Source organism: Gordonia sp. Z-3, assembly GCF_036233855.1.
GTDB lineage: Bacteria > Actinomycetota > Actinomycetes > Mycobacteriales > Mycobacteriaceae > Gordonia > Gordonia tangerina.
This window is the reverse complement of record NZ_JAZARS010000008.1, coordinates 1-57,671: the sequence shown is the minus strand read 5'-3', so window position 1 is coordinate 57,671 and position 57,671 is coordinate 1. Positions and strand designations below refer to the sequence as shown.

The following is a 57,671-nucleotide window of genomic DNA, read 5'->3' as shown; positions in this document are numbered from 1 at the left end:
GCTCGAGCCCGCATTGACCATCTACGTGACCGCGATGAACTATCCGCGCGGCACCGAGGCCCACCGTGCCGGGCTGTGGCGCGAGCACATCGGTCGCCCCGGGTGGCGTGCGGTGGGGGCGGTGGCGACCGTGCCGTCGGCCCAGCTCGACTCCCCGCTGATGGCCACGCGGCGGCTGGCACGGCCGGTGGCGGTCGCCGACAACGAGATCCTGGTCGGCATCGCCTACGGCTATCGCGGCGCTCGCGACCAATGGTGGAACCAGCAGTTGCGGATCGGGCTGCGGCAGTCCGGGCGCAGCGACACCGCCATCGACGCGATCACCGAGGACTACTTCGAGCTCACCGAGTTGCACGTCCACCCCAGCGTCCAGGGGCAGGGGCTGGGTCAATGGCTGCTGGATCGCCTGTTGGCCGGCCGTTCCGAGAGCAAGGTCCTGCTGTCGACACCGGAGATCCCCGCCGAGGACAACCGGGCGTGGGCGCTCTACCGTCGCCTCGGCTTCACCGATGTGTTGCGGCACTTCACCTTCACCGGCGACCCGCGGCCGTTCGCATTCCTCGGTCGCGCGCTGCCCCTGCACCCCGACAACCCGACCGACCACCGCCGATCGGCATGGCCACGATGACAGGGCGCGTTGTCGGGGTGCAGGGGCTGCGCGCGGCGCCACGCACCCATCCGGTACGCGACGCCGTGGTCATCGGAGCGGGCCACAACGGGCTGATCGCGGCCGCGTATCTGGCCCAGGCGGGCCGTTCGGTCCTCGTTCTCGAACGCGACACGGTCGCCGGTGGAGCGGTGTCGACCGTCGAACGCTTTCCGGGCTACCGCGTCGACCGGGGGTCGTCGGCGCACCTGATGATCCGTCACTCCCCGATCCTCGACGAGCTGGACCTGGCCACCCACGGACTGCGCTACGTGGACTGCGACCCGTGGGCCTTCGCCCCCGGCACCGCCACCACGGCGCCGATCATCTTCCACCGGGACCTCGAGGCCACCTGTGCGTCGATCGCGGCCGCTGTGGGCGTCGCGGACGCCGAGGCCTACCGACAGTTCGTGTCCGTGTGGCGCCCCCGCGCCCGCGCGGTCATGCGGTCGTTCTATGCGCCCGCCGCTCCCGGCCGATTCGCGACGGCGTTCACCGGCCTCACCGGTACCGCCGAGACCGCGCGTTCGGGCCCGATCGCGAGCAGGACCGGCGCCATGCTGTCGCTCACCCAGGAACTGATGGCTTCCGGTGATGCGCTGTTGGACCGGTGGTTCGTCGCCGAACCGCTCAAGGCCGCCCTCGCCTGGTTCGGCGCCCAGTCCGGACCACCGATGAACGCGCCCGGGACGGCCCCGATGATCGGTTTCGCCGCTCTCCAACACGATGTTCCCCCCGGCCGGGCGCTGGGTGGCAGCGGCGCGCTCACCGAGGCCCTGTTGCGTCGGATCGCCGACGACGGCGGCGAGGTGGCCACCGACTCGCCTGCGGTCGCGATATCCCGCTGCGGCGACCACTGGCGGGTCGGCACCGCCGATCGGGGTCACTGCGCCACGACCGTCATCTCCGCCTGCCACGTGCTCACCACATTGGATCTGTTGGCCGCGGGTGGATACGACCCGACGATCATCAACCGCTGGCGTTCGCAGATCGCGGTCGGCGACGGCATCGGGATGGCCGTCCGATTCGGCACCGACGCCCTGCCCGTCTACCCCGACCTGCCCTCGGACCTACCGACGCACGGGGTGCATTCCGCCCTGGGCCTGCTCGTGACCGATCGCGCACAATTGCGGCGCGCCCATACGGCCGCGAGCGTCGGCGAACTCCCCGATCGGCCCGCCGTGGTCGCGATGGGCTATTCGGCCATCGACCCGACGCTGGCGCCACCCGGCGAACACCTGCTCAACGTGTGGGCCCAATGGCATCCCCGTCGCCTCGCCGACGGCACCGACTGGCGATCTGCCGCCCCGGCCGCCGCAGCCGCGGTGACCGCCGAACTCGATCGATATGCCCCGGGTTTCAGCGATCACATCCGCCACACCCACATCCAGACACCGGAGGATCTCGAATCCGAACTCGGCCTGGTCGGGGGCAACATCATGCACGTGGAGATGAGTATCGACCAGATGTTCTTCTGGCGACCGCATCCCGATCTGTCGACGCACCGGGTGCCCGGCGCCGACGGCATCCTGCTCGCCGGCGCCTCGACCCATCCCGGGGGCGGTGTGACCGGGGCAAGCGGACGCATCTCGGCACACCTCGCCCTGCGTCGACGCTGATCGCGACCCGGCAGGGCGATGCCGGGAGCGTCGGCCACGTCGGCGCGACGTCGTCTGGCACGATGATCACCGTGCGCCCGACATCCCGCTGGTCCGCGATCCTGCTGCTGCTGTCCTTGGTGGCCGCGACGCCGCTGCTCGCCGGGTGTCTCGAACGTTCGACAACCGTCGGTGACCGATTCTCCGGAACCGTGGTGGTGGCGACCTCGCCGGACAATCCCCGCGGAGCCCCTCAGCTCGACGTTCCCGAGTCCATGGCATCGCGGGTCACCCTGACCGACTACTCCACGGTGCCCGAGTCGGAATCGGCGGCACCGGACGGCGAGGGCTCGGCGGACGAGGGCGCAGCGGATGAGGGCGCCGAGGACGAGATCCCCTACGTCGGCACGCGTGCGGTGTTCACCGACCTCACCAGCGGCCAGTTCGGTCAGCTCGGTGACATCGTCGCGGCCGCGTACGGCGACTCGGCCATGAGCATGGACCTCACCGCCAAGCGCAGCGACGATGTGGTCCGATTCCGCGGCAACGCCGATCTCAGTGACCTGACCGCGGGTCGCGATCTGGTAGACCTGACCGTCGTCTTCGGCGGCCCGGTGACCGCGACCAACGGCGAACAGATCGGTGAGCGCACCGTCCATTGGACACCCGAAGCCGGCAAGCCCGCCGATTTCAGCGCCGACGCCACCTACCCGGATCCGGCGACTGCCGCCGTGAGCAGCTGGTCGTGGTTCATCGCACTGCTCTGTCTGGTCGTCGTCGGCCTGGTGGTGCGGCTGGCCTTCGCCAACCGTGACCGCAGCCCGCGGCCCGGACGTCCGCGCCGCACTCCCCGTCGCGACCGCGAGCGCAGGCCGAGCAGCGCCTCGTCATCGACGGAGGCCCGGCCGACGGAAGCCCCACCGACAGCCACCGACGCCTCAACGGGTTCGGGGCCCCGCAGCTGAACGCACAGGTCGTCCGCGCAGCACTCAGTGCGACGCGGCGGGCAGGGCCGAGCTGGTGTCCACGCCCAGCCGTTCGAGGACCTCGCTGGTCGCCTTGGCGAAGTTGAGGCTGCAGAAATGCAGGCACGGGACGCCCTCGGCCACCAGCCGCTGCGCCATCTCGGTCGCGAAATCGATACCTACCGCGCGGACCGCCTCCCGGTTCTCCTCTGCGCCGTCGCCGGCTGCGGCAGCGAATCTCTCCTGGACGTCGGCCGGGATCACCGAGCCGGAGAGTTCGGCCATCCGTCGCACACTGGCCAACGAGGTGATCGGCATGATGCCCGGGATCAGCGGCTTGGCACCCTGTTCCGGGTCGGCGCGATTGACCCGGTCACGCAACCGCAGGAAGTCCTCCACATCGAAGAACATCTGGGTGATCGAGTATTCGGCGCCGGCACGGAGCTTGTTCACCAGGGTCCTGGTGTCGTGGTCGAGATCGGGTGCGCGGTGGTGTCCTTCCGGGAAGGAGGCGACCCCCACATGGAAATCCCCGAGATCGGCGATCAACCGCACCAACTCTTCGGCATACTCCACGCCGGCTGGATGGCGGACCCATTCGCCGAGCGGATCCCCGGGCGGATCGCCGCGCAGCGCCAAGATGTTCGTGATGCCGTTGTCCGCATACGAGCCGACCAGAGCGCGCAACTCGTCGACACTGTGGTTGACCGCGGTCAGATGAGCCACCGGCAGCAGGGTGGTCTCGGTCGCGAGTTCGCCCGCGATCCGCGCCGTGCGGTCACGGGTGGATCCGCCGGCGCCGTAGGTCATCGAGACGAACGCGGGTCCGAGGCGCTCGAACGCCCGGACCGCCCGCCACAACCGCGCCTCCGCCTCGGCATCACGCGGCGGGAAGAACTCCACCGAGAACGGAACCGGTCCGCGGTGCGGAGCCGACAGCCGGTCGACGATCGACGGGGCGGGGTGGGCGGTTGAAGTCACCTGAACAGTGTACGGACCGGCCGCGCGGCGTCGGTATCCGCGGGCGCTGGGACGGTCCACCCATGTCCTCGTGGTCACCGAGGCCTACCACTAGCCTGACAGGGTGACATCCGCGCTCCCGATCCCCGCCGGACTCGACGACGTCCCGGCCGCCGTCGACTCCGCGCTGACCGCGTTCTTCGACCGCGCGGTCCCGGCGGTGGCCGCGATCGATCCACGGGTCGGGACGGCCGGGGCGGCACTGGCCGACTTCGTCCTCGGCGGCGGAAAGCGTGTGCGCCCGGTCTTCGTCTACGCCGGTTGGCTCGCGGGCAGATCGTCGCCGGCGCCACGCGCAGCCGCCGGCCAGGATGACACCGATGCACTACGAGTGGCCGCGGCGCTGGAGTTGGTCCAGGCCTGCGCGCTCATCCACGACGACGTCATCGACCGCTCCGACACGCGCCGCGGCCGCCCCACCGTCCACCGCGACTTCGAGGAGCGCCATCGCACCGACCGCTGGGCCGGCGACGCGCCACATCACGGTGTGGCCACCGCCATCCTGCTGGGTGATCTCGCGTTGTCGTGGGCCGACGACATGGTTCACGGCCATCTACCCGGCGGCCCTGCCCCCGACGACGGCCCGATCCGTCCGCTGCCGGCCGCCGTCGGCCGCGTGTGGTCGTCGATGCGCACCGAGGTGCTCGGCGGGCAGTATCTCGACATCGTCAACGAGGCTGCCGGTGACGAATCGGTCGACGCCGCCTATCGCGTGATGGAATTCAAGACCGCCGCCTACACCGTGGCCCGACCGCTCGAACTCGGCGCAACGCTGGCCGCCGCCCCACAGGGGCTCATCGACGACCTGCGCTCGGTCGGTCACGACCTCGGTGTGGCCTTCCAGTTGCGCGACGACCTGCTGGGCGTCTTCGGAGATCCCGTCCAGACCGGCAAACCGTCCGGTGACGACCTGGTGGCAGGCAAGCGGACCGCGTTGCTCGCGGTCGGGTTGGCACGAGCCACCGAGCGCGACCCGGCGCTGGCCGACACCCTGCGACACAGCGTGGGCCGTGCTCTCACCGACGTCGAGATCGACACCGCCCGAACCATACTGACCGACGTGGGCGCGCTCGACGAGATGGAACAGCGGATCTCGGCGCTGCTCACCTCCGCCCTGGACACGCTCGCCGCAGCCGATCTCGGCGACACCGTGCGTGCCGAACTGGTCGCCTTCGCCAGGCGCATCGCCCACCGATCGACATGACCGCCCCAACGTCGCCATCCGCTTCCACAACCCCCGTCCGAGGTCACGACGGGGCGGCCTGGCGCCGGATGCTCGCACGTCCGGGCTTCGTCGATCTCCTGCTGGGAACGGCGGGTTCGGTCGCCGTGTGTGTCGGCAGTTTCGGGGTCGGTGACATCGCCCGCAACAACACCGTCGCGCAACATCTCGGACTGTCGATGATCACCTACGGTCACGGGAAGACGTTGTTCGGCACCATCTTCTGGCTCGGTGTCGCGACCATGATCATCGCTTGGGTGCGGCTGGGCCGGACACTGCTCGCAGCTCGCGGGAGTTCGGCGCGTGCCGCGCTGCCGACGGTTCGGACGATGCAGACCGGCGTGTTGATGTGGGCGGCACCGCTGGCGGTCGCGGTCCCGGTCTACAGCCGCGATGTCTACGCCTACCTCGGCCAGGGCGCCGTCTTCCGCGAGGGCTTCGATCCCTACGCCGACGGACCCGCGCACCACGCCGGTCCCCTGCTGGACAGCATGGCCCAGGTGTGGGCCTCCACCACCGCACCGTACGGGCCGTTCTTCGTCGGGGTCACCCGGGTGGTCACCGAGATCACCGGCGACCACGCGATCCTCGGCGTCTACGCGATGCGGTTGGTACTGCTACCCGGTCTGCTGCTCGCGTTGTGGGCGATTCCCCGTCTGGCCAACCACTTCACGGCGTCACCGCAGAGCGGTCTGTGGTTGGCGGTGGCCAACCCGATGATCCTCATCCATCTCGTCGCCGGCACCCATGTCGAACTGCTCATGATGGGAATCCTGGTAGCAGGGGTCGCGCTGGCGGTCAGCGGACGTCACGCCGCCGGACTCGCGGTACTCGGGATCGCCATCTCGATCAAGGTCACCGCGGGGATCGCGATCCCGTTCGTGGTGTGGATCTGGTTGGCGCACATCCGCGCACGACGGCCGGCACGCGTCACAGACGTGGCGGGCGTGTTCGCCGCGGTGATCGTGATACCGGTGGCGGTGTTCACCGTGTGGACCGCCGTGGTCGGCCTCGGCCTGGGCTGGCTCACCGGCCTCGGGTGGGCAGATCGGATCATCAACTGGTTCACCGTGCCAACCCTTGCGGCGCATGTGGTGACGATCGTCGCCGCGCCCTTCACCGCATTGAACCTGCAACCGGTCCTGACGGTGACCCGAGCGGTCGGTGCGGTGGTGCTGGCGATCATCCTGGTCGCGTTGTGGTGGTGGGGACGCCGCGACGAACGCCGGGCGATGGCGGCGATGGTGTGGGCGATGCTCGCGGTGCTGTTGCTCGAACCGTCAACGCTGCCCTGGTATTACACCTGGGTGCTCGGCCTGGCGGCGGCCTTCACGGTCAGGCCGCGCATCTGTGCGGTGGTGGTCTTCGTGTCCACCTTCATGTTGATCGTGTTCCAGCCCGACGATTCGATCCTGTTCTACAAGCTGCCCGAGACACTGCTGGCCATCGCGCTGTCGGCGCTGGCGGCCACCGCGCTGCTGCGACCCGACCCGTTGCGACTGCGCCGCGTGGTGGACTGGTTCACCGCACGGCCCACGAGCACACCCGCGGTACGCGCCGAGAGCGGGTCGCCGTCATCGGACACCGCTGGTCGGATGTGACGCCCGGTATTCAGAACGCCTGGGCCTGAGCCCGGCGCACCACCTCGCGAGCGGAATGGGTGTGCAACGCCTCCGCCGGATGCAGACCGAGATCGTCTTGAACCGTGAACAGCCATCGCATCACGTCGTCACGTGAGTATCCGCCGTCGAACAACACGTCGACGAGACCCGTGAAGTGTTTGGCGATCCCGAGATCGTCGAAGAAGATCGCGGGTACCGCCGGCTGTCCCCCACGGGACACGGCAAGCAGGTGGTGATCGCGGATGAGGGTGCGAACCCGGTTCGGTGAGACCCGCAGTCGGGCAGCCACCTCGTCGACGGTCAATGTGGCGACATCGGACGGCAGGTTGTCCTCGGACAACGGTAATGAACCCACACCGGGAAGCCTACCGGCTCGCCGACCGCTTCGGTCCCGAGTGGCCGGTGGTACGCCCGGTAGATTCGGCTGCGTGACATCTTCGGCCGATCCTCTCGTGGGCGCGACCCTCGAGAGCCGCTACCGCATCGACGCACCGATCGCGCGCGGCGGAATGTCGGCGGTGTATGTCGGTGTCGATCTGCGACTGGGCCGTTCGGTGGCGGTGAAGGTGATGGACGAACGCTACAGCGGGGATCCACTTTTCCTGCGTCGATTCGAGTTCGAGGCCCGGGCCGTCGCCGGGCTCAAGCATCCCGGCCTGGTCGCCGTCTACGACCAGGGCATCGACAACGGAATCGTCTTTCTGGTGATGGAGCTGGTGGAGGGCGGCAGCCTGCGCGAATTGCTGCGCGAACGCGGACCGATGCCACCGCACGCCGTCACCGCGGTGGTCGACCCGGTCCTCGGTGGCCTGGGCACCGCACACGCCGGCGGCCTGGTCCACCGCGACGTGAAGCCCGAGAACGTTCTGATCTCCGAGCGCGGCGAGGTCAAGGTCGCCGACTTCGGCCTGGTCCGCGCAGTTGCCGAGGCCGGTGTGACATCGGCCAGCGTGATCCTGGGCACCGCCGCCTACCTGTCTCCCGAGCAAGTCGAGTCCGGCGACGCCGACGCCCGTAGCGATGTGTACTCGACAGGCGTCATGATGTTCGAATTACTCACCGGCCGAACCCCTTTCCGCGGCGACACGCCGTTGGCACTGGCCTATCAGCGGTTGAGCTACGACGTGCCGGCACCGGGTGACGTCGTCGACGGAGTACCCGAGGAGTTCGACGAGATCGTGTTGCGGGCCACCGAACGCAATCCGGCGGAGCGCTACGCGGACGGATTCGACATGCAACGGGCGTTACTCGCCGCGGCCGAGGACCTCGACCTTCCACCGTTCACCGTGCCCGCACCGCGTCGTTCAGCCGAGCGGGAGACCATGGCGCGCATGCGTGCCGGCGCTCCCGCCGGCGCGCCCCCAGCGACACCCGGTCCACCCCAGCACACCCGGGTCCAGTCGCAGGCCACCCCGGCGGTCCCGCCATCGCGCGGTCGGGCGGCACAGCCGACCCGCGCCGCCCGCGCGGTGCCGGCCGAACAGGACGACAACGGAGCGCTGCGCGCGGCCATCTGGATCGGCCTGGTCCTCGTGCTGGCCATCGCGATCGGCGCCGCGGCCTGGTGGGCGGGCCAGCAGTTCCTGATCTGACCGTGCACCGGCTACCCCGCATGGCACATACGACGGTCTCGGGGATCCCGATTCGTCAGCCGCGCAACATCTCTGCGACCAAGAAGGCCAACTCGAGCGACTGCTGGGTGTTGAGCCGAGGGTCACACGCGGTCTCGTAGCGGCCGGCCAGGTCCAGATCGGAGATGTCCTGGGCCCCACCGAGGCATTCGGTGACATCCTCTCCGGTCAACTCGATGTGGACCCCGCCGGGATGCGTACCGAGTGCCCGATGGACCTCGAAGAAGCCCTGGACCTCGTCGACCACCCGGTCGAAGTGACGGGTCTTGTAGCCGGTGGACGATTCGTGCGTATTGCCGTGCATCGGGTCGCATTGCCAGATCACCTTGTGCCCGCTGGCCTCCACCGCGGAGACGATGGCCGGCAGCACGTCGCGCACCTTGTTGTTGCCCATCCGAGACACCAGGGTGAGGCGGCCGGGCCGGTTGTGCGGGTCGAGACGTTCGACGTACTCGACGGCCTGCTCCGGAGTCGTCGTCGGCCCGATCTTCACACCGATCGGGTTGCTGATGAGTTCGGCCAGCGCGACGTGTGCACCGTCGAGTTGTCGGGTGCGCTCGCCGATCCACAAGAAGTGCGCCGACAGATCGTAGAGAACCTTCTCATCCGGATTGTCCGGGTCGTCCGCCAAGCGCAGCATCGCACGCTCGTAGTCGATCACCAGCGCCTCGTGCGAGGCGAAGATGGACGCGGAGTCCAACTTGGAGTCGGTCACTCCACACGCATCCATGAACCGCAACCCGCGGTCGATTTCCGACGCCAGGGCCTCGTAGCGGGCACCGGCGGGTGACGTGCGGACGAATTCTCGGTTCCACAGGTGCACGCGACGCAGGTCGGCCTCCGAGCCGGTGAGGGCGCGCACCAGATTCATCGCAGCGGCCGCGTTGGCGTAGGCCCGCACCAGCCGCGACGGGTCGTGCACGCGGGCGGCCTCGTCGGCGACGAAGCCGTTCACCATGTCGCCGCGGTAGGACAGCAAACCGAGCGCGTCGGTGTCCGACGATCGCGGCTTGGCGTATTGACCGGCGATCCGCGCCACCTTCACCACCGGCATACTCGCGCCGTAGGTCAGGACCACGGCCATCTGCAGCAGCGTTCGGATGTTGCCCTTGATGTGCGGCTCGGTGTTGTCGACGAAGGTCTCGGCACAGTCCCCGCCCTGCAGCAGGAAGGCGCGTCCCTCGGCCACCTCGGCGAGCTGGGCCGACAGCGCCTGCACCTCGACCGGCATGCAGATGGGCGGCACACTCTCCAACACGGTGCGCATCTTGCGCGCCTCATCGGCGGGCCAGCTGGGCTGCTGGAGCGCCGGACGGGCGATGGCATCATCGAACCGGGCCTGCAGGTCGCCGGGCAGCGGCGGGAGCTCCGGGAGATCTTCGATCGGAACGTCTACGGTCCAGTTGGTCACCACGGATACAGGGTAGTGGAGTCGTCGAGGTGCCCGATCGAGGGGCCGAGGCATGCCTCGGCGACCATCAGCGCTTCGATCCTTCGATGACCTGCCAGCGACGCAGGTTGTGCCGCGCGTCGGTCAACGCGTCGTGGGCATCGCGGGGAGACGCCGGCAGACTCGGTCGGCCCGCCGCCTCCCAATGCTGTCGCAGTTCACGGGTGAAACGCGGCATCACCCGAGGTAGCGCGGTCATCGGCCCCCACAGCTGACACAGCACCACGTGGTCATAGGCGCCCACCCATGCCCACAGCTCCACCTCGTCGTCGGCCTCGGTGAGAAACGCCAGCAGGTCGTCACGGATCTGGCGCCTGCCGCGCCAGGCCGGCGATGCAGGCGAGGGTAGTTTCGGCAACACATTGGCCCGCACCCAGTCCCCGGCCCGCGCCGGGTCGAACTCCGTGGAGACCGCGTAGAATTCCCGACCGTCCTCGGCGACGACACCGATCGAGATGAGCTCGATGGTGGTGCCGTCCTCGATAAACTCCGAGTCGTAGAAGAACCGCATAGCCACCAGTATTCACACACCCTGTGAGCGGAGAGACGCCGAGACCATGACTGTCCTGTCCGAGGCCGATGCCCGGCTGCACCGATGGGTACCGTCGGTGCCCATCCGCAGCGTCATCGCCGTGGCCTTCGCAGCGTCGGTGACCCTGCAGATCGTGGGTGTCCCGTTCACCTCCAGCTTCGGTACCCGCACGCGTATCGATCTCGATGTCTACCGGCTGGGTGCGCAGATCTGGCAGCAGGGTCAGAGTCTGTACGCGGACGGTTCGATGCCATTCACCAGCGATGGGATCTGGCTGCCGTTCACCTATCCCCCGTTCGCGGCAATCGGTTTCGTTCCGCTCGGTCTGCTCGGTCTCGGCCTCGCCGGATTGTTGATGTCGATCCTGACGGCCGCACTCGTCGTGATCTGCGGGCACATCGTGCTCGGGGTGCTGTCGGTGGGTAACACCGCCAACCGGTGGTGGATCGCGCTGATGGTGGGCGGAGTCGCGGTCTGGTCCAATCCCTTGTGGATGACCCTGGGCTTCGGTCAGATCAACATCGTGCTGATGACGTTGATCATCGTCGACGTGTTCGTCGTCGGCCGGGGCCGCGCGCGGGCGGCCGGCCCGCTGCAGGGGGTGCTCACCGGCGTCGCGGCTGCAGTGAAACTCACCCCGCTGGTCTTCATCGCGGTCTTCCTCATCGCGCGTAGCTGGCGGCCGGCAATCGTCGCGGGCGTCACCTTCGTAGGCGCGGGAGTGCTGGCCTGGATCTGGCTACCCGCCGATTCGCTGACCTACTGGACCCACACCCTGTTCCACACCACTCGCATCGGCGACCCGGCCGGACGCATCAACCAGAACATCAATGCGATGTGGATTCGGCTGGTGCCGCACGCCGAGATGACCGAACAGTTGCTGTGGGTGGCCAGCTCGGTGGTGGTGACGGGACTGGCCGTCGTCGCGGCCCGCGCCTGTCGTCCGGTGTCGGCTTTTCGGGCGTTGCGCGCGCCCGGCACCCCCGCGCCCGACGCGTCGTCGGCGCCGGGGTCTGCCGGGGTCGCGGCCGTCCTGGTCACCTGCGTCGTAGCGACCTGGGGTCTGCTGGTGTCGCCGACATCCTGGGCCCACCACTGGGTGTGGGCGATTCCGACGATCCTCGTCGCGACGGTGGTGGCTGCCCGTAGCACCGACCGCCGCGTTCAGGTGGCGCACGTGTCGGTCGCGGCGAGCGGTGTCGTCATCTTTGCGCTCGGCCCGTTCCAGTTCTTGTCGCCTGCGGTGCGACAGTGGTCGGTCGTCGATCATCTGATCGGCAACGCGTACACCCTGTGGGGTCTCGGGTTCCTGGTGGTGGTGTGGCTGCTGCCGCCGCAGTGGACCGAACGTCGCACCGCCATGCCACGCACGGAGATGGCCGGGACCGGCGCCGCATGATCCTTTGGCCATGCGGATCCGGCGGGCCCGGTTCGCGCGGTGGGAGTGAGGCGGTATGAGTCAGGCGGCAGCCGGCTCCGCCGGCGCGGTGGGCTTGTTCTTGAGCGACGCCGCGTAGATGTCCACGTACTGCTGCCCCGACAACTGCATCAACTCGTACATGATCTCGTCGGTGACCGCCCGCTCGATGAACCGGTTGCCCTGCATCCCCTCATACCGCGCGAAGTCGAGCGGCTCACCGACCTTGATGACGATGCGCGACGGTCGCGGAATGATGGTCCCCGGCGGGTTGAGCTTCTCGGTGTTGATCATGGCCACCGGGATCACCGGCACCCCGGTGTCCAGGGCCACCCGGGCCAGGCCCGTCTTACCCTTGTAGAGCCGCCCATCCGGAGAACGTGTGCCCTCCGGATACATCCCCATCAGGGTGCCCGCCTCGAGCTGCCGACGGGCGGCGGTCAACGCACCCGCGGCGGCCTCGGCGCCCGATCGGTCGATGGGGATCTGCCCGACCGCGGAGAAGAACCAGCGCTGGAACGCACCCTTGACCCCTGTGCCCGTGAAGTATTCGGCCTTGGCGAGAAAGTAGATCCGGCGGCGGACCATCAGCGGCAGATAGAAGCTGTCCATCACGGCGAGGTGATTACTCGCCAGGATCGCGGGCCCACGCTCCGGAATGTTCTCCAAGCCCTCGATCCTGGGTCGGCCGAGGACTCGCAGAATCGGTCCGAGCAGCACGTACTTGAATGCGTAATACCACATCGATGACTCCGAACCTCGTCGATCGCCGCCGCCTCAGACACTACCCGCCGAGACCTGGACCACAGGGTCGATATCCGCGCACAATTGGCGGTTACCGAAACCCGCTGAAACGATACCCGCAGAAACGATACACACCCTCAGCTTCGGGTGGGCGCCTCGGCGAGGTGCGTACTGATGGCCTGGCGCGCAACCTCGGCGGCACCCACCACACCGGCGCTCTCACCAAGCTGCGTGCCGCGGATCCGTGCCAGCTGCCGGTGTCCGGCACCGGTCACCAGACGCGCGTAATGTTCTCGCGCCTCGTCCAGGAACAGTCCCGACGCGGCCCCCACGCCACCGGCGAGCACGATCAGATCGGGATCGAAGATGTCGGCGATCATGGCGAGTCCCTGCCCGAGCGATTGCGCGAATTGCGCGAACGCCGCCAGCGCGACGGCGTCACCGTCGGCGGCAGCACCGGCGACGCGGCGGCCGGTGAGCGCACCCGGGTCTGCTGCGACATCTGCGGCCAGTTGACTGCGCCCCCAGTCCCCGTCGGCCAGCAGCTCAAGCACCGTGTCGACCAGAGCTGTTCCGCTGCAATACCGTTCCCAGCAGCCAAGCTTTCCGCAGGAACACGGCCGACCGTCCGGGACCACGGTGAGATGGCCGAGTTCGGGCGCCACACCGAAGCTGCCCCGATAGATCTGTCCGTCCAACAGCAGGCCCGCGCCGATGCCGGTGCCGATCGCGAGCACCAGCGAGTTCCGGCCGCCGGCCGCGGCCCCGAAACGTCGTTCGGCGACCGCAGCGGCATTGGCGTCGTGCTCGGCGAACACCGGGATGCCGATCCGGGCGGTCATGTCCTCGGCGACGGTGGCCTCCCGCCATGGCAGATGCGGCGCGAACCGGATCACCCGACGGTCCGGTGTCAGAAACCCGGCGATCGCCAGGCCGACAGCCTTGGCCGCCCACCGGGAGGTCAGCTCACCGACCAACCGGTCCAGACAGTGTTCGAGTGCCTGCGCGGTCGGCGGAGTTGCCGCACGCAACGTGTCGAGCATCGCACCACGGTCGTCGACCACCGACGCACGCACGCTGGTACCGCCGATGTCGATACCGATCGTCAAATCCCCCATCAGTCCTCACCTTCGAACTCGCGATGGTGGACGTCCGACGGACCACGCGTGTCGATACGTACCGCGATCTGCTGATAACCGGTGTCGGCGCGCGGAGAAGTCTGTGGGGTCGATCGCAGCGCACTCGCGATCGCCTCCAACACCGCGATCAACGCGGAGATGAGGCGGGCTAGCAGGTCACCGAGCTCGGCGAGCAGCGACGTGATCTCACCGGACAGGTCGACGAGATCCGCCACATCGGCGGCGGACTCGGGCGAACCCGCTCGGCCCCGACCCGACGCGCTCGACTGCCGCTGGCCCGTACCACCGAACATCGCGGCCACCTGGTCGATCTGGGCGGCCAGGCCCAACAGGAAGTCGCGCAGCGGATCACCGACTGGACCGCGCGCGTGGCCGGCGACGTTGTCGTCACCACTCCCGGTCGTGTCGTCCGAGGTCATCTGGGCAGCTCCCCCTGTCCGGCTCGGCAGTAGTGTACGCGACGTCGGCCGCGCCGCTGTGTGGCAGGCAAACGACGACGTCAGCGACCTTTCGGCCACAGCTTCGGATCCGGTACAAACCGCACGACGAGTTCGGTGCCGTCCCAGGCCGCGTCCACCACGACGCATCGCCGCAGCACCGAGGGCAACCGGACCGGATGGCGGAAGCTACCAACGGTGACCAGCAGGTCGTCACCGGATCGTCCGAGCTGCAGGGTGTCGGGTTCGGGAAGCCGTTGCCGCCACGTGAGTTCGAACACCCGATCCTGGCCGCGCACGGTCTCGGAACCGTCGTCGGCGCCGACCTCCGCCACGCGTGCGGCTCCGGTGCCACACCGGCGTCCGTCCGGGCGCGCGAACGTGACGCCGACCTTGCGAAGCCGGGCCGCCCGATCGATCGGCTCGTCCACCCGGTCGACGTTGATCACCTCGACGTCGCGGTCGTCGTGCACCACCGACCGTAGGCGCGCCACGCGACGGTCACAACCGTCACCGACCCCGCGGTTGACGATCACCGAACGCAGGGCAAGGCCCATCACATCGACATTTGCCAGCAAGGCCGGTAGCAGTCGCTCGGCGCGACCGTCGGTGCCGATCACCAGATGTACTGCGACACTGTGCGCATCGGTCGTCAGTTCGGCGATGTCGACACAGTCCCGGTCGATTGCGTCAACGGCCGCGGTCACCTGGGCCAGGACCGGCCGCTCTGCCGCAGCGGCCAGCCGGCGGTGGCGCGGCCACAACCGATTCAGCGCCTGACTGAGCACCGAGGCGGCCCGCAGGAACTCGAACGGGTCACCGAGTCCCGAGACGTCGACGACGATTCGTCGCCAGGTGCCGCCGGCCGCCTCGTCGCGGATCCGACGCAGCAGCAGGAAATCCTCGATACCCGGCAACGCGGCGAGTTCACCCGCGGAGATCTCCGATGCCACCCCGAGCCCCGGCAGCGATACCCGGGAACGGGCCACCGTCTCCGACAGCACGGCGGTGAAGTCGGACCACGACCGCTCCACCAGTCCGAGCCGATCCAACGACAACAGATGCAGTCGGGACGACACCGCCACCGGCTCCGCCGACGTTCGGTAGACACCGAACAGTTCCGCGGTCGGCGACCAGCGGTCCACGGTGATCAGCAGCGTGTCCTGCTCGGGCACGAGACCGCTTCCGGCGCCGCGGGTCCGGGGTCCGGCCCGCTGTCCGCGGGCCCGACCCAGTGCCCCCGATGCCGCGGCCACCGAGACCCCGGCGCCACCCGGCCCGATCACCACATGAATGGGCGTGAGATCGATCAGCCTTCGACCCTCTTCTTCAAGTCGTTCAGTGCGGCCTCGGTGATGGCCTTCTCCGCACGCCGTTTGAGTTGCCCGATCATCGGCACCAGCAGATCCACCATGAGTTCATAGGTGACCTTGGTGGAACCCGGGACCTGCTGGGACAACACGTATCGCCCGCGTTGGTCACGTTGCAGATCGCTGCTGACCAGTGTCCATGCCACCGTCCGGTCGTCGGCACCCCAGTCGTAGCTCAGAACATAAGTGTCCTGGAGCACGCCGGCATCGAGGACGAACCGCACCACTCGCGGCCGACCGTCGACCCCGGTCTCGATCACCTCCACCTCCCGCGCCGCGGACACCCAGTCGGGATAGTGATCGAAATCGGCGATAACCGCCATGATGTCGGACGCGTCGGCGTTGATCACGATGGAACGCTCGGTGTGGTCGGCCATCACCGCACCACTTTCGTGGCCGTCGCGTTCGCCGACGTGGTGTCGGCGTCGGGGTCCCGGGTCGCCGGTCCGCCGACCACACGCCCGGACTCCAGGCGCGCCTTCACCTCGAAAGACATCGCCCGGCCGGCGGCGCGACGGCGACGGTTGGCCTCGGCGAGCCCATCCGCATCCCAGGCGCCTGCCCCGGTGTCCACCGGTTCGGCGTGCAGGAAGTAGTGCAGGGTGAACCCGTCGAGGACCGGTTCGCACCAGACCTCCATACTGCCCACCAGTGGACCGTCCACCGTCCAGCGAACGCCCTGCGCACCGCGATCCTCGATGACGCCGAGACGGAGATCGGGCCACCAGCGCCGCCAGTTGCCCTGGTCCCCGACCGCCTCGGCGGCCAGCGACGGAGCCGCCGCGACAAAGGTCTCGTCGGCCACCTGAATGCTCGTCACGTTCACTAGCTTCACATACTCTCGGTGGCCCCGGACAGCAGACCTGACGGGACGCGCGTACGGTTTGCGCGGCGACGGGACTACCATCGCTGATGAGAACCGAGGCTGAAAGGTGGCCCGATGACCGAGTTCAGCGTGCCGGCGCGCTTCTCCATCCCGGAGAATGCCGACTGCACGGACATCATCTTCCGGATCGCCGAGCGCGAACCCGACAAGGTGGTCTTCCGACGCAAGGTCGACACGGATTGGCAGCCGGTCACCGCCGCCGAGGCGGCCGCGCAGATCACCGCCATCGCCAAGGGCCTGATCGCCGTGGGCGTGTCGCCCGGCGACCGCGTCGCACTGCTCTCGCGTACTCGCCTCGAGTGGAACCTGATCGATTTCGCGATCTGGTCGGCCGGTGCCATCACGGTGCCCATCTACGATTCGTCGTCCGGACCGCAGATCGAATGGATCATGCGCGATTCCGGGGCCGGGGCGATCATCGTCGAAGATGACGGCCATCGTCGGATCGTCGACGGCATCGACGGCCTCGATTCGGTGGACGTCTTCCAGATCGACGCGTCCGACGGTGACGGCGCGATCGCGCACCTCACTGCGGTGGGCGCCGAGGTCCACGACGACGAGGTACTCAAGCGGCGCACCGCCCTGCGTTGCGCCGATCCGGCCACGCTGATCTACACCTCCGGAACCACCGGTCGCCCCAAAGGATGCGAGCTGACGCACGCCAACATGCTTTCCGAGGTGCGCGGGGTCCTGGAGAGCCCGATGCACACCCTGCTGGGCCCGGGCAAACGTCTGCTCATGTTCCTGCCGCTGGCACATGTCCTCGCCCGCGCCATCACCCTGGTGGCCATCGAGGCCGGGGTGGAGGTCGGCCACCACGCCGATACCCGCACCCTGGTCGCCGAGTTCGCAACGTTCCGGCCGTCGGTGATCCTCTCGGTGCCACGGGTGTTCGAGAAGGTCTACAACACCGCACAGCAGTCCGCCCACGACGACGGGAAGGGCAGGATCTTCGACCTGGCCGCGGATGTGGCGATCGAGTACTCCTCCGCCGACGAACGCGGTTCGGTCGGACTGTTCCTCAAGTTAAAGCACGCAGTGTTCGATCGTCTCGTCTACGGAAAGTTGCGCGCCGCTCTGGGCGGGCAGTGCGAGGCCGCGATCTCGGGTGGCGCACCCCTGGGCGCACGCCTCGGCCACTTCTTCCGCGGCATCGGAATTCCGGTGTACGAAGGCTACGGACTCACCGAGACCACGGCGGCGTTCAGCGTCAACACCCCCGGCGCCGTGAAAGTCGGTACCGTCGGGAAACCGTTGCCGGGCAACCGCGTCCGGATCGCCGACGATGGCGAGGTAATGCTGTCGGGTGGTGTGGTCTTCGCCGAGTACTGGCAAAATCCGGAGGCGACGGCAACTGCTGTCGAAGACGGCTGGTTCCACACCGGTGACCTCGGCACACTCGACGAGGACGGCTACCTGACGATCACCGGACGGAAGAAAGAGCTGATCGTCACCGCCGGCGGCAAGAACGTCTCTCCGGCGGGTCTCGAGGACGTGATCCGGGCCAATGCACTCATCTCGCAGGCACTCGTCATCGGCGACGCGAAACCGTTCATCGCAGCGCTGGTCACGATCGATCCGGAGGCGTTCGGCGGCTGGAAGCAGCGCAACGGGAAGCCTTCCGACGCCACGGTTGCCGACCTGGTCGACGATCCGGACCTGCGGGCCGAGGTGCAGGGCGCGGTCGACGCCGCCAACGAGACCGTCTCGCACGCCGAGGCGATCAAGAAGTTCCGGGTGCTCGCCGACGACTTCACCGAGGAGACCGGCGAGATGACGCCGACGCTGAAGGTCAAGCGGAATGTGGTGGTCGACAAGTTCTCCGACGACATCGACGCGATCTACGCGCGGTAGCCGACATCGCACGGCGCCAGGCGGGTGGCTCGAGCTACAGCAGCTGACGTAGACGTGCCGCGATGGCACTCCACTGCCAGCTCTGCAGCACGTGTTCGCGTCCGTTGGCGCCCATCTCGGCGGCAGCGGAGCGATCGCTGAGGACCGCGGTGATGGCGAGCGCCACGGCGTCGATGTCGGTCCCGTCGACCACGGTGCCCGTGACGCCTTCCACCACGGTCTCGGGCGCTCCGCCGGATTGTCCGGCCACCACCGGCACCCCTGTGGCCGATGCCTCGAGGTAGACGATGCCCAACCCCTCCACGTCGAGCCCACCCCCACGGGTGCGGGCCGGCATGGCGAAGACGTCGGCGACATTGTGGTAGTCGGGTAGCTCCGCCGACGGCACCGAACCGGTGAACACCACGTGGTCGGCGACCCCGTCGTCGTCGGCGAGTCGATGCAGGCGCTCCGCATAGGGGCCACCACCGACGATCACCAGCACCACGTCACCGACCTCGCGACGGATCAACGGCAGCGCCCGGATCAGGACGTCCTGACCCTTGCGCGGCACCAGTCGGGACAGACACAGCACCGTCGGACGATCGCCCAGTTCCAACCGGTCGCGTAGGCGCCGACGTGCGCCGGGATCAGGCGCGAAGCGGTCGGTGTCCACGCCCGGCGGTAGGTACTCCAGTGCGGCGTGCGCACCGAACGCGGATGCGAAACGGCCACGCGTATAACGACTCACGAAGGTCACCGCGTCGGTGTGTCGACCGATGTGGGCGAGCACCTGCCGGGCGACCGGCAGCATCGACCAACCGACCTCGTGCCCGTGCGTGCTCGCAACGACCCGTTGTGCCCCCGCCCGCCGCATCGCCGGGGCGAGCGTCGCCAATGGCGCGGCGGCACCGAACCACACCGTCGAGATGTCATGGGTCGCGATGAGCCGGGCGGCACGCCGCGCGACGGCCGGTGTCGGCAACATCAGCGACGTCGGGTGACGGACAATTGTGTAGAGCTGCGCGGCGTCGAACTCCTCGTGTCCCCGCCATCGCGGTGCGTAGACCACCACTTCCTCGGGCGGCAACAGATCCACCAAATTCTGCAGATACGACTGGATTCCGCCCGGCCGGGGCGGAAAATCGTTGGTCACCAACAAAGTACGTCGCATCAGCGCACCTGGGTGCTCAGCCAGCGCCGCCATCCCGCGACGAATTCGGTACGCGACACACCGAGCACGTCCACGATGGCCTCATCCTGCTGCGCGGTGTCGTCGGTGGCCGCGACTCCGATGTAGAGCTCACGCAGCCGGTCCTCGCCGTAGCGGTCGGCGACGTAGGCCGCCACCGACCACGCGGACTGGTAAGCACGTCGTGCGCCGTCGGAATCGACCGCGAAGTCGCGGTCGGCGGGTAGGTCCGCGGGGAGGTCGCCGACGTCCACGGCAGCCGCGAGATCCGGTGCCGCATCCGCGAACCGGGTATAGGTGCCGTTGCGTCCGACATATTCCGGTACTCCCTCGGTGATCCACAGCGGCGCGCCCGCCGCGGTGTCGACGCGCGCTGCGACATGGGTGAGCTCGTGGCGCAGCACCACGCCGAGTGCCGCATTCGACAGCCGCGCGGCACCCGGCGTGAGAACCACTCGCTGCCCCACCGCCACGCCGTCGTCAGTGTCGACACGACTGTAGACGGTTGCGGCGGCAGCTGCGGCGACGTCGGTCCCGGCGCTGCGCGTCAACGTCCGGAACTCGCCTGGGCGCGCGGTCGCCACCACGACCGCCCGCCGGGGCCAGTCCTCACCCCAGAACGCCGTCACCGCCTCCACCGAACCCGGCGCGAGTTCGCGGACACGCGCGACCACCTCGGCGGTCCCCGGATACGAGGCGATCACCGAGGTGCCGCCGGACGTCTGGACATCGGATGCTCCCAGGCCGGGCAGATCCCACAACTGGGTGGGAGCGGCGTCACCACCGATCGCTGCGCCATCACCGACCACCGTCCAGTCGTCGCCGTAGCGCGCCATCACCAGCTGCATGCCCACCACCACATCCGGTTCGTCGACCCCCGGGGTGCTCGCGCCGCCGAGGGCGTATCGGAGTTCGATCGGCGCCACCCACGAGTCCGAACTCCCCTGCGCGTCGAGTCGCTGCTGCAGGTCCGCAGGCACCAGCACCTCCGCCTCCGTGGTGGGCGCGACCTCGTATCGGAAATCTTTGAGCCGTAGTGCAGTTCCGCGCGGCGCCACGGTCGCGACCGTGGGGGACGAACCACTCGGCTGTGACCTGGGGGGCGCCGACGAGTTCGGTACGCGGCCGGTCGTCGGCGGCGACGAGAGCGGCGCGGTCGACGGCCGTGGGGCCGTTGGTCGCGGGGACTCCGCGCTCACGACGCTGCCGGAGAGGTTGACCGCAGCGGCGCGCAGTCGGGCACGGAACTCGGGTGTGGCGGCCGGATCGATGAGCCCGTCCACCCGATCTGCATCGCCTGCACTCAGCGCGCCACTGAGATCGTCGAGCGTTCGCTGTACGCCGTCCGCACGTTGTTGTTCAAAGACGTTCAGCGACGTCGTCGCGGTGGTGGACGCGCTGCTCGATGGCGCGCCCTGCTCGGCCGGGGCCGCACAACCGGCGAGGACCGCAACGGTGAGCACAGCGAGGAGTGCGCCCGGGGCCCGGCGCCACCGATCCGTCTGGTTGCCGGTCACCGGCACGCGTCCGTCGCCGATCGCCACTCAGTACCGACGGGCGGTGTTGTACGGTCCGGCATCGTCGATCGGCACGACCTTCACCGGCACGCCGAACGTCGAGGCATGGATCACGTAACCGTCGCCCACGTACATGCCGACGTGGTGGGCGTCGGAGTAGTAGATGATCAGGTCACCGGGCTTCAGGTTCTGTCGATCGACCGGTTGACCGGACCCGCTCTGCGCTTCACTGGACCGCGGCAATGTCTTGCCGGCCTGCTGGTAGGCCCACACCATCAGACCCGAACAGTCGAACGAACTGGGCCCGGTCGCGCCCCACACGTACGGATCACCGATACGAGTCAGCGCGGCCTGCACCGCGACGAGAGCCGACGAGGTTCCCTTGGGCACGAGCCGGGGGTCGAAGTCGAAATCTGGGCCGCGCAGGGCAGCGAGCTGCTTACCGGTCATCGATTCATAGACCGCCCGGATCTGCACCGCCTGCAGTTGCAGATTCGCCTGCTTGGCCTGCAGTTCCCCACGCGTTTTCTCCGCGGCGGCCACCGCCGTGGTCGCATCGGCCGCCGTCTTGTCTGCCGCCCGCTTGGCCTCGGTGGTGGTGGCGCGGGCGTCTTTGAGGCCCTGGAGATCTGCCGCGGATTGCCGGGAGATGAGCTCCAGACCGGACATCTGGTCGAGCAGCGCTTGCGGCGAGTCGCTGACGAGGACAGCGTAGAGCCGGTTGACCCGCGCTCCCTTGTAGCTGGCACGTACGACCGAGTCGACCCGGGTCTGGTAGTTCTCCAGCCGTTGCTGCGTCGATGCCAGGGTGCGATCGGCCTCGGTCGACGCCTTCTTCGCCTGAGCCACGATGCGCCGCTGCTTGTCGTATTCGATCTGGGCGTTGTGCATCGCCTCGGCCGATTTCTCGGCGTCGTCGCTCAGCTTCTTGTACTCGGCGAGGAGTTGGTCAGGAGTGCGAACCGGAGCCGCCGCCGCCGAACCGGCGGTCATCGCGGCACCGAACTGCCCGGACACCATTCCCAGCGCGACCAGGACCGCGACGAGCAGTACCGGCACGGGTCGTCTGTGTGTCCCCGACCGGCCGGAAACCACGGCTGTCACCTCTTCACCACCATTTCCCCCACATCACCGGGCGGTCGACGCCACTGGTCGGCCACGGACCCGCGTGATGTGTCGGGCGGATCACGTGATCACGTGATCCGCCCGACAAAGTCCACTCCGTGCTGCGGCGCGCTCGCTCAGTAACGACGGATTCCGGTCAGCGACCAATTGCTGACGTTGTCCTTCTTCACGGGCGTGCCGTAGGTCGACGAATGCACGAATTTGCCGTTGCCGGCGTAGATCCCGGCGTGGCCGCCACCGTTGAAGATCAGCACGTCTCCCGGCTTTGCCTGCGCGATCGAGGCGACCGGGGTGCCGCCGCCGAGCTGTCCGTAGCTGTCACGGGGGATGGTCTTGCCGGCCTTCTTGTACGACCAGTAGACGAGGCCGGAGCAGTCGAACGCGTTCGGCCCGGCCGCGCCGTAGGAGTACGGCGAGCCGATCTTGCTCTCGGCGTTGCTCACGGCCTTCTGCGCCACGGTGGGCTGCACGCCGAGGATGCCGCCGCCGCCACCTTTGGGCTGGAACTGCTGCGGGATCTGGTCGTTGTTGAGACCCGGGACCGTGAAGGTGCCGATGTTCGGGATCTCGACGCTGGCAGCCGGGTTCTTGGCCACCGGGGCGGCCTGCGGCGCAGCGGCCTTGGGCTCCTGGAATTGCTGGGGGATCTGCTTGCTGTCGACCCCAGGAAGTTCGAAACTGCCGATGTTCGGCACGTGAACCGGTGCGGCGAGCGCGGGACCTGCCGCAGCGGCGAGTGAGCCGACCGTGATCGACCCGGCCACAACCGCGCGCTTGGCCACTTTGCTGCCCCGGTTGGGCTGCTCCAAACGATGTTTCGCCACGAAGCGACTTCTCCTTGCTCTCCCTTCGACCGCCGACCGGGTTAGCTGTCGGATTCGGGCCGGAAGAATGGCCCTACGCAGCACATCCGACGACAAACAGCGTCGTCGGGCATGCGCGATTCACCCCAATTCGGATTGCTCCGAAACTGATGGTTCCCCGGTTCGCCCAGATGGGCGATTGAGCGGTGACCGATCCAGACCACTCCTGTTGGAGCGGGACGCTCTGAAAAGGTCTCGGAAAGGTTACGAAATCGAATGCGGGTCTGTCCACCGACCGACTTAGGCCGGTCGCGCACCGAAATCTCAACCAGCGCGCAGAATCCGCAGGCGCTGCCCCGAAACAGCCTCTTGAACAGTGGTTTTACTCGTTCTTGCAGATACTGCAGACGCTCTGGTGACCATCGCAGCATCGACGAAGACATCGATCGCGGCGTCGATCACCGCGTCCGGCGAACGGCCCGATTCCGTGACCTTTCCTCCACCTTGACCCACCGGGTTTTCGCAGTTGGGGGCATCGAAGAGGACCTGCATCATGCATCCGTCACAGGCGGCCGGACGGCCCGGGCAGGTCTGGCAATCGACGTACATCTGTGATCTCCATCTCACTTGGCTACGGTCGGGATGTCGACGCGTGTCGGAGTCGCCCTCCGGCCCGATTCGTCGCTTGCGATGAAGCGTAGGAACGACCACCGACAGAAAATGCACGAAGGACACCAAACCCACCGTTCCCGCCTGTCACATCAGCATCTGTCGTTGCATCGAACTAATGTTCGGTGCGTGGCTATCAAGGCGGTGGGCGACGGACAACTCACCTTTTCCGATCTCGACGGTGACGCCGGTCTCGACGACGACGATTTCGACCGCTCACTGTTCGACACCACGATGGTCGTCGTCGACCTCGAGACCACCGGCGGCAGCGCGGCGAACGATGAGATCACCGAGATCGGGGCCGTCAAGATCCGCGGCGGCGAGGTGATCGGCGAATTCGCCACCCTCGTCGACCCCGGATGTCCGATCCCGCCCAAGATCGTCACGCTCACCGGGATCACCGAGGCGATGGTTGCGGATGCGCCCATGATCGGCGAGGTGCTCTCCTCGTTCGTGGAGTTCGCCCGAGGAGCGATCCTGGTGGCCCACAACGCACGGTTCGACATGGGCTTCCTGCGGCACAACGCCCGCGCCCTCGGCATCGAATGGCCGTTCCACACCAGCTTGTGCACGGTCACATTGGCGCGGCGCGTTCTCACCCGCGACGAGGCCCCGTCGGTGCGGCTGTCGGTCCTCGCCGACCTATTCAACGTCTCGGTTCGGCCCACCCACCGCGCGCTCGACGACGCCCGGGCGACCGTCGAGGTGCTGCACCATCTGCTCGAACGGGTCGGCAACCAGGGTGTCGGCACCTACCGCGAGCTGACCGCCTATCTGCCCCGGACCAATCCACGCCTACGTGCCAAGCGGTCGATGGCGCAGAGTCTGCCGGCGCGGCCGGGGGTGTATCTGTTTCGCGGGCCATCTGACGAGGTCCTCTATGTGGGTACCGCGGTGGACCTGCGTCGGCGGGTGTCGTCCTACTTCACCGGCAGCGACCCGCGTCCGCGGATGAGTGAGATGGTGGGGCTGGCCACACGGGTCGATCACATCGAATGCGCTCATGGGCTCGAAGCCGGAGTACGCGAACTGCGCCTGCTGGCCGCCCACGCACCCGCCTACAACCGCCGCTCGACGCAACCGCATCGTGGGTGGTGGGTGGTGCTGACCGGTGAACGGTTCCCTCGTCTGAAGGTCTCACGCACCCCGACCGAGGACAGCATCGGCCCCATCGGTAATCGCACCACCGCCGCCACCATTGCCGACATGCTCGCGGCGGCCACCGGTCTGCGGAGCTGCACGACACGCAGCGGGTCCGCCTCCCACCACTGGTGCCGTTCCGAGGCGGCCGGTGGGCCTCGCATCGGAGGCTGCCACGCCGCTTCGGATCGGCCGCTGACACTCCCCGACTATTTGCCTCGGGTCTCGGCTGTCCGCGATGTCATGACCGGCGATTCCGACGTGGCGCTCGCGACACTCACCGATCGCCTGACACACCTGTCCGAGATGCAGATGTTCGAGAGCGCCGCCCGCCACCGGGACCGCTTGTCGGCGACCATAGACGTGCTCGCGCGATGTCAGCGGTTGTCCGCACTGAATCGGATCGCCGAACTGGTGGTGGCCCGGCGTGACGAGCAGCACGGATGGGAGCTGGCGGTGATCAGACACGGCCGTCTCGCAGGTGCAGGCGTCGCGCGTCGCGGTGTGCCGCCGATGCCGGTGGTCGACACCCTCGTGGCCGCCGCCGAAACCGTCCTTCCGGGTGTCGGCCCCCTGTTCGGGGCCCCCGCCGAGGAGTCCGCGCTGCTCTACCGCTGGGTCACCGAACCCGGCGCGCGCATCGTCGGGGCCAGCGAGCCGTTCGTTCTGCCGGGCGCATGCGCACAACGATGGTCGGCCTGGTCGCGTGTCGCCCACGACGCACGCGAGTCGCCCCGTCGCGCCGGGTGACACGACGCACCGCACTACAGTGTCAACCATGATCACCGCCATCGTCCTGATCCACGCCGACGTCCACCAGATCCCGGAGACCGCGCAGGCAGTGGCCGACATCCCCGGGGTGTCGGAGGTCTATTCGTGCGCCGGTGACGTGGACCTGATCGCGAAGATCAAGGTGCGTGACCACGACCAGATCGCGGACGTGGTGACCGGCAAGATCAATCGACTGCCCGGGGTGACCCACAGCGCCACTCACATCGCATTCCGCAGTTACTCGCGGTCAGATGTCGAAGGCGGATTCTCCATCGGCGAGGAGTGAACAGGGCCCGTCCCCGACCAACACGGGTCTCGGCCTGATGCGGATCTCAGCGCTCGTCGGCGAGTTCGGCGCTGAGCGACGCCCAGCGTTCGAGTAGACGGGCGACGTCACCGCCGTCGAGCACCGCAGCCGCGCGGGTCATCGCCTCGACCATCGCATCCGTCAGCCCGCTGTCGGTCAGCACGGCGCGTTGTTCGAATGCGACCAGCGCCGCCGCCGCATTGAGGAGCACGGCATCGCGCACCGGACCGCGGGTGCCCGCGAACAGATCGCGCGCGATAGCGGCGTTGCGCTGCGCATCGCCACCCTGCAAGGCGGCCAGTTCGACGCGTTCGACCCCGAGGTCGGCGGGATCGAGAGCGAGCCGGGTGACCTGACCATCGACGACCTGCCACACCGTGGATGTGGTCGTGGTGGTCAGTTCGTCGAGTCCGTCGTCGCCACGCACCACCAGTGCCGAACTGCCACGGTCGGCGAACGCTTGCGCCAGTACCGGCGCGAGATCGTCGAACGCACATCCGATCAGGCCACTCGAGGGCCGCGCCGGGTTCGTCAACGGCCCCAGCACGTTGAACACGGTCGGGATACCGATCTGCTTGCGGGGCGGTCCGGTGAACCGGAACGCCGGGTGGAACACCGGTGCGAAGCAGAAGCCGATGTTCACCTCGTCCACGCATCGCGCCACCGCGTCGGGCCCGAGCGTGATGTCGACGCCGAGGGCTTCGAGCACATCGGCACCGCCGCTCTTCGACGACGCCGCACGATTGCCGTGTTTGACGACGGGCACACCCGCAGCAGCCACCACCATCGAGGTCATCGTGGAGATGTTCACCGTGTGCGAGCGGTCTCCGCCGGTGCCCACGATGTCCACCGCCGGCCGACTCACCTCGACGAGGGCCGCGTGCTCCAGCATCGCCGACGCCAGGCCGCGTAGTTCGGCGGGAGCCGCGCCCTTCATCTTCACCCCGACACCGAATGCAGCGATCTGCGCGCCGGTCGCGGCATCGCTCATGATCTCGTTCATCGCCCACGACGCCTCGTCGACGGTGAGATCGATCCGGTCGGTGACGCGTCCGAGGATGTGCGGCCAGGTGTACGCGGAAGAGTCCGTGCTGCTCACAGAGAAAACAGTAGTGGCCCGCCGATCAGCGACCCGCCACCGGTGGCTGCAGGACCTGCCAGCGCAGCACTTCGCCACCGTGTCGCGAACCGAGGCTGGCCATCCGTGAGCGCTCCTGCGACAGATGCATGGCATCGAGCAGCTGCACCCGAGCGAGCACGACGATCACCTCGTCGGCAGTGCCGGTGTCGGATGCTAGTCCGTCGACGGGCCCCACCTTGGCCGATTGGTACCCGTCCAGCCCGGCGAGCGCGACCGCGTCGTCGACCTGCGAGGAGGGCAGTCGCAGCACATGACGCAGCACCACCTCGTCGTCGGCCCGCCACGCCGAGTCGGCCAGGGCAGTCGAACTCGCCACGGCATCGTCTGCGGATTCGACGACCACCACCAGGCTCGGGTCGTCGACCTGCACCTGCGCGGCCACCTCACGTCGGCCCAGTACCCGGTCACGCAACCGCGTGAGTCGGCCCACCTCCACCGGGCGGCCGTTGAGGTCACGCCGCACCGGCGAGGCCTCCGGTCCACCAGCTCGATTCACCCGTCACACCTCCAGGAAACCATGCTCGTCCAGACACGCCGGAACAGTCGGCGACCGGCGACTACCAGCGACGAAACAAAAAGTTCCGGTGAATATCGGACCCAAGTGGTCAGCCCTTACTACGAACCGTCATACTTCATTTTGTGACTAGCGCTGTAGGTACCTCAGGAACAGCCATCACCTCGCGCGTGCACTCGCTGAACCGGCCCAACATGGTCAGCGTCGGCACGATCGTGTGGCTGTCCAGTGAGCTCATGTTCTTCGCTGGACTGTTCGCGATGTATTTCGTCGCGCGCGCCAACTCCTCGGTGGGTTGGCCACCGGAGCCGACCGAGCTCAACCTCACCCTCGCGATCCCGGTGACGACAGTGCTGATCCTGTCGTCGGTGACGTGCCAGATGGGTGTGTTCGCCGCCGAGCGCGGCGACGTCTTCGGTCTGCGCCGCTGGTATGTGCTGACGTTCCTGATGGGTGCGTTCTTCGTGGCCGGACAGGGCTATGAGTACTACCACCTGGTGCACGAGGGCACGACGCTGAGCTCGAGCGCCTATGGTTCGGTCTTCTACATGGCCACCGGTTTCCATGGCCTGCACGTCATCGGTGGTCTGGTTGCCTTCATCTTCCTGCTGATCCGCACGAAGTTGTCCAAGTTCACGCCGGCCCAGGCCACCGCCGCCATCGTGGTGTCGTACTACTGGCACTTCGTCGACATCGTCTGGATCGGCCTCTTCGTCACGATCTACTTCATCAGGTAGCCGTTCCCGGCACGCCTGCACAACAGTCCGCCCGCTTAGTAGAGAGTCACAGATGAGTTCATCTCCACCGCGACCGTCGGATAACGACGACGTGGCCGCCGGTACGGATTCCCCGGTCGGCGCCACCCCGGCGCGCAAGGCGAAGTCCCGACGCAAACTGCGTCGTCGTGCGAGCGGCACTCTGCTGCTGCTCGTCGGTCTGCTGACCGCCGGTGTTCTGGCATCGGTCCTGACGCCCAAACCTCAGGTAGCCGTCGCCGACGAATCGAACGCCGCCCTGATCGCCGACGGCAAGAAGCTCTACGAGACCTCGTGCATCACCTGTCACGGCGCCAACCTGCAGGGTGTGGACGATCGCGGCCCGGCTCTGTTGGGCGTGGGCGATGCAGCGGTGTACTTCCAGGTCTCCACCGGCCGCATGCCGGCCGCGCGCGGCGAGGCCCAGGCCACCCGCAAGCCGCCGAAGTTCACCAAGGCCCAGATCGACCAGCTCGGCGCCTACATCCAGTCCGAGGGCGGCGGTCCGCAGGTCATCTACGAGCGCAACGCCGATGGCTCGGTGAAGATGGAAGACGGCCTACCCGTGCTCGCCCAGGAGTCGCTGCGCGGCGACAACCTCGGCCGCGGCAGCGAGTTGTTCCGCCTCAACTGCGCCTCGTGCCACAACTTCACCGGTCGTGGTGGTGCGCTGTCGTCGGGCAAGTTCGCCCCCAACCTCGATGGCGTCGAAGAGCAGCAGATCTATACGGCGATGCTAACCGGACCGCAGAACATGCCGAAGTTCTCCAACCGGCAGCTGTCGCTGGAGGAGAAGCGCGACATCATCGGCTTCATCAAGTACGTCACCGAGTCCAATCCGCAGGGCGGCCTGAACATCGGCGGTTTCGGCCCCGTCAGTGAGGGCATGGTGATGTGGGCGATCGGCGTCACGGCGATCGTCGCCGGCGCGATGTGGATGGGATCACGGACATGAGTGCACACGACGGTAAGGACACCCCGTCGCAGGACGAGCTCGACCAGATGAGCAACGACGATCTGGTCAAACTCGGCACCAACCTCGACGGCGTGGAGATCATCCACCGCGCCGAACGGTTCCCGGAGCCGGGCACCGGCGTGGAGAAGCGCGCCGAGCGTCAGGTCGCGATCTGGTTCACCATCGCCGGTCTGTCCGCGATCGCCTGCTTCATCATCTTCATCTGGAACCACTGGGAGTTCGCACTCCCCGATTCCGCCGACTACTGGCGCTACACCCTCAACACTCCTCTGTTGGGGATCACCTTCGGTCTGTCGGTGCTGTCGATCGGCATCGGCATGGTGATCTTCACCAAGAAGTTCATCCCTGCCGAGATCTCCGTGCAGGATCGCCATGACGGTGGTTCCAACGAGGTCGACAGGCGGACCGTCGCAGCGGAGTTCAACGACTCCCTGACCACCTCGACCCTGCCGCGTCGCAAGATGATTCTCGGATCGGCCGCCTTCGGACTCGGCGCCTTCGCGGTCACCGGGCTCGTCGCCGGCCTCGGCGGCATCATCAAGAACCCGTGGGCCAAGGGCGACGATGCGCCGCTGTGGCACACCGGTTGGTCGCCGATCTACAACCCCGCCGACGATCCCAACGAGACCGTCTTCCTACGCCGCGACACCGGCAACCCGCACCAGGTCGCCCTGGTCCGGCCGGAAGACCTCGACGCGGGCGCCATGGAGACGGTCTTCCCGTGGCGCGTGTCCGACGGGTACGGCGAGACCGAGGAGTCACGCCACAAGCTCGTCGAGGGTCTGCGTTACGTCAGCAACCCCGTCATGCTCATCCGCTTGCGCCCCGAGGACGCTGCCCGCGCCATCAAGCGCAAGGGGCAGGAGAGCTTCAACTACGGCGACTACTTCGCCTACACGAAGGTGTGCAGCCACCTTGGCTGCCCCACCTCGCTGTACGAGCAGCGGACCAACCGCATCCTCTGCCCGTGCCACCAGTCGCAGTTCGACGCGCTCGAATACGCCAAGCCGGTCTTCGGTCCGGCCGCCCGAGCACTGGCGCAGCTGCCGATCACAGTGAACAATCAGGGATACATGGTCGCCGCAGGCGACTTCATCGAACCCGTCGGACCGGCATTTTGGGAGCGTAAGTCATGACCATCGCCGACCGTGTCGCGGCGCAGGCCAACGAGGTCGACTCGCGATATCACGCCGCCCCGGGCATCCGGCGGCAGATCAACAAGGTGTTCCCCACCCACTGGTCGTTCCTGCTGGGTGAGATTGCGCTGTACAGCTTCGTCATCCTGCTGGTCTCGGGTGTCTACCTGACCCTGTTCTTCGATCCGTCGATGAGCGAGGTCATCTACGACGGCGCCTATCAGCCACTCAATGGCGTGATGATGACCAAGGCGTACGCCACCACCCTGGACATCTCGTTCGAGGTTCGTGGCGGCCTGTTCGTGCGTCAGATCCATCACTGGGCGGCACTGCTGTTCGCGGCGTCGATCGTGGTGCACATGGCGCGCATCTTCTTCACCGGCGCGTTCCGTCGTCCGCGTGAGGCCAACTGGATCATCGGCTGCGTCTTGCTGATCCTGGCCATGTTCGAGGGCTTCTTCGGCTACTCGCTGCCCGACGACCTGCTCTCGGGTACCGGCGTCCGCGCCGCCATGAGCGGTATCGTCCTCGGTATCCCGCTGATCGGCACCTGGATCCACTGGGCTTTGTTCGGCGGCCAGTTCCCCGGCGACATCATCATCCCGCGCCTGTACATGATGCATATCCTGCTGTTCCCAGGGATCATCTTGGCGTTGATCGGCGCGCATCTGGCACTGGTCTGGTACCAGAAGCACACCCAATTCCCCGGCCCCGGCCGCACCGAGAAGAACGTCGTCGGTGTGCGTATCCTGCCGGTGTTCGCAGTCAAGTCAGGTGCGTTCTTCGCGATCACCACCGGTGTGCTGGCCATGATGGCGGGCATTTTCCAGATCAACCCGGTCTGGACCATCGGCCCCTACAACCCGGCGCACGTGTCCGCGGGCTCCCAGCCCGACATCTACATGATGTGGACGGACGGTCTGGCCAGACTCATGCCCGCCTGGGAGTTGTACCTGGGCAATTACACGATCCCGGCGATCTTCTGGGTGGTCGTGGTCATCACCATCATGTTCGGGGTGATGTTCGCCTACCCGTGGATCGAGAAGCGGTTGACCGGCGACGATGCGCATCACAACCTGCTGCAGCGTCCGCGTGACGTGCCGGTGCGCACCGGTATCGGCGCAATGGCACTGTCGTTCTGGATCATCCTGACCCTGTCGTGCATGAACGACATCATCGCGCTGAAGTTCGACATCTCGCTGAACGCGACCACCTGGATGGGCCGGATCGGTCTGATCGTGGTGCCGCCGCTGGCCTACTTCATCGCCTACCGGTGGGCACTGTCGCTGCAGCGCAGTGACCGCGCGGTGCTGGCCCACGGCATCGAGACCGGCATCATCAAGCGGCTGCCGCAGGGTGAGTACATCGAGGTACACCAACCTCTCGGCCCGGTCGACGACCACGGCCACCCGATCCCGCTCCCCTACGAGGGTGCCGCACTGCCGAAGCGGATGAACAAACTCGGTTCGGCAGGAGCACCCGGTACCGGCTCGATCCTGCTCGAGGATCCGCCGGAGCAGCAGATCCGCAACACCGAGCGCGAGCACGAGGTGGAGAAGTCCGAGCAGCAGGCACTGCGCGAACTGCAGGCCAAGGGTGGCAACCCGCTCGACTGATCTGCGGTGAGCATCGACCACGGCCGCCGTCGCACATCGCGACGGCGGCCGTGGTCGTTCGCGTGCGTAGGATCGAGGAGTGATCAGTCCGCGCCGCTCGCCACGTGCCGCTCTCCGATCCCGCTGGGACTCCACGGGTTTGCGCGAGATCACCCGCGGACTGGGCACACTGGACGCGGAGATATTCGAGACCATTGCGCAGTCCCACTCCCCCGGACTCGACGCAGTGATGCCACGGCTGACCCGGGCCGCCGATCATTCGAAACTCTGGTTCGCGATCGCCGGCGCGATGGCACTCGGCGGTGGCGCGACGGCGCAACGTGCCGCGGTACGCGGAGTTGTGACGGTCGGCGTGACGAGCGTGCTCACCAACCAGATAGCCAAACGCATCCGCAGTCGTCCTCGGCCCGAGACGGCATCGGTTCCGCTGCAGCGGCGATCTCGGCGGACCCCGACCTCCAACTCGCTGCCGTCGGGACACTCGGCCAGCGCGGCCGCCTTCGCCATGGGCGTCGGCATCGAACACGCCCCGACGGGACTCGTCCTCGGTGGCCTGGCCGGCCTGGTCGGGCTGTCCCGCATCGCCACCGGCGCACACTACCCCGGAGATGTCTTGGCCGGGTTCGGGATCGGGGCGACCATCGCAGTCATCGGCGGGCGTCTGGTGCCGCCCATCACCACTCACGACATCGCGATCGCCCCGCCGTCGGATGTACCCGCGCCGGCGTGTCCGGCTGGGGCGGGCGTGGTGGTGGTCGGTAATCCGGCGTCGGGGTCCGGCAACGGACGACAGGTGCTCGACAAAGTGCGAGCACTACTCCCCGACGCGGAAATCATCGAAATCGGCCCCGACGACGACATGCCCGATCTCTTACGTCGGGCCGCGGAACGGGCCGACGTACTGGCAGTGTCCGGCGGCGACGGCACCGTCGCCTGCGCCGCGCCTGTGGCGCTCGGGGCGGGGATTCCCCTGGCGGTTCTGCCCGGCGGTACGTTCAATCACTTCGCCCGGGATCTGGGCATCCGGTCGGTGGCCGACACCGTCGGCGCCATCGCCGAAGGCCGCGTGACACGCGTGGACATCGTCCGGCTCAACGATGACACGGTCGTGTTGAACACGGCTAGTATCGGCGCGTACCCGCATTTCGTCCGCACCCGGACCCGCCTGCAGCACAAACGTAGTCGGCCTTTCGCCACCGCCGTCGCGCTCATGGCCACGCTACGCCGCACCCGCCCCGTCCGGATTCGTGTCGACGGGGTGGTCATGGAGACGTCGCTGTTCCTGCTCGGCAATTCGTTGTACCGGCCGTCCGGTTTCGCACCATCGCGACGACTGCGGATCGACGACGGACTACTCGATGTACGCATCCTCGAGGTCGGTCACCGATTCGCACTCGCACGTCTGGTGAGTTCCATGCTCACCGGACGGTTAGAGCGGTCGCCGCTGTATCACGAGCTGCAGGTGCCCGAGTTCTCGTTCTCCGCGGTGGACGAGCCGCTCGTGGTGGCCCACGACGGCGAGGTCGGTGAGAGCTACGACGAGGCCACATTCCGCGTCGATTACCGTGCGCTGTCGGTCTATACCCCGGCGCCCCGACGCTGACGGCGATCCCCGACGGGGCCAGCCGTCGTACGACGACAACGGCCGCCTCCGACCAGCGTGGTCAGGGAGGCGGCCGTTGTCAGAGGCTGCTGTGGGTCAGTGCTTCTCCGGACCCACGTGGTACTCGAAAACGAGTCCTGCCGCGGTGCCGATGATGACGAACCCCGCGAAGATCGCGAACCACAGGTTGTGGGTGGCGAAACCGATGCCGAACAGGGCGGCGCCGAAGGCCAACAGGATCGGCCACCAGGAGTGCGGGCTGAAGAAGCCCAATTCGCCTGCGCCGTCCTCGACCTCGGCGTCTTCGTAGTCCTCGGGACGGATCTCGACACGACGAGCGACGAACCGGAAGTAGGTGCCGGCGATCAGCGTCAGGCCGGCACTGAAGAACATTCCGGTCACGCCCACCCACTCGACGCCGCGACTCGCGAACGCAGTACAGATCGTGTAGATGATGCCCGCGAGGAAGAAGAATGCCGTCAGCAATTCGAAGATTCGGGCTTCGATTTTCATCCGTTTGCTCCCACCGTGCAGTTAGGCAAGGACGTGTTGGAGGCATCACCGAGGTCGGTCGGGGTGTCGCCGTCGGTGGCGCGTCGCGTGTCGAACGGAACCGTCGTCACCGACTCGGGAACCTCGCAGATCTCTTCGAGCGCCTGCGCATTGGTCGCCTGCGGGTTGTCCTCCCGATAGCGGATGTAGGCGTCGAACTTCTCCGGCGAAACCGCACGGACCTCGAAGTTCATCATCGAGTGATAGGTGCCGCACATCTCGGCGCAACGCCCGACGAAGGCACCCTCCCGGTCGATGCTGGAGATCTGGAAGACGTTGTCGGAGTGGTTCTGCTCCGGGAACGGCATCACGTCGCGCTTGAAGAGGAACTCCGGCACCCAGAATGAGTGGATGACGTCGGCCGCGGCGATCTCGAACTCGATGCGCTGGCCCGTCGGCAGCACCAACACGGGGATCTCGTTCGACGATCCGACCGTTTCGATCTGGTTGAACTGCAGGTAGTTCCGGATATCGTCGTCGCGACCGCCGGCCGGGAGGGGCAGCTCCTCACCGTGGTGGCTGGCCTCGTTGCGTGCCTGCAGCTCGAACGGGCTGCCTTCGCCCTCGAAGCCGTCATAGCGCGAGCCGTCGGTGAACTCGACCTCGCGGTAGCCGAACTTCCAGTTCCACTGGAACGCGGTCACGTCGACGACGACCTTGGAGTCGTCGGTCTTGCTCTCGACGTCGTTCTGGACCACGACGGTGAAGTAGAAGAGCACGGCGATGATCACGAACGGGATCGCCGTGTAGGTCAGTTCCAGCGGCACGTTGTACGCGGTCTGCCGGGGGAAGACGTCCTTGCCGGGCTTGGCCCGGTGGAAGGTGATGGTCCAGAAGATCAGGGCCCACACCAGGATGCCCATGAGGAGTGCGGCGATGACCGACCAGGTCCACAGCTCGCCCATCTTCTCTGCTTCGGGGGTCACGCCTTCGGGCCAACCGAAGCGCATCGCCGTACGGGCGTCACATCCCGACAGCAGCAACGCCCCGATGCCGAGTGCGACGAGTGCACCGACCTGCTTGATCGTCCGCGATGCGGAACGGGCCCCTGTCGCCCGCGGCCGTCCACCGTGTGCCAATTTCACGCCTTCCCGCTCGCTCGATGTCGGCACACGTGCCGACCGAGTTGCCATGCCACATGACTCGCACAGGGCTTTCTTCGCCCGCGCCGAGTCAAGTCACACCCAGCGCCAAGGCAATTCTTGCACCTAGTACTACGCAGCGTAGACCAAGCCGTGCAACGTTTCGTGATTGGGGTTTACCTGCGTGCCTCGTCACGGCACCACGCTGAACCGACCCGCGGACCGTACGCCTTGCGTGGCGCGTACGTCAGGCATACTCGACGCGTCAGAACAGCATCGCGACGTCGACGAAATGGGGCCTGTCTGGTGTGTGGTTTGCTCGGTCTGCTGACCTCGGACGGTTCGGCATCCGACGCTGTCGGATCGGTGTCGGACGCGTCGCACTGCATGCGCCACCGCGGCCCGGACGAGCCGGGCACCTGGCATGATGCCGACCTCGTCCTCGGATTCAACCGGCTGTCGATCATCGACATCGAACACTCGCACCAACCGCTGCGGTGGGGACCGCCAGAACACCCCGACCGGTACGCACTCGTGTTCAACGGCGAGATCTACAACTATCTCGAGATCCGCGCGGAACTGACTCGCGATCACGACGCCGAGTTCGCCACCGAGGGTGACGGCGAGGCCATCGTCGCAGCGTTCCATCACTGGGGACCGGACGCGGTGCGTCGCCTGCGTGGCATGTTCGCATTCGCGATCTGGGACACCCGGCAACGCTCGTTGTTCCTCGCTCGCGATCCATTCGGCATCAAGCCACTGTTCATCGCGACCGGCCCCGGCGGTACCGCTTTCGGCAGCGAGAAGAAGAGCCTGCTCGAGCTGACCGGGTTGCTCGGGTTGGGCGACGACCTCGATCCTCGGGCCATCGAGCACTACACCGTGCTGCAGTATGTTCCCGAGCCGGAAACCCTGCATGCGGCGATTCGACGACTCGAATCCGGGTGTCATGCGTCCATCCGCCCGGGCCAGGCGCCACAGATCCAGCGATACTTCACACCCCGTTTCCCGGTACGACCGTTCGGCAGCGGGGACTCCCAGGCACGCTACGACGAAATCGCCGAGGTCCTGTCCGATTCGGTGGCCAAACACATGCGCGCCGACGTGACCGTGGGGTCATTCCTGTCCGGCGGCATCGACTCCACCGCGATCGCTGCGCTGGCGATCCGCCACAACCCCGACCTGGTCACCTTCACCACCGGCTTCGAGCGCGACGGATACTCCGAGATCGACGTGGCGGTGGAATCCGCCGAGGCGATCGGCGCCAAACACGTCGTCAAGGTCGTCAGTCCGCGAGAGTTCATCGAGGCCATCCCGGAGATCGTGTGGTACCTCGACGACCCGGTCGCCGACCCGGCCCTCGTGCCGCTCTACTTCGTCGCCCGGGAGGCCCGCAAGCATGTGAAGGTGGTGCTCTCCGGTGAGGGCGCCGATGAGTTGTTCGGCGGCTACACGATCTACAAGGAGCCGCTGTCACTGAGTGCGTTCGACCGGCTGCCGGGCGCGTTGCGCCGGCTCGCGGGGCGGGTGTCCGACCGGATTCCGGAGGGGACCCGCGGCAAGAGCCTGCTGCACCGCGGCTCACTGACGCTCGAGGAGCGCTACTACGGCAACGCCCGCAGCTTCGACGATGCGCGACTGCGCGCGGTGCTCCGCGACTACCGTCCGGAGTGGACCCATACCGACGTCACCGCGCCCATCTACGCGATGTCGACCGACCTCGACCCCGTCGCCCGCATGCAACACGTCGACCTGTTCACCTGGTTGCGCGGCGACATCCTGGTGAAGGCCGACAAGATGACGATGGCCAATTCACTGGAACTGCGCGTGCCGTTCCTCGATCCCGAGGTGTTCCGCGTCGCAGAGGCACTCCCCTTCGACGAGAAGATCGCCCATGGCACCACGAAGTACGCCCTTCGGCAGGCCCTCGAACAGATCGTTCCGCCCCATGTGCTGCACCGCAAGAAATTGGGCTTTCCGGTGCCCATCCGCCACTGGCTGGCCGGCACCGAGATGTTCGACTGGGCGCACGAGGTCATCGAGCATTCGCAGACCGACCACATCCTCAACAAGAACGTCGTGGTCGAGATGCTCAACGAGCACCGCAACGGAGTCGTGGACAACAGTCGCCGGCTGTGGACGCTGTTGATGTTCATGGTCTGGCACGGGATCTTTGTCGAGAAGTCGATCGTCCCCGACATCACTGATCACCACTACCCGGTGCGGTTGTAGCGGGTCGAGTCCCTTTTCGCGCCGACAGAACCCACAAAATCGCCGACAGAACCCAGATTATCGCCGACAGAACCCAGATTTCCGTCGAAAGAATCACTCGCACGCGTGCGGCTGGGTTCTGTCGGCGATTTTGTGGGTTCTGTCGGCTACTGTGCTGGGCGCGTCAGGGAGCTAGAGTGCGGCGGCGATCTCGTCGGCGGCCGGGTCGCCGTAGGCCTCGCCGATGCGCTTGAGCGCGAGGTCGCGATCCCAGGTCCAGTCCTGGGTGGAGACGGTCTCGAGCACCAACACGGCGATCATCGAACCGATCTGCGCGGAACGTTCGAAGCCGAGGCCTTTGTCGAGGGCGGTGAGGAAACCGGCCCGGAAGCCGTCGCCGACACCGGTCGGGTCCACCTTCTCGGTCTCCGGCACAACCGAGACGTGTGTCCTGGTGCCGTCCTTCTCCACGATCTCGACCCCGTCCTTGCCGAGCGTGGTGATCCGCACACCGACCATCTCGGCGACATCGGCCTCCGACAGGCCGGTCTTCTGCCGCAGCAGACCCCATTCGTATTCGTTGGTGAACAGGTACGTTGCGCCGTCTATCAGTGCGCGGGCCTGCTCGCCGTCGAGCCGGGCGAGTTGCTGTGAGGGGTCGGCAGCGAACGGGACGCCGAGCCGTCGGCACTCCTCGGTGTGCCGAATCATCGCCTCGGGATCATCGGCGCCGATCAACACGAGTTCCGGAGTACCGGTCCGTTCGAAGACCCCGGCCAGCGAGATCTCGCGCGCCTCACTCATCGCACCCGGGTAGAAACTGGCCAGCTGCGCCATCGCCTGGTCGGTGGTGCACATGAACCGCGCCGTGTGCTGGGTGTCGGAGATCCGTACCGACGAACAATCGACCCCGTGCGCTTCGAGCCACTGACGGTAGTCGTGGAAGTCGGCGCCGACCGCACCCACCAGTTGTGGGTCACCGCCGAGCACACCCATCGCGAACGCGATGTTGCCGCCCACCCCGCCACGTCGCACGACCAGGTCTTCCACCAGGAAGCTCAGCGAGATGTGCTCGAGGTGATCGCCGACGAGTTGCTCAGAGAACTTTCCGGGGAAGGTCATCAGATGATCGGTCGCGATGGAGCCACAGACAACGGTTGCCACGTGTGGAAGGCCCTTCATTCCGCAGGAGTTGGACAGCAGTCCACGCTACCCAGCCGCGCAGACGACATCGACCGCACCCCCGTGCGGCCGGAGATGCGGTCGATGTGTGAAAGGTTCGGTCGATCAGTTGAACGAGTCGCCGCAGGCGCAGCTGCCGGTCGCGTTCGGGTTGTCGATGGTGAATCCCTGCTTCTCAATGGTGTCGACGAAGTCGATGGTGGCGCCACCCACATAGGGTGCGCTCATGCGGTCCACCGCCAGGGTGACGCCGCCGAAATCGTCGGTGAGGTCACCGTCGAGGCTGCGGTCGTCGAAGAACAGCTGGTAGCGCAGTCCCGCGCACCCGCCCGGCTGAACGGCGATCCGCAACGAGAGGTCATCCCGACCTTCCTGCTCGAGCAGGCCTTTCGCCTTGGCGGCAGCTGCGTCGGTCAGAAGGACACCGGTCGTGGTGGCGGTTCCGGATTCGTTCTGAACGGTCATCGATGCTCCTGTATGTCTCGGATGGAGGTCCTGCGCTGTCGGGGTCCGACCGGGCCGAAGTCAACTCCGGCCCCTGTTGGGCCACGTGCTCGCTTCAACGGTACCTCGTCCGACTCTATTCCTGCCGAATCGGCGGTCCCGGCACACCGTCAGTGGTTCGTCTCCGGCTCGCGATGACCGCGTCGGTGGTGAAGATGACCAGAGCGATCCAGACGATCGCGAACCCGGCCCATCGTTCCGGCGGCATGGGCTCGTCCAGGATCACCACACCGATCATCAGCTGCATCGTCGGGGTGACGAACTGGGCGATGCCGAGCACCACGAGCGGCACCCGGCGCGCGCCCGCCGCGAACAACATCAATGGCGCGGCCGTCACCACACCGGCCATGGCAAGCAGGACCGCATGACCGGGTCCGGCCGAACCGAACGTCAAGCCGGAGGTGAGCGCCACCACCACCAGTTGTCCGATCGCCAGCGGGGCCAGCCACAACGACTCGCACGTCAGTCCACTGGTGACGTCGACGTCTGCGCCGATCGTCTTCTTCACCAACCCGTAGAACCCGAACGAGAACGCCACGCCCACGGCCAACCATGGGAACGCGCCGTACCCAGCACGATGACGAGCGTCGCCACCACCGCCAGTACCACCGCGACCCACTGCAGCGGCCGCAGCCGTTCCCGCAACACCAGCACGCCGAGGATCACGGTCACGATAGGGTTGATGAAGTACCCCAGACTCATCTGGATCACGTGGCCGGTGTAGGTGGCGATCACGAAGATCTGCCAGTTCACGTAGATCAGCACCCCGGCCAACGCGGTCGCGCCCAGCAGTCGTGGCTGTCGCAGGATGCCACGCAGCCGGGGCCAACCGCCCGAGAGCGGGACCACCACCGCGTAGAAGACCAGCGACAACAGTATCCGCCAGGCCACCACCTCCCACGGTCCGGTGGGTTCGAGAAGGACGAAGTACAGCGGTAGGAATCCCCACAGCGCGTAGGCACCGAGGGCGCAGAGGGCGCCGGTCAGATGGTCGCTCGGGCGCCGCGCGGATCGGTCGGAGGCAGTGAGGGCCGCATCGCCGCTCACGGCCGGTCACGCACCGCGCGACCCGCGTTCGACATCCCCCTCCGACCACTGCGCCGCAACCTGCTCTGCGAGTCGAGTCAACTGATGGTCGGCGTCGTTCATCGCCACCTCCACCGAACCGGCGATGTCGACGATGGCATGCGCACCGGCGATCCCGGCCGCAGCGATCTCATCCGACGTCAACGTCACCTGACCGGCGAACACCACTGTCGGAATTCCGGCCGCGGTCGCAGCTGCGGTGAGGGCGGCGACCACCTTGCCGCGCAGCGTCTGCGAGTCGAACTTCCCTTCGCCGGTGATCACCAAGCCCGCGGCCTCGACATCCGCGGCGCGGCCGGTCGCGTCGGCCACCACTGTCGCACCGGAGATCCGTCGTGCGCCCAGCGCGAGCAGAGCGGCCCCGAGGCCGCCCGCGGCTCCCGCACCTTCCTCCACCGAGATATCTCGGCCGGCGATGGTGGTCAGTGTCGCGTTGTGATCGGTCATCCGGCGTTCGAGGAGCTCGACTGTCGCGGGGTCGGCGCCTTTCTGCGGCCCGAAGACCGACGCCGCTCCCCACTGCCCGAGCAACGGGTTCTCCACGTCCGACGCCGCCACCAGAGACACATCGGCCAATCGCGCCGCCGCCTCCCGAGCACCGCCGAGCGCGTCGATCATCCCGCGTCCACCGTCGGTGGTCGCCGACCCACCCAGACCAACCACAATCGTCGCCGCGCCCGCGCCGAGTGCTTCGACCATCAGTTCGCCGACCCCGGTGGTGTCTGCTGACACCGCGGTACGCGGCGTCGGCCGGCCCCCGAGTTGATGGAGCCCACACGCCTGCGCGCATTCGATGTAGGCGACCGGACGCGACTCGGAATCGTCGAGCAGCCACCGGGCATCGACCGCCGCGCCGAGTGGGCCGGCCACAGTCGCGGTGCGCATGGTCCCCAGACGCGAGGCCAAGACGTCCACGAAGCCCGGTCCACCGTCGGATTGCGGAGCGCAACGCACGTCGTCGGCCGGTCGGGCAGCAGACCATCCTCGCGCGATGGCCCGGCTCGCCGCCACCGCCGACAGCGTGTCCCCGAACGAGTCCGGTGCGATCAGTACGCGCATGTCGCCTGCCGAGACGGTTGCTGTCCGAGGCGTGCTCTCATGCGCACGAAGTATAGGGAGGTCGGCAAACCTCGGCAGCACGGAATCGCCTAGGCTCGATGGTGTGAAGTTGCCATGGAAGTCAGATGACGACGCCGCCACGAGCACCGACGATGCGGCGTCCGAGGCCACCGAAGCCGGTGCATCCCTCACCGAAGAACCCGACTCCAAAGGCAGCGCCTATACCCCGGGCAAAGGCCGCGCGACCCCGTCGCGACGCCAGGCCGAAGGCCGACGACGCGGCCCGGTGGCACCGCCGCCCACCAACCGCTCGGAAGCACGTGCGCGCAAGAAGGCCCTGAAGTCGACGCTGTCGAAGGATGAGAAACGCAAACTCGCCGACGATCGACGCACACAGCGCAACGAACAGCGCGAGAAGATGATGGCCGGTGACGAGCGGTACCTGATGCCGCGCGACAAGGGTCCGGTGCGCCGTTTCGCGCGCGACATCGTCGACTCCCGCCGCAATTTCGCGGGCCTGTTCATGCCGTTCGCGATCGCACTGATCGTGGTGATGTTCGTCCCGCAGCTCGCGGTCTACGCCAACATGGTGCTGCTGGTGTTCGTGCTGTTCATGGCCATCGACGCCGTGGTCCTCGGTCGGCTGGTGAACCGCCGTGTCCGAGAGCGCTATCCCGACACCGATTCCTCGCAGACCGGCTTTCGGCTGGGCTGGTACTCCTTCACCCGTGCCATGCAGTTGCGGATGATGCGTGCCCCCAAACCGCAGGTGTCGCCGGGCGACGAGGTCTGATCGGTGGTGTCACGGGGGACGTCGACCGGTGAGGTGAACTCGCAGCCCACTCGCGCCGGCGTGCGCACTCTCGTCCTGGGTGGGGTGCGATCGGGCAAGTCCGGGCACGGTGAGTCGCTGCTGCGCGCGCACACCGAGGTCCGATATCTCGCCACCGGTCCCACCACATCGACCGACGCCGAGTGGGTGGCACGTGTCGCCGCTCACCGCCAACGGCGCGATGAGCGGTACACGACTCTCGAGACCATCGACATCGGCGGCGCGCTGCGATCCGACCCGCACACCCCGACGCTGATCGACGACCTCGGGACGTGGCTCGCCGCCGAACTCGACGCACTCGGCGGATGGGGTCCCGAACCGGTGGACCTAGCCGAGTTGCGCGCCACGCTGTGTGCCGCGATCGCGTCGTTCACCGGCGACCTGGTGATCATCAGCCCCGAGGCCGGGTTGTCGCTGGTGCCACCCACCCCTGCCGGACGCCGCTTTCAGGACGAACTCGGCACGCTCAACGAGGCTGTCGCCGCCGCGTGTGATCGGGTGGTACTGGTCGTCGCGGGGCGCGTGGTCGAGTTACCCGCCACCGCCGCAGCCGCCGCGCCGACCCCGGTCACCCCCGTCGTCTCCTCCCCACCCTCCCCACTTGCCCCTCGGCCGGCACCCGGCCGACCGGAACGCACGAAGCCTGAAACCCCAGCCGAACCCGGTGCGAATCCCACGACGGCAGCACAGAAGTCGAGTTCGGTCGACCCCACCGATGCCGAGGTCTTCGAAACCGTGGCCACTCCGGATCTCGGCATCGCGCGCGCGGCCAGGGAACGGCATCTCACCCTGACCAAACCGGCCGGCTCGCTGGGCCGTATGGAGGACATCGGGGTGTGGCTGGCGTCGTGCCAAGGCGTGTGTCCGCCGCGTCCGGTCAGCGCGCCGACGGTTGCGGTGTTCGCCGGCGACCACGGTGTCGCCCGTTCCGGGGTCTCGGCCTTCCCGCCGGAGGTGACTGCCCAGATGGTCGCCAACATCGCCGGTGGCGGCGCGGCCGTGAACGTACTGGCCCGACGTTCCGGCGCCACGGTGCATGTGTTCGACATGTCCGTCGACGCCGACACCGCACCCGATGTGTCCCGGTTCAAGGTGCGCCGCAGCAGCGGCGATCTCACCACCACCGACGCGTTGTCTCTCGCCGAGGCCCGCACGGCCCTCGCGGCCGGACGGGCGATCGCCGACGAACTGGTGGATTCGGGTGCTGATCTGCTGATCGGCGGCGAGATGGGCATCGGCAACACCACCCCCGCGACCGTGCTGATCGGCACGCTGTCGCGCCGTGAACCCGTAGAGATCGTGGGACGGGGCACCGGTATCGACGACGCCGGATGGATTCGCAAGACTGCGGCGATTCGCGACGGGATGCGCCGCGCGCGACGCCATGTGCACGATCCGTTGTCGTTGCTGGCCTCGGTGGCCGGAGCCGACCTCACCGCGCTGGCCGGATTCCTCGCTCAGGCGGCGGTGCGCCGGACCCCCGTCATCCTCGACGGGATGGTCGTCACCGCTGCTGCGATGGTGGCTGCCGAACTCGCCCCGGGCGCATCACGGTGGTGGTTGGCCGGGCACCGCTCGGTGGAACCGGCACACACCATCGCGCTGCATCATCTCGACCTCGAACCCGTGCTGGACCTGTCCATGCGCCTGGGCGAGGGCAGTGGCGCGCTGGCCGCCCTCCCCCTCGTGGCGTCGGCAGTCGACATCCTGTCCACGATGGCGACCTTCGACGAGGCGGGCGTCAGCGATCGCGACGCGTCGCCGACCGTTACCGACTCGCCGTCTGCGACAGCGCCCGGCGAGCCGTCACCCACAGCAGTCGCCGTGACCCGCTGACCGGGCGATCATGCCGTCCCCGGTCCGGGCTGTTTACGTCGCGCTGAGCTGGCTCACCGTCGTCCCACTTCCTCAGCCCGCGGTGGCGATGGACCGACGGGTGGGGGCTGCGGTGATGGCCGCGGTGCCGGTGGTCGGGGTCACCCTGGGCGCACTCGGTGCCGCGTTCGCCGCGGCGCTGTCGTTCACCGAGTTACCCACCGCGCTGATCGGGCTCCTGATCGTGGCGGCGTTGGCGCTGCTCACCAGGGGGATGCACATCGACGGCCTCGCCGACACCGCAGACGGGCTCGGCTGCTACGGGCCGCCCGACCGCGTCGTCGAGGTGATGAGGAGCGGGTCTTCGGGGCCGTTCGGCGTGGCGTCGATCGTCGTGGTGCTCGCGATTCAGGCGGTCGGGTTCGGCGCGCTGACCGACCAGCACCGTTGGTATGAACTGGCCTACGCGATTGCGCTGGGTCGACTGGTCGCCGTCATCGGTGCACGCCGCGGACTGCACCCGGCGCGTGCCGAAGGGTTCGGTGCCCTGGTCGCCGGCACGCAGCGAATGTCGATCGCCGTGTGGGCGGCCGCAGCAGTGGTGGGCGCCATCGGCGTCGGATGGCAGGCCGATGGTCTCGACTTCCCGGCGGCGGGCTGGGCAGTGGCCGTCGTCGCAGTGGTGGTGACGTTCGGCTGGTTCGGTACCGCCCACTGCGCCCGCCGGATCGGCGGTATCAACGGTGACGTCCTCGGGGCGGGAACCGAGGTGGGCGTGGCGATCGCGGTGATCGGCCTACTCATCTGAGACCGACCACCGGGCACCGACTCAGCGGCGATACAACTCCGTCATCCAGCCGTGGGTGTCGGCGAAGGTGCCCCGCTGGATGCCGGTCAGTGTGTCGCGTAACGCCTGGGTGACCTCGCCGGCCGCGCCGTCGCCGATCAGGTAGTCCTCGGTGTCGCCCTTCACCCGGCCGACCGGCGTGATAACGGCCGCGGTGCCGCATGCGAAGACCTCGGTGATGTCGCCGGAGGCGACTCCCTTGCGCAGCTCCTCGGTGCTGATGCGACGTTCCTCGACGGTGAAGCCGGCGTCGGTGGCCAACTGCAACAACGAATCCCGGGTGATTCCCGGCAGTAACGACCCCGTCAGTTCGGGCGTCACCAGGCGGGCGTCGGCCCCGGATCCGAAGACGAAGAACAGGTTCATGCCGCCCATCTCCTCGATGTAGCGACGTTCCACCGCGTCGAGCCAGACGACCTGATCGCAGCCGTGCGCGGTTGCCTGCGCCTGCGCCAGGAATGCGGCGGCGTAGTTGCCGCCACATTTGGCGAATCCGGTGCCGCCGGGCGCAGCCCGCACGTACTCGGTGGACAGCCAGACACTGACCGGCTTGATACCGCCGGTGAAGTACGAGCCGGCCGGAGAGGCGATCACGGAGTAGATGTACTGCGCCGACGGTGCGTTGACACCGAGACCGGCCTGCGAGGCGAACATGAACGGGCGCAGGTAGAGCGCTTCCTCGCCGCCGGCGGCGGGCACCCACTCGTTGTCGGCGTCGAGCAGCACACGCAGGGAGGCGATGAAGTCGTCCACCGGCAGCGGCGGCATCGCCAGCCGCTCGGCCGAACGCTGCAGGCGCAGTCCGTTGGACTCCGGCCGGAAGGCCGCGATGGACCCGTCGGGCTGCCGGTAGGCCTTGAGCCCCTCGAACACCTCCTGGCCGTAGTGCAGCACCATGGCCGACGGGTCGAGCGCGATCGGCCCGTACGGGCGCACCTGCGCGTTGTGCCATCCGCGGTCCACGTCGTAGTCGACCATCACCATGTTGTCGGTGAAGTACTTGCCGAAACCGGGTGCGGTGAGGATCTCCGCACGACGGTTCTCCGACACCGGGTGGGGATGTTCGGTACGCGTGAACTGCAAGGTCATTGGCCAATCGTACCGCCGGGCGGCAAACGGATTACCGCGGCCGTCAACGGCGACGCCGCGCCTCAGACGTGCGAGGTGACGAACGGTGGGATGACGACTTCACATGCCAGGTCGCGGCCCCGGACGTCGACCACCACCTGATCGCCCTTGCCCACCCCGGAATCGGTGGCCAACAGGGCCAACGCGATGCCCTGCTTGAGGGTCGGTGAGAACGTCCCGGAGGTGCAGACGCCGATGTCGGCACCGCCGGATTCGGCCAGAACACGGCAGTCGGCGCGCGGTACTCCCCGGCCGGTCGCCTTGAGTCCGTACAGACGTCGCGCCGGTCCGGCCGCCTTCTCGGCACTGAGCGCCTCACGCCCGACGAACTCCGGCTTCGTCCAACCGACCGCCCACCCGGTCCGCGCCTGGACCGGGCTGATCTCCGGGCTCAGTTCGTGACCGTGCAAGGCGTAGCCCATCTCGGTGCGCAGGGTGTCCCGAGCACCCAGCCCGGCCGGCGATCCACCGAGTCGCTGCACCACCGTCAGCAACGCGTCGAACACCGGGCCGGCATCGGTCCACCGCGGCAGTATCTCGAAGCCGCGTTCCCCGGTGTAGCCGGAGCGACATACCCGTACCGGCACCGCGCCGTCGGGGGTGGACAGTTCCGCGTCGGCAAACGCCATGTATTCCATCTCCGTGGGCAGCCCCAGCTCGGCCACCGCATCCGGAGACTTCGGGCCCTGCACTGCGAACACCCCGAAGTCGCGGTGCTGATCGGTGATCGTCACCCCGGCGGGCGCCGCGTCCGAGAGTTGCGCGACCACCGCCGCGGTATTCGCCGCATTCGGGATCAGAAACACCTCGTCGTCGCTGACGAGGTAGGCGATCATGTCGTCGACGACTCCACCGGAGTCGTTGCAGCACAACGTATATTGAGCTTTTCCGGGACCAATCTTGGCGAGGTCGTTGGTGAGTACCCGGTTGACGTGTTCCGCCGCTCCCGGCCCGGCCACCACCGCCTTGCCCAGATGACTCACGTCGAACAGGCCCACCGATTCGCGTACGGCTGTGTGCTCGGCGACGGTGCCCGCGTAGGACACCGGCATGTGCCAGCCACCGAAGGCCGCGAAAGTGGCACCGAGGGCAGTGTGACGGTCGGCGATCGGTCCGGCGAGAAGTTCGGTCATACCGACAACCTTAGGGTCCTCGCGGCGACAACCGCGTCGACATCGACGTCGCCGGACTCCGCGTGACCCGAGTCGACGTGACTAGAGTTGACGCCGTGAGCAAGAACGACAGCATCGACCGCGTGCGCGGCCCGGAACTGGCAGTGGCAACCTCTCTCGGCAAGTCGGATGACGCTTTGGTGATCGGTCTCATCAAGCCCGACACCGACACCGAACCGACCCTGGTCATCGGCGACGGCATCCTCGACGACGCGCAGGCCGACGCGATCGCCACGGCGGTCGGCCGACTCGGAGCGACCGGTGCGCATGGGGAGGTCACCCGTCTCCCCGCACCGGACGGACTGCCGGTGGACCTGGTGGTTGCGGTGGGGCTCGGCGAATCCGCCGACGTCGACGATGCTGAACGGCTGCGTCAGGCCGCGGGCGTGGTGATCCGCGAACTCGACGGGGTCGGCACCGTCGCCACCACGTTGTCGACGCTGCAGCTGCAACCCGTCGCCGAGGGACTCTTCCTGGGCGCCTACCGTTTCGACACCTTCCGGTCCGACAAGACCCAGCCCAAGAAGACACCCCCGACACGCATCACGCTGCTCAGCGACGACAAGGACAAGGCGACCAAGTCTGACCTCGAGCACGCCGCCGCGGTGGCCGACGCCGTGGCGATCGCACGAGACTTCGTCAATACCCCGCCCAGCCACCTCTACCCCGAGGAGTTCGCCGAGCGGGCCCGCCGCCTGGGCAGTTCGGTCGGACTCAAGGTGGAGGTGCTCGACGACACCGCGCTGGAGAAGGCCGGCTACGGCGGCATCATCGGTGTCGGCAAGGGTTCCTCGCGCCTGCCGCGGCTTGTCCGACTCAGCCACGCCGGCAAGAAGGGCGCCAAGAAGGTGGCCCTGGTCGGCAAGGGGATCACCTTCGACACCGGCGGCATCTCGATCAAGCCCGCCGCCAACATGGATGCGATGACCTCGGACATGGGGGGCGCGGCCGCCGTCATCGCCGCGACGATCCTGGCCGCACGACTCGACCTCGACGTGTCGGTCACCGCCACGGTGCCCATGGCCGAGAACATGCCCTCGTCGACCGCCCAGCGCCCCGGCGACGTCCTGACCCAGTACGGCGGCACCACCGTCGAGGTCCTCAACACCGACGCCGAAGGCCGGCTGATCCTCGCCGACGCCATCGTCCGCGCGTGCGAGGACGAACCGGATTACCTCATCGACACCGCCACCCTCACCGGCGCCCAGATGGTGGCGCTCGGCGCGCGTACGCCGGGGGTCATGGGCACCGACGAGTTCCGCGATCGGGTTGCCGCGCTGTCGCGGGAGGTCGGCGAGAACGCCTGGGCGATGCCCCTGCCCACCGAGCTCCGCGCCGACCTCAAATCACGGGTCGCCGACCTCGCCAACGTGACCAATCATCGCAACGGCGGGATGCTCGCGGCCGGCATCTTCCTCAAAGAATTCGTGCCGGAGTCGGTTGCGTGGGCGCATATCGACATCGCCGGACCGGCATTCAACACCGGCGGCGCGTGGGGCTACACCCCCAAGGGCGGCACCGGCGTTCCCGTCCGGACCATCGCGCGCGTCCTCGAGGACATCGCGGCCGACGGCTGACCGCCGCACAGACAAGTCCGGCCACACCACATCTGTGTGACGCGATTTGGGTAGGGTGATCGGGGACGGTCGGCTCACCCGCCTCAGCCCGTCTCGGTGCACCGACGGCGCACACACCGCGGCGCGCAGACCAACGACAACACCTCGAGTTCAGGAGTCAACAACGATGGCCTTCTCCGTCGAAATGCCCGCCCTGGGTGAAAGCGTCACCGAGGGAACAGTGACCCGGTGGCTGAAGGAGGAGGGCGACACGGTCGAGGCCGACGAACCACTGCTCGAGGTCTCCACTGACAAGGTCGACACCGAGATCCCTGCGCCTACTTCGGGTGTGCTCACCAAGATCATCGCGCAAGAAGATGATGTGGTGGAGGTCGGCGGGGAACTCGCCCTCATCGGCGACGCCGATGAGCAGGCCGGTGACGACTCGAGCGGTGACGACTCGGCGGGTGGCGACGAGCCGACCGACGCCGGTGAACCCGAGCAGGCCGACGAGGCCCCCTCCACCGAGGCCGAGGCGCCTGCCGAGAAGCCGTCCGCGGAGTCCACCCAGGGCGGCGGGTCGGCCGAGGGCACCGATGTGGTGATGCCCGAACTCGGCGAGTCCGTCACCGAGGGCACCGTCACCAATTGGCTCAAGTCCGTCGGCGACAGCGTGGAGGCCGACGAGCCGCTGCTCGAGGTGTCCACCGACAAGGTCGACACCGAGATCCCCGCGCCGATTGCCGGCACCCTGCTCGAGATCGTCGCTCAGGAAGACGACGTGATCGAGGTCGGCGGGAAGCTCGCAGTGATCGGCGACGCGTCGGCGGCACCGACTCAGAAGTCCGAGCCCGAGCCGGAACCCGAGCCTGCGAAGACCGAGCCCGAGCCGGAGCCGGAACCGGAACCCGCGAAATCTGAGGCGAAGCCGGCCCCCGAAGAGAAGTCGGCCCCGGCCGCCGAGTCCGACACCGTCACGGTGTCGAAGGCCGATCCGGAGACGATGTCGTCGACACCGTATGTCACGCCCCTCGTCCGGAAACTGGCTGCCGAGAACGACATCGACCTGAATTCCATCAAGGGCACCGGCGTCGGCGGTCGCATCCGCAAGCAGGATGTGCTCGCGGCGGCTGAGTCGGCGAAGGCTCCCGAGCCGGCACCGGCGGCGTCACCGGCCGCGTCCGCGCCATCGGCGCCGGCGTCGTCGGCCCCGGAGATCAAGCCGGAGTTGGCCGAACTGCGCGGGACCACGCAGAAGATCAACCGCATCCGTCAGATCACCGCGAAGAAGACCCGCGAATCGCTGCAGACCAGCGCGCAGCTGACGCAGGTCTTCGAGGTGGACATGACCAAGATCGTGTCGCTGCGCAAGCAGGCCAAGGAATCCTTCAAGGCCTCCGAGGGTGTGAATCTCACCTTCTTGCCGTTCATCGCCAAGGCCGTCGTCGAGGCGCTCAAGGCGCATCCGAATGTCAACGCGTCGATCGACGAGGACCGCAAGGAGATCACCTACTACGACAAGGTGCATCTCGGCATCGCCGTGGACACCGAGCAGGGGTTGCTGTCGCCGGTCATTCACAACGCCGACGACCTGTCGATCGCCGGGTTGGCCCGCGCCATCGCCGACATCGCGGCCCGCGCCCGCAAGGGCGCCGGCGGCCTGAAGCCCGACGAGTTGGCCGGCGGCACGTTCACCATCACCAACATCGGCAGCCAGGGCGCACTGTTCGACACGCCGATCCTGGTCCCGCCGCAGGCGGCGATGCTCGGCACCGGTGCGATCGTTAAGCGTCCGGTCGTGATCACCGGCGACGACGCCTCGGAGTCGATCGCGGTGCGTTCGATGTCCTACCTGCCGTTGACCTACGATCACCGTCTGATCGACGGCGCCGACGCCGGCCGCTTCCTGACGACGATCAAGAAGCGGCTCGAGCAGGGCGGCTTCGCGGCTGATCTGGGACTCTAGGGCGAGATGCGCGTCGCCGTCGCCGGCTCGCAGGGCCTGATCGGCACCGCGGTGGTCGCCGCACTGCGCGAGGCCGGCCACACGGTGGTCCGACTGGTGCGACGCGAGGCACTCGATGACGACGAGTTCAGCTGGGACCCTGAAACTTTCGGGGTCCCTGCGGAGAGTCTCAATGGCGTCGACGCGGTGATCGGCCTCGGCGGTGTCGGGGTCGGTAACCAGCGTTGGAGTGGGCGGTTCAAGCAGGAGTTGCGGGATTCCCGGATCACGCCCACCGAGGTGCTGGCCGAAGCAGTGGCCGCCGCAGGCGTGCCCACCTTTCTCAGCGCTTCGGCGACCGGGTTCTATGGCAACACCGGCAGTCACGTGGCCACCGAGGCCGACGGCGCCGGTGGCGGATTCCTCGCCGGCCTGGTCACCGACTGGGAACACGCGGCGACGGCCAACGCCGGCAGCAGTACCCGCGTGGTGCTGCTGCGGACGGCACCGGTGCTCTCGCGCCAGGGCGGTCTCTTGGGTCGGCTGCGGCCGATATTCTGGTTCGGCCTCGGCGGTCCGATCGGCAGCGGTGAGCAGTACTTCTCCTGGATCACCTTGCCCGACGAGGTACGCGCGATCGCGTTCCTGCTCGAATCCTCGATCAGCGGTCCGGTGAACCTGTGCGCCCCGGGTGCGCTGCCGTTCGGTGAGTTCGCCTCGGCCGTGGGCCGCTCGATGCATCGTCCGACAGTCCTGAAGGTGCCTGCCTTCGCGGCGAAGGCGGTGGGCGGCGAGATGGCCGAGGAAATGATTCTGTTCAGTCAGCGCGTTGCACCTGACGTGCTCACCGAACATGGATTCTCATTCCGCCATCCCGACATCGACACCGCACTCGGATACGTCAATGCGTGAGGGTTCGATCCGCGCCTCGAGCGATCCGATCGAGGTCCGACTACTCGACGGCCTCGTCGACTACCGCACCGCGTACGACCTGCAGCATCAACTGGCCGGTGACCGTGCCGACGGAGTCCTCGACCACGACGTGTTGTTGCTGCTCGAGCACGCCTCGATCTATACCGCGGGCAAACGAACAGAGGACGGCGACCGACCGACCGACGGATCGCCGGTCATCGACGTCGACCGGGGTGGCCGCATCACCTGGCATGGGCCGGGGCAATTGGTCGGCTACCCCATCGTGAAGCTCGCGGAACCCCTCGATGTGGTCGAGTACGTCCGTCGCCTGGAAGAAGCACTGATCACCGTCTGCGCAGATCTCGGTGTCGCGACGACCCGCGTCGAGGGTCGGTCAGGTGTGTGGGTTGTCGACACGCCTGCGAGCGTCACGAAGGCCGACGAACGCAAACTCGGTCAGATCGGCATCCGCGTCGCCCGCGGCGTCGCATTGCACGGCGTCGCACTCAACGTCGATCCCGACATGTCCGCCTTCGACGCGATCGTCCCGTGCGGCATCGCCGACGCCGGCGTCACCTCGCTGGCCCGCGAACTCGGCAGACCACTGGGCCTCGACGCGTTCATAGATCCTGTCGCCGCGGCCATCACCAACGCACTCGACCACGACCATCGCGCCCCGGATGCCCTGAGCACCACGGGCGTAGCATCGGAGCAGTGACTGTGTCCTCATCCACCGACCACACGACCGCCGCCAACGGTTCCTCGGCCACCCCCGAGCCGGCCGGCCGCAAACTGCTCCGCCTCGAGGTGCGCAACGCGCAGACCCCCATCGAGCGCAAGCCGAACTGGATCAAGACCCGCGCAACCATGGGGCCCGAGTACACCGAACTCAAGGGCTTGGTGAAACGCGAAGGCCTGCATACCGTCTGCGAAGAGGCCGGCTGTCCCAACATCTACGAGTGCTGGGAGGACCGCGAGGCCACCTTCCTCATCGGCGGTGAACAGTGCACGCGTCGCTGCGACTTCTGCCAGATCGACACCGGCAAACCCGCCGAACTCGACCGCGACGAACCGCGTCGCGTCGCCGAGAGCGTCCAGGCGATGGGTCTGCGCTACTCCACCATCACCGGTGTCGCCCGCGACGACCTGCCCGACGAGGGCGCGTGGCTCTACGCCGAGACCGTACGGGCCATCCACCGTCTCAACCCGGGCACCGGTGTGGAGAACCTGATCCCCGACTTCCACGCCAAACCCGATCTGCTGGCCGAGGTGTTCGAGGCCCGTCCCGAGGTCCTGGCGCACAACCTGGAGACCGTGCCGCGCATCTTCAAGCGCATCCGACCGGCGTTTCGGTACGAGCGGTCGCTCGACGTGCTCACCCAGGCCCGCGACTTCGGACTGGTCACCAAATCCAACCTGATCCTCGGGATGGGCGAGACGCCAGAAGAGGTGCAGTCGGCCATCGTCGACCTGCACGAGGCCGGTTGCGACATCCTCACCATCACCCAGTACCTGCGCCCCTCGCCGCGGCACCACCCGGTCGAGCGGTGGGTCAAGCCCGAGGAGTTCGTCGACCACTCCGAGTTCGCGACCGAGGTCGGCTTCGCCGGGGTGATGGCCGGACCACTGGTCCGCTCGTCCTACCGCGCGGGACGGCTCTACGCGCAGGCCATGGCACATCGCGGCCGTGACCTGTCCCCCGCGCTGGTGCACCTGGCCGACGAGGGTTCGGCCAGCCAGGAGGCATCCAGCCTCCTCACCCGCCTCGCCGGCAGGTAACCGGGCTCGACACCGACCCCTGGGTTCGCCCCTCGGCCATCTCCGCCTCCGCGCGCGTCCGGAGGACCTGCGTACCACGTGCGGAGGAACCCTTGCGAGGGGTGGTGGCGTGGCGCCGTAAACTGGGCTCCATGGCAAAGGCGCAAGACAAAGAGGCGAAAGCCGCGGCGAAGAAGGCTCGGAAGCAGGCGTCGAAGGAACGTCGCCAGCAACTGTGGCAGGCCTTCCAGATGCAGCGGAAGGAAGACAAGCGGCTGATCCCGTACATGGTCGGCCTGTTCGTGCTCATCGTCGCCATTTTCGTCGGGCTCGGCCTGCTGTTCGGTTCGGTGTGGTTGCTGTTGCCCCTCGGTATCGTCCTGGGCCTGCTCGCCGCGTTCATCCTCTTCGGCCGTCGCGTGCAGCGCACCGTCTACACCCGGGCCGAAGGCCAGCCGGGAGCCGCCGGATGGGCGTTGGGCAACATGCGCGGCCAATGGCGGGTGAAGCAGGCCGTCTCGGGCAACGCCCATCTCGACGCCGTCCATCGGGTCATCGGCAAGCCGGGTGTCATCCTCGTCGGCGAGGGTTCGGCCGCCCGCGTCAAACCCCTGCTCGCCCAAGAGAAGAAGAAGGCCGCGCGGGTCGTCGGCGACACCCCTATCTACGAGATCGTGGTGGGCAACGACGACGGGCAGATCCCGCTGAACAAGCTCGAGCGCCACATCAACAAGCTGCCCAAGAACATCGACGGCAAGCGGATGGAGACCCTCGAGGGTCGGTTGTCGGCGCTGGGCGGACGCAATCCGCAGGGGCCGGGCATGCCCAAGGGCCCGATGCCCGGCAACGCAAAGGTCCGCGGGATGCAGCGCACCGCGCGGCGTAAGGGCTGATCCGCGGGGGCGTGCGGTCACCCACGCGCCGTCACGTGGCCTGTGCCTGATCCAACACGTAGAAGACGAAACCGCCCGGGTCGCTGTAGGCGGCGATCGAACCGTCCGGGATCTCCGACGGCTCCGCGACGACGCCGAGTTCACTCGGCCGGTCGGCGTGAAAAGCGGCGACGCTGTCGATTGCGAACACCGGACCGCTCGGGGCATCCGGGTCGGCTGCGTCCAGCATGATCCCGACATCGGAATCGGGCAGCGCGAGCGTCACAGTCATATCGCCTTCTCGCCACTTTTTCGACGAAGCCCGATCCGTCGCGATACCGGCTCAGCGAGGCCTGTAGGTCGCGGGTCGGAGCCAGTAAGAATTCCAGCTTCATAGTGGTTTCCGGTATCGACCTCGGCCAAGGGCCGATTGGTGCTGTCTGCGGTCGAACTGTTCGGCGCCCGACCGTATGCAGAGGTCACCGTGGGTGATCTCGCCGGGGCCGCCGACGTCACCACGGGGGCCCTGTATCACCATTTCCAGAACAAGCTCGGCCTCTACCGGGTGGTGCGCACCGATGTCGAGCAACGACTGCTGGACCGCATGACGGGCGCGGCGGCCGGTCGGGACTCGTTCCGGCTACGACAGGCGCTCGTGGTCGGGTTCGACTTCGCCGTCGACAACGAGTTCACGCGCATTCTCGGCGAAGCGGCGCCCTACGCCGACGAAGACCGCGTGGCGGAGTTCCTGTCCGACATCACGCGTGGCGGAACGAGCACCGGCCGAGTCCTCGCCGCGACGTGGCGGGCCTCGGTCCTGACGGTCACCGACGCCGAGTCGGCGGCGGAGTCGCGAGAGGTGCTCGCGCGCTTGGGCGCGGCCTTCTGACGGGCGGCCGGTGGCCTTTTACGAGGTGGCACCGGCGCCCATCACCTGGCTCATCGGCTCCGGACCAATGCCGTGCCGGTGGCGCGATCGTGCAGAGCACGCCCGTTGTAGTCGTTGATCAGCGCCGGCACCAGGAACACGATCAGCACCTGCCGACCGAGAGCTCGCAGGATGCCGACCGCGGCAACCGGGACCTCGCCGGTCACCTCCGCCTCGGTCCGATCGGGTCCGTAGTCGACGCGCGCCACCCGAAGGCCGACAGCGAACTGCCCTGGAGTGAAGCCGAACAGCGTCAGCGACACCACTCCCAGCACGAACCACACGAACAACACCGTCGTGCCCAGATTCGGCGAGTCGAACGAGACGAACAGCAGTGAAACCCCACCGGCCAGAATCCAATCCACTCCGAGTCCCAGGGTCCGCAGCCAGCCACCGGCCAGGGATCCGGGTCCCGACTCCGGTAGGCCCAAATCCTGCCCGCGGTAGTCGCCACCGCCGCCCGGACCGATCTGTGGTCCCGACAGCCACGTTCCCGTTGCGCGGCCCATCAGAACCACTCCCCCACACCGGGCGTGGGCGAATGATCGGACGGAGTCGGTACGCGCATGTTCTCCATGGTATCGGCCCGTGTGTGCCGACCTCCCCGACGACCGTTCGCGACGATTCGGGGAGTTGCGTGGTGCGTCGGGGACGGGCATGGCATTGTTGCGATGCGGGACACCCGTGTTGTCGAGGCATCAAGGGCGTGTAACACAGGAGAAACATGCCCTTGACGGCTAGGCAACCTCGCGTCCATACGGTTCCAGCTGAGATCCGGCGCTGCATCTCGTGGTGCGGCGGATTGAGTCGGGCCAGGTCGCTGGCCACCCGAACAAGTTAAGGAGTCACCGCACGGTGTACAGCAGCAAAGAAGAACTACTCGAGGGCATCAAGAAAGAAGGTGTCGAGTACGTCGACATCCGCTTCTGCGACCTGCCCGGTGTGATGCAGCACTTCTCGATCCCGGCCTCGGCGTTCACCGAGGACGTGTTCGAGGACGGCCTCGCCTTCGACGGCTCGTCGGTTCGCGGCTTCCAGTCGATCGACGAGTCGGACATGATGCTGCTACCCGACCCGGCCACTGCGCGGATCGATCCGTTCCGCAAGGCCAAGACGATGAACATCAGCTTCTTCGTCCACGACCCCTTCACCCGTGAGGCCTACAGCCGCGACCCGCGCAACGTCGCCCGCAAGGCCGAGGACTACCTGGCCTCCACCGGCATCGCCGACACCTGCTTCTTCGGCGCCGAGGCCGAGTTCTACATCTTCGACGGCGTCTCCTTCGGATCGGAGATGAACGGCACCTTCTACGAGGTCGAGTCGGAATCGGGCTGGTGGAACACCGCCTCGCCGACCGACCCGGACGGCAGCCCGAACCTCGGCTACAAGGTCCGCCCGAAGGGTGGCTACTTCCCGGTCGCGCCGTACGACCACTACGTGGATCTGCGCGACGAGATGTCGACCAACCTGCAGAACGCCGGTTTCGAGCTCGAACGCGGCCACCACGAGGTCGGCACCGGCGGCCAGGCGGAGATCAACTACAAGTTCAACACCCTGCTGCACGCGGCCGACGACGTGTTGCTGTTCAAGTACATCATCAAGAACACCGCGTACGCGAACGGCAAGACAGTCACCTTCATGCCGAAGCCGCTCTTCGGCGACAACGGCTCGGGCATGCACGCCCACCAGTCGCTGTGGAAGGACGGCAAGCCGCTGTTCCACGACGAGGCCGGCTACGCGGGTCTGTCGGATCTGGCGCGCTACTACATCGGCGGCATCCTGCACCACGCGCCGTCGCTGCTGGCCTTCACCAACCCGACGGTGAACTCCTACAAGCGCCTGGTCCCGGGTTACGAAGCCCCGATCAACCTGGTCTACAGCCAGCGCAACCGCAGCGCCTGCGTGCGTATCCCGATCACCGGCAACAACCCGAAGGCCAAGCGCCTCGAGTTCCGCTGCCCGGACAGCTCGGGCAACCCGTACCTGGCGTTCGCGGCGATGATGATGGCCGGCCTCGACGGCATCAAGAACAAGATCGAGCCGCACGAGCCGGTCGACAAGGACCTCTACGAGCTCCCGCCAGAGGAGGCCAAGAGCATCCCACAGGCGCCGACCTCGCTGTCCGCGGTCATCGACAAGCTCGAAGAGGATCACGAATACCTCACCGCCGGTGGCGTGTTCACCGAGGACCTGATCGAGACCTGGATCGCGCTCAAGCGTGAGAACGAGATCGAGCCGGTGCAGATCCGTCCCCATCCGTACGAGTTCTCGCTCTACTACGACTGCTGAGCGCCTGCGCAGCACGCCTGACGCGAAGGGCGGCCGGGATATCACCCGGCCGCCCTTCGCCGTCTGCGCAGCTCAACATTCACGTGACGTAGTGCCTCACGTCAAACTGCCCGCGAAATCCGACTCATGCCTCAGATAGGAATGCCCGCGAAAGCTGTCAGCCG

Annotated in this window: 55 protein-coding genes and 1 riboswitch (1 of these 56 running past the window's edge); of the genes, 27 read left to right on the top strand and 28 right to left on the bottom strand. The window is 67.5% G+C overall.

Annotation, left to right across the window (positions count from 1 at the left end):
• The 3 genes from VX037_RS11045 to VX037_RS11035 form a co-directional block, all read left to right on the top strand.
• Positions 1-628, top strand: partial view of a GNAT family N-acetyltransferase gene (locus tag VX037_RS11045; protein ID WP_328714209.1) — the 3' portion only. The gene continues 47 nt to the left of window position 1, outside the view; only the last 628 of its 675 coding nucleotides appear in the window; its start codon lies beyond the left edge, outside the window; it ends in the stop codon at positions 626-628.
• The gene (locus VX037_RS11040; protein ID WP_328714208.1) at positions 625-2,265 is read left to right on the top strand and encodes a phytoene desaturase family protein; all 1,641 of its coding nucleotides are present in this window, start codon (positions 625-627) and stop codon (positions 2,263-2,265) included. Before VX037_RS11045 ends, VX037_RS11040 begins: the two co-directional genes overlap by 4 nt.
• A 62-nt stretch (positions 2,266-2,327) precedes the next feature.
• Positions 2,328-3,209 (top strand): LppM family (lipo)protein, encoded by an 882-nt coding sequence (locus VX037_RS11035; RefSeq protein WP_266060976.1) that lies wholly within the window; start codon positions 2,328-2,330, stop codon positions 3,207-3,209.
• Between the two features lie 24 nt (positions 3,210-3,233).
• Here VX037_RS11035 and metF read toward each other — a convergent pair whose 3' ends face one another.
• Positions 3,234-4,190, bottom strand: a complete 957-nt coding sequence (gene metF / locus VX037_RS11030; RefSeq protein WP_287015041.1) for a methylenetetrahydrofolate reductase [NAD(P)H] — start codon at positions 4,188-4,190, stop codon at positions 3,234-3,236.
• Positions 4,191-4,293: 103 nt separating this feature from the next.
• Here metF and VX037_RS11025 point away from each other — a divergent pair, with 103 nt between their 5' ends.
• On the top strand, positions 4,294-5,433 hold the full coding sequence (locus VX037_RS11025; protein ID WP_235723228.1) for a polyprenyl synthetase family protein: 1,140 nt from the start codon (positions 4,294-4,296) through the stop codon (positions 5,431-5,433).
• 68 nt (positions 5,434-5,501) lie between these two features.
• The gene (locus tag VX037_RS11020) at positions 5,502-7,052 is read left to right on the top strand and encodes an alpha-(1->6)-mannopyranosyltransferase A (protein WP_328714206.1); all 1,551 of its coding nucleotides are present in this window, start codon (positions 5,502-5,504) and stop codon (positions 7,050-7,052) included.
• 10 nt (positions 7,053-7,062) lie between these two features.
• Here the strand turns inward: VX037_RS11020 and VX037_RS11015 are convergent, their stop codons facing one another.
• Positions 7,063-7,428, bottom strand: coding sequence for an Rv2175c family DNA-binding protein (locus VX037_RS11015; protein WP_328714204.1), 366 nt, complete (start codon positions 7,426-7,428; stop codon positions 7,063-7,065).
• Positions 7,429-7,501: 73 nt separating this feature from the next.
• On the opposite strand from VX037_RS11015, the gene VX037_RS11010 reads away from it, so the two are divergent.
• A complete protein-coding gene (locus tag VX037_RS11010; protein WP_328714203.1) occupies positions 7,502-8,665 on the top strand; it encodes a protein kinase domain-containing protein in 1,164 nt (387 codons plus the stop codon).
• 55 nt (positions 8,666-8,720) lie between these two features.
• Here the strand turns inward: VX037_RS11010 and VX037_RS11005 are convergent, their stop codons facing one another.
• On the bottom strand, positions 8,721-10,115 hold the full coding sequence (locus VX037_RS11005; protein ID WP_235723263.1) for a class II 3-deoxy-7-phosphoheptulonate synthase: 1,395 nt from the start codon (positions 10,113-10,115) through the stop codon (positions 8,721-8,723).
• A gap of 67 nt (positions 10,116-10,182) precedes the next feature.
• A complete protein-coding gene (locus VX037_RS11000; RefSeq protein ID WP_328714200.1) occupies positions 10,183-10,665 on the bottom strand; it encodes a polyadenylate-specific 3'-exoribonuclease AS in 483 nt (160 codons plus the stop codon).
• Between the two features lie 46 nt (positions 10,666-10,711).
• On the opposite strand from VX037_RS11000, the gene VX037_RS10995 reads away from it, so the two are divergent.
• Positions 10,712-12,085, top strand: coding sequence for a glycosyltransferase 87 family protein (locus VX037_RS10995; RefSeq protein WP_287015043.1), 1,374 nt, complete (start codon positions 10,712-10,714; stop codon positions 12,083-12,085).
• A gap of 60 nt (positions 12,086-12,145) precedes the next feature.
• On the opposite strand, the gene VX037_RS10990 is transcribed toward VX037_RS10995, so the two are convergent.
• The 6 genes from VX037_RS10990 to VX037_RS10965 all read right to left on the bottom strand — a co-directional run bounded on the left by VX037_RS10990 (position 12,146) and on the right by VX037_RS10965 (position 16,628).
• Complete coding sequence (locus VX037_RS10990; protein WP_235723234.1) at positions 12,146-12,847, bottom strand: lysophospholipid acyltransferase family protein; 702 nt, start codon at positions 12,845-12,847, stop codon at positions 12,146-12,148.
• A 137-nt stretch (positions 12,848-12,984) separates the two neighbouring features.
• Positions 12,985-13,965, bottom strand: a complete 981-nt coding sequence (locus VX037_RS10985; RefSeq protein ID WP_235723235.1) for an ROK family protein — start codon at positions 13,963-13,965, stop codon at positions 12,985-12,987.
• Positions 13,965-14,405, bottom strand: a complete 441-nt coding sequence (locus tag VX037_RS10980; RefSeq protein WP_235723236.1) for a hypothetical protein — start codon at positions 14,403-14,405, stop codon at positions 13,965-13,967. Before VX037_RS10980 ends, VX037_RS10985 begins: the two co-directional genes overlap by 1 nt.
• A gap of 80 nt (positions 14,406-14,485) precedes the next feature.
• Entirely contained in the window at positions 14,486-15,712 is a 1,227-nt protein-coding gene (locus VX037_RS10975; RefSeq protein WP_328714197.1) for an ArsA family ATPase, read from the bottom strand.
• A 20-nt stretch (positions 15,713-15,732) separates the two neighbouring features.
• The gene (locus VX037_RS10970; RefSeq protein ID WP_235723238.1) at positions 15,733-16,170 is read right to left on the bottom strand and encodes an SRPBCC family protein; all 438 of its coding nucleotides are present in this window, start codon (positions 16,168-16,170) and stop codon (positions 15,733-15,735) included.
• Positions 16,170-16,628 carry a hypothetical protein gene (locus VX037_RS10965; protein WP_287015046.1) on the bottom strand — a complete coding sequence of 153 codons (459 nt, stop codon included), beginning with the start codon at positions 16,626-16,628 and terminating at the stop codon, positions 16,170-16,172. The genes VX037_RS10970 and VX037_RS10965 overlap by 1 nt, the downstream gene beginning before the upstream one ends.
• Positions 16,629-16,733: 105 nt before the next feature.
• Between VX037_RS10965 and VX037_RS10960 the strand changes: the two genes are divergently transcribed.
• Positions 16,734-18,533: an AMP-dependent synthetase/ligase gene (locus tag VX037_RS10960; RefSeq protein ID WP_328714195.1), complete on the top strand. Its 1,800-nt coding sequence runs from the start codon at positions 16,734-16,736 to the stop codon at positions 18,531-18,533.
• 34 nt (positions 18,534-18,567) lie between these two features.
• Here VX037_RS10960 and VX037_RS10955 read toward each other — a convergent pair whose 3' ends face one another.
• The 5 genes from VX037_RS10955 to VX037_RS10935 form a co-directional block, all read right to left on the bottom strand.
• On the bottom strand, positions 18,568-19,686 hold the full coding sequence (locus tag VX037_RS10955) for a glycosyltransferase family 4 protein (RefSeq protein WP_328714193.1): 1,119 nt from the start codon (positions 19,684-19,686) through the stop codon (positions 18,568-18,570).
• Positions 19,686-21,221 carry a hypothetical protein gene (locus tag VX037_RS10950; protein ID WP_328714192.1) on the bottom strand — a complete coding sequence of 512 codons (1,536 nt, stop codon included), beginning with the start codon at positions 21,219-21,221 and terminating at the stop codon, positions 19,686-19,688. Before VX037_RS10950 ends, VX037_RS10955 begins: the two co-directional genes overlap by 1 nt.
• A gap of 27 nt (positions 21,222-21,248) precedes the next feature.
• Positions 21,249-22,241, bottom strand: coding sequence for a C40 family peptidase (locus tag VX037_RS10945; protein WP_235723264.1), 993 nt, complete (start codon positions 22,239-22,241; stop codon positions 21,249-21,251).
• Positions 22,242-22,462: 221 nt separating this feature from the next.
• Positions 22,463-23,170, bottom strand: coding sequence for a C40 family peptidase (locus tag VX037_RS10940; protein ID WP_266060963.1), 708 nt, complete (start codon positions 23,168-23,170; stop codon positions 22,463-22,465).
• Positions 23,171-23,184: 14 nt separating this feature from the next.
• Positions 23,185-23,365: riboswitch (cyclic di-AMP (ydaO/yuaA leader) on the bottom strand.
• Between the two features lie 108 nt (positions 23,366-23,473).
• Positions 23,474-23,704, bottom strand: a complete 231-nt coding sequence (locus VX037_RS10935) for a hypothetical protein (RefSeq protein ID WP_287015050.1) — start codon at positions 23,702-23,704, stop codon at positions 23,474-23,476.
• 165 nt (positions 23,705-23,869) lie between these two features.
• Between VX037_RS10935 and VX037_RS10930 the strand changes: the two genes are divergently transcribed.
• Positions 23,870-25,708, top strand: coding sequence for a DEDD exonuclease domain-containing protein (locus VX037_RS10930; RefSeq protein ID WP_328714190.1), 1,839 nt, complete (start codon positions 23,870-23,872; stop codon positions 25,706-25,708).
• 28 nt (positions 25,709-25,736) lie between these two features.
• Positions 25,737-26,015 carry an Lrp/AsnC family transcriptional regulator gene (locus VX037_RS10925; protein ID WP_160901131.1) on the top strand — a complete coding sequence of 93 codons (279 nt, stop codon included), beginning with the start codon at positions 25,737-25,739 and terminating at the stop codon, positions 26,013-26,015.
• Between the two features lie 46 nt (positions 26,016-26,061).
• Here the strand turns inward: VX037_RS10925 and trpD are convergent, their stop codons facing one another.
• On the bottom strand, positions 26,062-27,135 hold the full coding sequence (gene trpD / locus VX037_RS10920) for an anthranilate phosphoribosyltransferase (protein WP_287015052.1): 1,074 nt from the start codon (positions 27,133-27,135) through the stop codon (positions 26,062-26,064).
• Between the two features lie 25 nt (positions 27,136-27,160).
• The gene (locus VX037_RS10915) at positions 27,161-27,673 is read right to left on the bottom strand and encodes a hypothetical protein (protein WP_328714188.1); all 513 of its coding nucleotides are present in this window, start codon (positions 27,671-27,673) and stop codon (positions 27,161-27,163) included.
• 143 nt (positions 27,674-27,816) lie between these two features.
• Here VX037_RS10915 and ctaE point away from each other — a divergent pair, with 143 nt between their 5' ends.
• The 5 genes from ctaE to VX037_RS10890 all read left to right on the top strand — a co-directional run bounded on the left by ctaE (position 27,817) and on the right by VX037_RS10890 (position 33,777).
• Positions 27,817-28,428: an aa3-type cytochrome oxidase subunit III gene (gene ctaE, locus VX037_RS10910; protein WP_266060955.1), complete on the top strand. Its 612-nt coding sequence runs from the start codon at positions 27,817-27,819 to the stop codon at positions 28,426-28,428.
• A 52-nt stretch (positions 28,429-28,480) separates the two neighbouring features.
• Positions 28,481-29,401, top strand: coding sequence for a cytochrome bc1 complex diheme cytochrome c subunit (qcrC, locus tag VX037_RS10905; protein ID WP_328714187.1), 921 nt, complete (start codon positions 28,481-28,483; stop codon positions 29,399-29,401).
• Positions 29,398-30,558, top strand: coding sequence for a cytochrome bc1 complex Rieske iron-sulfur subunit (qcrA, locus tag VX037_RS10900; protein WP_235723250.1), 1,161 nt, complete (start codon positions 29,398-29,400; stop codon positions 30,556-30,558). The genes qcrC and qcrA overlap by 4 nt, the downstream gene beginning before the upstream one ends.
• Entirely contained in the window at positions 30,555-32,174 is a 1,620-nt protein-coding gene (gene qcrB, locus VX037_RS10895; protein ID WP_328714186.1) for a cytochrome bc1 complex cytochrome b subunit, read from the top strand. Before qcrA ends, qcrB begins: the two co-directional genes overlap by 4 nt.
• Positions 32,175-32,253: 79 nt before the next feature.
• Positions 32,254-33,777, top strand: a complete 1,524-nt coding sequence (locus VX037_RS10890) for a bifunctional phosphatase PAP2/diacylglycerol kinase family protein (RefSeq protein WP_328714184.1) — start codon at positions 32,254-32,256, stop codon at positions 33,775-33,777.
• Between the two features lie 96 nt (positions 33,778-33,873).
• Here VX037_RS10890 and VX037_RS10885 read toward each other — a convergent pair whose 3' ends face one another.
• Together VX037_RS10885 and ctaC are read right to left on the bottom strand one after the other, a co-directional pair.
• A complete protein-coding gene (locus VX037_RS10885; protein WP_235723253.1) occupies positions 33,874-34,290 on the bottom strand; it encodes a cytochrome c oxidase subunit 4 in 417 nt (138 codons plus the stop codon).
• Positions 34,287-35,414 carry an aa3-type cytochrome oxidase subunit II gene (gene ctaC / locus VX037_RS10880; RefSeq protein ID WP_372512357.1) on the bottom strand — a complete coding sequence of 376 codons (1,128 nt, stop codon included), beginning with the start codon at positions 35,412-35,414 and terminating at the stop codon, positions 34,287-34,289. Before ctaC ends, VX037_RS10885 begins: the two co-directional genes overlap by 4 nt.
• 303 nt (positions 35,415-35,717) lie before the next feature.
• Between ctaC and asnB the strand changes: the two genes are divergently transcribed.
• Positions 35,718-37,643: an asparagine synthase (glutamine-hydrolyzing) gene (asnB, locus tag VX037_RS10875; RefSeq protein WP_328714183.1), complete on the top strand. Its 1,926-nt coding sequence runs from the start codon at positions 35,718-35,720 to the stop codon at positions 37,641-37,643.
• 171 nt (positions 37,644-37,814) lie between these two features.
• Here the strand turns inward: asnB and VX037_RS10870 are convergent, their stop codons facing one another.
• From VX037_RS10870 to VX037_RS10850, 5 genes are all read right to left on the bottom strand, one after another.
• Entirely contained in the window at positions 37,815-38,804 is a 990-nt protein-coding gene (locus VX037_RS10870) for a carbohydrate kinase family protein (protein WP_235722771.1), read from the bottom strand.
• Positions 38,805-38,909: 105 nt separating this feature from the next.
• The gene (locus VX037_RS10865; RefSeq protein WP_235722770.1) at positions 38,910-39,269 is read right to left on the bottom strand and encodes a HesB/IscA family protein; all 360 of its coding nucleotides are present in this window, start codon (positions 39,267-39,269) and stop codon (positions 38,910-38,912) included.
• Between the two features lie 115 nt (positions 39,270-39,384).
• Entirely contained in the window at positions 39,385-39,846 is a 462-nt protein-coding gene (locus VX037_RS10860) for an EamA family transporter (RefSeq protein ID WP_328714178.1), read from the bottom strand.
• A complete protein-coding gene (locus tag VX037_RS10855) occupies positions 39,813-40,355 on the bottom strand; it encodes an EamA family transporter (protein WP_328714176.1) in 543 nt (180 codons plus the stop codon). Before VX037_RS10855 ends, VX037_RS10860 begins: the two co-directional genes overlap by 34 nt.
• A gap of 6 nt (positions 40,356-40,361) precedes the next feature.
• On the bottom strand, positions 40,362-41,453 hold the full coding sequence (locus tag VX037_RS10850) for a glycerate kinase family protein (RefSeq protein WP_328714174.1): 1,092 nt from the start codon (positions 41,451-41,453) through the stop codon (positions 40,362-40,364).
• 103 nt (positions 41,454-41,556) lie between these two features.
• Between VX037_RS10850 and VX037_RS10845 the strand changes: the two genes are divergently transcribed.
• The 3 genes from VX037_RS10845 to VX037_RS10835 are packed head-to-tail and all read left to right on the top strand — an operon-like array spanning position 41,557 to position 44,908.
• Positions 41,557-42,246 carry a DUF3043 domain-containing protein gene (locus VX037_RS10845; RefSeq protein ID WP_235722767.1) on the top strand — a complete coding sequence of 230 codons (690 nt, stop codon included), beginning with the start codon at positions 41,557-41,559 and terminating at the stop codon, positions 42,244-42,246.
• A 3-nt stretch (positions 42,247-42,249) separates the two neighbouring features.
• Positions 42,250-44,121: a nicotinate-nucleotide--dimethylbenzimidazole phosphoribosyltransferase gene (gene cobT / locus VX037_RS10840; RefSeq protein ID WP_287016919.1), complete on the top strand. Its 1,872-nt coding sequence runs from the start codon at positions 42,250-42,252 to the stop codon at positions 44,119-44,121.
• A gap of 10 nt (positions 44,122-44,131) precedes the next feature.
• Positions 44,132-44,908 carry an adenosylcobinamide-GDP ribazoletransferase gene (locus VX037_RS10835; RefSeq protein WP_287016920.1) on the top strand — a complete coding sequence of 259 codons (777 nt, stop codon included), beginning with the start codon at positions 44,132-44,134 and terminating at the stop codon, positions 44,906-44,908.
• Positions 44,909-44,929: 21 nt separating this feature from the next.
• Here VX037_RS10835 and VX037_RS10830 read toward each other — a convergent pair whose 3' ends face one another.
• Positions 44,930-46,036, bottom strand: a complete 1,107-nt coding sequence (locus tag VX037_RS10830; RefSeq protein ID WP_235722762.1) for a branched-chain amino acid aminotransferase — start codon at positions 46,034-46,036, stop codon at positions 44,930-44,932.
• A gap of 62 nt (positions 46,037-46,098) precedes the next feature.
• Positions 46,099-47,208: a glycine cleavage system aminomethyltransferase GcvT gene (gcvT, locus tag VX037_RS10825; RefSeq protein WP_235722761.1), complete on the bottom strand. Its 1,110-nt coding sequence runs from the start codon at positions 47,206-47,208 to the stop codon at positions 46,099-46,101.
• Between the two features lie 95 nt (positions 47,209-47,303).
• Here gcvT and VX037_RS10820 point away from each other — a divergent pair, with 95 nt between their 5' ends.
• The 6 genes from VX037_RS10820 to VX037_RS10795 all read left to right on the top strand — a co-directional run bounded on the left by VX037_RS10820 (position 47,304) and on the right by VX037_RS10795 (position 54,311).
• Positions 47,304-48,824: a leucyl aminopeptidase gene (locus VX037_RS10820; protein ID WP_287016921.1), complete on the top strand. Its 1,521-nt coding sequence runs from the start codon at positions 47,304-47,306 to the stop codon at positions 48,822-48,824.
• A gap of 166 nt (positions 48,825-48,990) precedes the next feature.
• Positions 48,991-50,769, top strand: coding sequence for a 2-oxoglutarate dehydrogenase, E2 component, dihydrolipoamide succinyltransferase (gene sucB / locus VX037_RS10815; RefSeq protein WP_235722758.1), 1,779 nt, complete (start codon positions 48,991-48,993; stop codon positions 50,767-50,769).
• A gap of 6 nt (positions 50,770-50,775) precedes the next feature.
• Complete coding sequence (locus tag VX037_RS10810) at positions 50,776-51,660, top strand: TIGR01777 family oxidoreductase (protein ID WP_287016922.1); 885 nt, start codon at positions 50,776-50,778, stop codon at positions 51,658-51,660.
• A complete protein-coding gene (gene lipB, locus VX037_RS10805; protein ID WP_287016923.1) occupies positions 51,653-52,378 on the top strand; it encodes a lipoyl(octanoyl) transferase LipB in 726 nt (241 codons plus the stop codon). Before VX037_RS10810 ends, lipB begins: the two co-directional genes overlap by 8 nt.
• Positions 52,379-52,380: 2 nt before the next feature.
• Entirely contained in the window at positions 52,381-53,439 is a 1,059-nt protein-coding gene (gene lipA, locus VX037_RS10800) for a lipoyl synthase (protein WP_442903661.1), read from the top strand.
• Between the two features lie 131 nt (positions 53,440-53,570).
• Positions 53,571-54,311 (top strand): DUF4191 domain-containing protein, encoded by a 741-nt coding sequence (locus VX037_RS10795; RefSeq protein WP_235722755.1) that lies wholly within the window; start codon positions 53,571-53,573, stop codon positions 54,309-54,311.
• Between the two features lie 31 nt (positions 54,312-54,342).
• Here the strand turns inward: VX037_RS10795 and VX037_RS10790 are convergent, their stop codons facing one another.
• Positions 54,343-54,582, bottom strand: a complete 240-nt coding sequence (locus tag VX037_RS10790) for a hypothetical protein (RefSeq protein ID WP_266060926.1) — start codon at positions 54,580-54,582, stop codon at positions 54,343-54,345.
• A gap of 141 nt (positions 54,583-54,723) precedes the next feature.
• Here VX037_RS10790 and VX037_RS10785 point away from each other — a divergent pair, with 141 nt between their 5' ends.
• Positions 54,724-55,179 (top strand): TetR/AcrR family transcriptional regulator, encoded by a 456-nt coding sequence (locus tag VX037_RS10785; RefSeq protein WP_266060925.1) that lies wholly within the window; start codon positions 54,724-54,726, stop codon positions 55,177-55,179.
• 50 nt (positions 55,180-55,229) lie between these two features.
• On the opposite strand, the gene VX037_RS10780 is transcribed toward VX037_RS10785, so the two are convergent.
• Complete coding sequence (locus VX037_RS10780) at positions 55,230-55,727, bottom strand: RDD family protein (RefSeq protein WP_235722751.1); 498 nt, start codon at positions 55,725-55,727, stop codon at positions 55,230-55,232.
• 346 nt (positions 55,728-56,073) lie between these two features.
• On the opposite strand from VX037_RS10780, the gene glnA reads away from it, so the two are divergent.
• Positions 56,074-57,507 carry a type I glutamate--ammonia ligase gene (gene glnA, locus VX037_RS10775; protein ID WP_235722750.1) on the top strand — a complete coding sequence of 478 codons (1,434 nt, stop codon included), beginning with the start codon at positions 56,074-56,076 and terminating at the stop codon, positions 57,505-57,507.
• Positions 57,508-57,671: the final 164 nt, after the last annotated feature.

Coding starts and splice junctions, on each gene's coding strand:
- VX037_RS11040 (WP_328714208.1), top strand. CDS start 625: ATGACAGGGCGCGTTGTCGGGGTGCAGGGGCTGCGCGCGGCGCCACGC.
- VX037_RS11035 (WP_266060976.1), top strand. CDS start 2,328: ATGATCACCGTGCGCCCGACATCCCGCTGGTCCGCGATCCTGCTGCTG.
- VX037_RS11020 (WP_328714206.1), top strand. CDS start 5,502: ATGCTCGCACGTCCGGGCTTCGTCGATCTCCTGCTGGGAACGGCGGGT.
- VX037_RS11000 (WP_328714200.1), bottom strand. CDS start 10,665: ATGCGGTTCTTCTACGACTCGGAGTTTATCGAGGACGGCACCACCATC.
- VX037_RS10995 (WP_287015043.1), top strand. CDS start 10,712: ATGACTGTCCTGTCCGAGGCCGATGCCCGGCTGCACCGATGGGTACCG.
- VX037_RS10990 (WP_235723234.1), bottom strand. CDS start 12,847: ATGTGGTATTACGCATTCAAGTACGTGCTGCTCGGACCGATTCTGCGA.
- VX037_RS10985 (WP_235723235.1), bottom strand. CDS start 13,965: ATGGGGGATTTGACGATCGGTATCGACATCGGCGGTACCAGCGTGCGT.
- VX037_RS10980 (WP_235723236.1), bottom strand. CDS start 14,405: ATGACCTCGGACGACACGACCGGGAGTGGTGACGACAACGTCGCCGGC.
- VX037_RS10970 (WP_235723238.1), bottom strand. CDS start 16,170: ATGGCCGACCACACCGAGCGTTCCATCGTGATCAACGCCGACGCGTCC.
- VX037_RS10960 (WP_328714195.1), top strand. CDS start 16,734: ATGACCGAGTTCAGCGTGCCGGCGCGCTTCTCCATCCCGGAGAATGCC.
- VX037_RS10955 (WP_328714193.1), bottom strand. CDS start 19,686: ATGCGACGTACTTTGTTGGTGACCAACGATTTTCCGCCCCGGCCGGGC.
- VX037_RS10945 (WP_235723264.1), bottom strand. CDS start 22,241: ATGGTGTCCGGGCAGTTCGGTGCCGCGATGACCGCCGGTTCGGCGGCG.
- VX037_RS10935 (WP_287015050.1), bottom strand. CDS start 23,704: ATGATGCAGGTCCTCTTCGATGCCCCCAACTGCGAAAACCCGGTGGGT.
- VX037_RS10930 (WP_328714190.1), top strand. CDS start 23,870: ATGCACGAAGGACACCAAACCCACCGTTCCCGCCTGTCACATCAGCAT.
- VX037_RS10925 (WP_160901131.1), top strand. CDS start 25,737: ATGATCACCGCCATCGTCCTGATCCACGCCGACGTCCACCAGATCCCG.
- qcrC (WP_328714187.1), top strand. CDS start 28,481: ATGAGTTCATCTCCACCGCGACCGTCGGATAACGACGACGTGGCCGCC.
- qcrA (WP_235723250.1), top strand. CDS start 29,398: ATGAGTGCACACGACGGTAAGGACACCCCGTCGCAGGACGAGCTCGAC.
- qcrB (WP_328714186.1), top strand. CDS start 30,555: ATGACCATCGCCGACCGTGTCGCGGCGCAGGCCAACGAGGTCGACTCG.
- VX037_RS10885 (WP_235723253.1), bottom strand. CDS start 34,290: ATGAAAATCGAAGCCCGAATCTTCGAATTGCTGACGGCATTCTTCTTC.
- VX037_RS10870 (WP_235722771.1), bottom strand. CDS start 38,804: ATGAAGGGCCTTCCACACGTGGCAACCGTTGTCTGTGGCTCCATCGCG.
- VX037_RS10865 (WP_235722770.1), bottom strand. CDS start 39,269: ATGACCGTTCAGAACGAATCCGGAACCGCCACCACGACCGGTGTCCTT.
- VX037_RS10850 (WP_328714174.1), bottom strand. CDS start 41,453: ATGCGCGTACTGATCGCACCGGACTCGTTCGGGGACACGCTGTCGGCG.
- VX037_RS10835 (WP_287016920.1), top strand. CDS start 44,132: ATGCCGTCCCCGGTCCGGGCTGTTTACGTCGCGCTGAGCTGGCTCACC.
- VX037_RS10830 (WP_235722762.1), bottom strand. CDS start 46,036: ATGACCTTGCAGTTCACGCGTACCGAACATCCCCACCCGGTGTCGGAG.
- gcvT (WP_235722761.1), bottom strand. CDS start 47,208: ATGACCGAACTTCTCGCCGGACCGATCGCCGACCGTCACACTGCCCTC.
- sucB (WP_235722758.1), top strand. CDS start 48,991: ATGGCCTTCTCCGTCGAAATGCCCGCCCTGGGTGAAAGCGTCACCGAG.
- VX037_RS10810 (WP_287016922.1), top strand. CDS start 50,776: ATGCGCGTCGCCGTCGCCGGCTCGCAGGGCCTGATCGGCACCGCGGTG.
- lipB (WP_287016923.1), top strand. CDS start 51,653: ATGCGTGAGGGTTCGATCCGCGCCTCGAGCGATCCGATCGAGGTCCGA.
- VX037_RS10795 (WP_235722755.1), top strand. CDS start 53,571: ATGGCAAAGGCGCAAGACAAAGAGGCGAAAGCCGCGGCGAAGAAGGCT.
- VX037_RS10790 (WP_266060926.1), bottom strand. CDS start 54,582: ATGACTGTGACGCTCGCGCTGCCCGATTCCGATGTCGGGATCATGCTG.
- VX037_RS10780 (WP_235722751.1), bottom strand. CDS start 55,727: ATGGGCCGCGCAACGGGAACGTGGCTGTCGGGACCACAGATCGGTCCG.